The 57671-nt window shown below is 53.0% G+C and carries 48 protein-coding genes, 6 tRNA genes, 1 pseudogene and 1 other annotated feature (1 of these 56 running past the window's edge); of the genes and pseudogenes, 5 read left to right on the top strand and 50 right to left on the bottom strand.

Going from position 1 to position 57671, the window contains the following annotated elements; translation table 11 throughout:
* The 26 genes from BLQ99_RS03750 to BLQ99_RS03625 all read right to left on the bottom strand — a co-directional run.
* Positions 1–1090, bottom strand: partial view of an O-antigen ligase family protein gene (locus tag BLQ99_RS03750; protein ID WP_093688275.1) — the 5' portion only. It extends 149 nt beyond the left edge of the window; only the first 1090 of its 1239 coding nucleotides appear in the window; its start codon is at positions 1088–1090; the stop codon falls past the left edge of the window.
* A 49-nt stretch (positions 1091–1139) separates the two neighbouring features.
* Positions 1140–2420: a bifunctional folylpolyglutamate synthase/dihydrofolate synthase gene (locus BLQ99_RS03745; protein ID WP_093688273.1), complete on the bottom strand. Its 1281-nt coding sequence runs from the start codon at positions 2418–2420 to the stop codon at positions 1140–1142.
* A 13-nt stretch (positions 2421–2433) separates the two neighbouring features.
* The gene (locus BLQ99_RS03740; RefSeq protein WP_093688271.1) at positions 2434–5088 is read right to left on the bottom strand and encodes a valine--tRNA ligase; all 2655 of its coding nucleotides are present in this window, start codon (positions 5086–5088) and stop codon (positions 2434–2436) included.
* Between the two features lie 49 nt (positions 5089–5137).
* Positions 5138–5362, bottom strand: a binding site (T-box leader).
* A gap of 52 nt (positions 5363–5414) precedes the next feature.
* Entirely contained in the window at positions 5415–6875 is a 1461-nt protein-coding gene (locus tag BLQ99_RS03735; RefSeq protein WP_093688269.1) for a menaquinone biosynthesis decarboxylase, read from the bottom strand.
* Positions 6876–6914: 39 nt separating this feature from the next.
* Positions 6915–7691: a twin-arginine translocase subunit TatC gene (tatC, locus tag BLQ99_RS03730; protein ID WP_093688267.1), complete on the bottom strand. Its 777-nt coding sequence runs from the start codon at positions 7689–7691 to the stop codon at positions 6915–6917.
* An 11-nt stretch (positions 7692–7702) separates the two neighbouring features.
* The gene (locus BLQ99_RS03725) at positions 7703–7891 is read right to left on the bottom strand and encodes a Sec-independent protein translocase subunit TatA/TatB (protein WP_093688265.1); all 189 of its coding nucleotides are present in this window, start codon (positions 7889–7891) and stop codon (positions 7703–7705) included.
* 151 nt (positions 7892–8042) lie between these two features.
* Positions 8043–9422, bottom strand: a complete 1380-nt coding sequence (locus BLQ99_RS03720; RefSeq protein ID WP_093688263.1) for an FAD-binding oxidoreductase — start codon at positions 9420–9422, stop codon at positions 8043–8045.
* Between the two features lie 64 nt (positions 9423–9486).
* Complete coding sequence (locus tag BLQ99_RS03715) at positions 9487–11142, bottom strand: L-lactate permease (protein ID WP_093688261.1); 1656 nt, start codon at positions 11140–11142, stop codon at positions 9487–9489.
* 303 nt (positions 11143–11445) lie between these two features.
* The gene (locus tag BLQ99_RS03710) at positions 11446–12240 is read right to left on the bottom strand and encodes a FadR/GntR family transcriptional regulator (RefSeq protein ID WP_093688259.1); all 795 of its coding nucleotides are present in this window, start codon (positions 12238–12240) and stop codon (positions 11446–11448) included.
* A gap of 18 nt (positions 12241–12258) precedes the next feature.
* Positions 12259–13227, bottom strand: a complete 969-nt coding sequence (locus tag BLQ99_RS03705) for a polyprenyl synthetase family protein (protein ID WP_171904585.1) — start codon at positions 13225–13227, stop codon at positions 12259–12261.
* A gap of 57 nt (positions 13228–13284) precedes the next feature.
* Positions 13285–13533, bottom strand: coding sequence for a 4Fe-4S binding protein (locus tag BLQ99_RS03700; RefSeq protein ID WP_093688257.1), 249 nt, complete (start codon positions 13531–13533; stop codon positions 13285–13287).
* Between the two features lie 12 nt (positions 13534–13545).
* On the bottom strand, positions 13546–14298 hold the full coding sequence (locus BLQ99_RS03695) for a 2-oxoacid:ferredoxin oxidoreductase subunit gamma family protein (RefSeq protein ID WP_093688255.1): 753 nt from the start codon (positions 14296–14298) through the stop codon (positions 13546–13548).
* A gap of 3 nt (positions 14299–14301) precedes the next feature.
* On the bottom strand, positions 14302–15072 hold the full coding sequence (locus tag BLQ99_RS03690; RefSeq protein WP_093688253.1) for a thiamine pyrophosphate-dependent enzyme: 771 nt from the start codon (positions 15070–15072) through the stop codon (positions 14302–14304).
* A gap of 12 nt (positions 15073–15084) precedes the next feature.
* Complete coding sequence (locus BLQ99_RS03685) at positions 15085–16164, bottom strand: ferredoxin oxidoreductase (protein ID WP_093688251.1); 1080 nt, start codon at positions 16162–16164, stop codon at positions 15085–15087.
* A gap of 243 nt (positions 16165–16407) precedes the next feature.
* Positions 16408–17310, bottom strand: coding sequence for a phosphate butyryltransferase (gene ptb, locus BLQ99_RS03680; RefSeq protein WP_093688249.1), 903 nt, complete (start codon positions 17308–17310; stop codon positions 16408–16410).
* The gene (gene ahbB, locus BLQ99_RS03675; RefSeq protein ID WP_093688247.1) at positions 17304–17789 is read right to left on the bottom strand and encodes a siroheme decarboxylase subunit beta; all 486 of its coding nucleotides are present in this window, start codon (positions 17787–17789) and stop codon (positions 17304–17306) included. Before ahbB ends, ptb begins: the two co-directional genes overlap by 7 nt.
* Before the next feature lie 11 nt (positions 17790–17800).
* Entirely contained in the window at positions 17801–18253 is a 453-nt protein-coding gene (gene ahbA / locus BLQ99_RS03670) for a siroheme decarboxylase subunit alpha (protein ID WP_093688448.1), read from the bottom strand.
* Positions 18254–18341: 88 nt separating this feature from the next.
* Complete coding sequence (yihA, locus tag BLQ99_RS03665) at positions 18342–18965, bottom strand: ribosome biogenesis GTP-binding protein YihA/YsxC (RefSeq protein ID WP_093688246.1); 624 nt, start codon at positions 18963–18965, stop codon at positions 18342–18344.
* Positions 18958–21279 carry an endopeptidase La gene (gene lon, locus BLQ99_RS03660; protein ID WP_093688245.1) on the bottom strand — a complete coding sequence of 774 codons (2322 nt, stop codon included), beginning with the start codon at positions 21277–21279 and terminating at the stop codon, positions 18958–18960. The genes yihA and lon overlap by 8 nt, the downstream gene beginning before the upstream one ends.
* Positions 21280–21423: 144 nt before the next feature.
* Positions 21424–23112, bottom strand: a complete 1689-nt coding sequence (gene lonB / locus BLQ99_RS03655; protein WP_093688446.1) for an ATP-dependent protease LonB — start codon at positions 23110–23112, stop codon at positions 21424–21426.
* Between the two features lie 139 nt (positions 23113–23251).
* A complete protein-coding gene (gene clpX / locus BLQ99_RS03650; protein ID WP_093688243.1) occupies positions 23252–24514 on the bottom strand; it encodes an ATP-dependent Clp protease ATP-binding subunit ClpX in 1263 nt (420 codons plus the stop codon).
* A 12-nt stretch (positions 24515–24526) separates the two neighbouring features.
* The gene (gene clpP, locus BLQ99_RS03645) at positions 24527–25138 is read right to left on the bottom strand and encodes an ATP-dependent Clp endopeptidase proteolytic subunit ClpP (RefSeq protein ID WP_093688241.1); all 612 of its coding nucleotides are present in this window, start codon (positions 25136–25138) and stop codon (positions 24527–24529) included.
* A gap of 28 nt (positions 25139–25166) precedes the next feature.
* Positions 25167–26456 carry a trigger factor gene (gene tig, locus BLQ99_RS03640; RefSeq protein WP_093688239.1) on the bottom strand — a complete coding sequence of 430 codons (1290 nt, stop codon included), beginning with the start codon at positions 26454–26456 and terminating at the stop codon, positions 25167–25169.
* A 184-nt stretch (positions 26457–26640) separates the two neighbouring features.
* Positions 26641–26715 (bottom strand) — tRNA-Gly (locus BLQ99_RS03635).
* Positions 26716–26826: 111 nt separating this feature from the next.
* Positions 26827–28125 carry an ATP-binding protein gene (locus tag BLQ99_RS03630; RefSeq protein WP_093688237.1) on the bottom strand — a complete coding sequence of 433 codons (1299 nt, stop codon included), beginning with the start codon at positions 28123–28125 and terminating at the stop codon, positions 26827–26829.
* A 118-nt stretch (positions 28126–28243) separates the two neighbouring features.
* On the bottom strand, positions 28244–29110 hold the full coding sequence (locus BLQ99_RS03625) for a response regulator (RefSeq protein WP_093688235.1): 867 nt from the start codon (positions 29108–29110) through the stop codon (positions 28244–28246).
* A 375-nt stretch (positions 29111–29485) separates the two neighbouring features.
* On the opposite strand from BLQ99_RS03625, the gene BLQ99_RS03620 reads away from it, so the two are divergent.
* The 4 genes from BLQ99_RS03620 (at position 29486) to BLQ99_RS03605 (ending at position 33580) form a co-directional block, all read left to right on the top strand.
* On the top strand, positions 29486–30727 hold the full coding sequence (locus tag BLQ99_RS03620; RefSeq protein WP_093688233.1) for a radical SAM/SPASM domain-containing protein: 1242 nt from the start codon (positions 29486–29488) through the stop codon (positions 30725–30727).
* Positions 30728–31229: 502 nt separating this feature from the next.
* Positions 31230–32591 carry a TrkH family potassium uptake protein gene (locus BLQ99_RS03615; protein WP_245690239.1) on the top strand — a complete coding sequence of 454 codons (1362 nt, stop codon included), beginning with the start codon at positions 31230–31232 and terminating at the stop codon, positions 32589–32591.
* Positions 32592–32621: 30 nt separating this feature from the next.
* A complete protein-coding gene (locus tag BLQ99_RS03610; RefSeq protein WP_093688231.1) occupies positions 32622–33281 on the top strand; it encodes a potassium channel family protein in 660 nt (219 codons plus the stop codon).
* A gap of 104 nt (positions 33282–33385) precedes the next feature.
* Entirely contained in the window at positions 33386–33580 is a 195-nt protein-coding gene (locus tag BLQ99_RS03605) for a hypothetical protein (protein ID WP_093688229.1), read from the top strand.
* A gap of 650 nt (positions 33581–34230) precedes the next feature.
* Here BLQ99_RS03605 and BLQ99_RS03600 read toward each other — a convergent pair.
* The 24 genes from BLQ99_RS03600 to BLQ99_RS03490 form a co-directional block, all read right to left on the bottom strand.
* Positions 34231–34743 (bottom strand): methylated-DNA--[protein]-cysteine S-methyltransferase, encoded by a 513-nt coding sequence (locus BLQ99_RS03600; RefSeq protein ID WP_093688227.1) that lies wholly within the window; start codon positions 34741–34743, stop codon positions 34231–34233.
* On the bottom strand, positions 34730–35314 hold the full coding sequence (locus BLQ99_RS03595) for a bifunctional transcriptional activator/DNA repair enzyme AdaA (protein WP_216093625.1): 585 nt from the start codon (positions 35312–35314) through the stop codon (positions 34730–34732). The genes BLQ99_RS03600 and BLQ99_RS03595 overlap by 14 nt, the downstream gene beginning before the upstream one ends.
* A 191-nt stretch (positions 35315–35505) precedes the next feature.
* A tRNA-Leu gene (locus tag BLQ99_RS03590) sits at positions 35506–35588 on the bottom strand.
* A 71-nt stretch (positions 35589–35659) separates the two neighbouring features.
* Positions 35660–35735 (bottom strand) — tRNA-Lys (locus BLQ99_RS03585).
* A 4-nt stretch (positions 35736–35739) separates the two neighbouring features.
* Positions 35740–35815, bottom strand: a tRNA-Gln gene (locus BLQ99_RS03580).
* A 12-nt stretch (positions 35816–35827) separates the two neighbouring features.
* Positions 35828–35904 (bottom strand) — tRNA-His (locus tag BLQ99_RS03575).
* Between the two features lie 412 nt (positions 35905–36316).
* Positions 36317–36393, bottom strand: a tRNA-Arg gene (locus tag BLQ99_RS03570).
* A gap of 88 nt (positions 36394–36481) precedes the next feature.
* The gene (locus tag BLQ99_RS03565) at positions 36482–37801 is read right to left on the bottom strand and encodes a polysaccharide deacetylase family protein (RefSeq protein WP_171904584.1); all 1320 of its coding nucleotides are present in this window, start codon (positions 37799–37801) and stop codon (positions 36482–36484) included.
* A gap of 122 nt (positions 37802–37923) precedes the next feature.
* Complete coding sequence (gene cysK / locus BLQ99_RS03560; protein WP_093688223.1) at positions 37924–38862, bottom strand: cysteine synthase A; 939 nt, start codon at positions 38860–38862, stop codon at positions 37924–37926.
* 89 nt (positions 38863–38951) lie between these two features.
* The gene (locus BLQ99_RS03555; protein ID WP_093688221.1) at positions 38952–39653 is read right to left on the bottom strand and encodes a B3/B4 domain-containing protein; all 702 of its coding nucleotides are present in this window, start codon (positions 39651–39653) and stop codon (positions 38952–38954) included.
* Positions 39654–39795: 142 nt separating this feature from the next.
* Positions 39796–42204: a heavy metal translocating P-type ATPase gene (locus BLQ99_RS03550; protein WP_093688219.1), complete on the bottom strand. Its 2409-nt coding sequence runs from the start codon at positions 42202–42204 to the stop codon at positions 39796–39798.
* 18 nt (positions 42205–42222) lie between these two features.
* Complete coding sequence (locus BLQ99_RS03545) at positions 42223–42492, bottom strand: metal-sensitive transcriptional regulator (protein WP_007288850.1); 270 nt, start codon at positions 42490–42492, stop codon at positions 42223–42225.
* Positions 42493–42638: 146 nt separating this feature from the next.
* Positions 42639–43934 (bottom strand): NPN-dependent 2-hydroxyacid racemase, LarAH10 family, encoded by a 1296-nt coding sequence (larAH10, locus tag BLQ99_RS03540; RefSeq protein ID WP_093688217.1) that lies wholly within the window; start codon positions 43932–43934, stop codon positions 42639–42641.
* 125 nt (positions 43935–44059) lie between these two features.
* On the bottom strand, positions 44060–45358 hold the full coding sequence (locus BLQ99_RS03535) for an MFS transporter (protein WP_143005861.1): 1299 nt from the start codon (positions 45356–45358) through the stop codon (positions 44060–44062).
* Positions 45359–45852: 494 nt separating this feature from the next.
* Positions 45853–46683, bottom strand: coding sequence for a 5-dehydro-4-deoxy-D-glucuronate isomerase (gene kduI / locus BLQ99_RS03530; protein ID WP_093688215.1), 831 nt, complete (start codon positions 46681–46683; stop codon positions 45853–45855).
* Positions 46684–46697: 14 nt separating this feature from the next.
* Complete coding sequence (gene kduD / locus BLQ99_RS03525) at positions 46698–47459, bottom strand: 2-dehydro-3-deoxy-D-gluconate 5-dehydrogenase KduD (protein WP_093688213.1); 762 nt, start codon at positions 47457–47459, stop codon at positions 46698–46700.
* A 71-nt stretch (positions 47460–47530) separates the two neighbouring features.
* Positions 47531–48310: an IclR family transcriptional regulator gene (locus BLQ99_RS03520; RefSeq protein ID WP_093688211.1), complete on the bottom strand. Its 780-nt coding sequence runs from the start codon at positions 48308–48310 to the stop codon at positions 47531–47533.
* Positions 48311–48519: 209 nt separating this feature from the next.
* A complete protein-coding gene (locus tag BLQ99_RS03515; RefSeq protein ID WP_093688438.1) occupies positions 48520–49287 on the bottom strand; it encodes an SDR family NAD(P)-dependent oxidoreductase in 768 nt (255 codons plus the stop codon).
* A 135-nt stretch (positions 49288–49422) separates the two neighbouring features.
* Positions 49423–49575, bottom strand: a complete 153-nt coding sequence (locus BLQ99_RS14880; protein WP_171904583.1) for a hypothetical protein — start codon at positions 49573–49575, stop codon at positions 49423–49425.
* Between the two features lie 181 nt (positions 49576–49756).
* Positions 49757–51046, bottom strand: a complete 1290-nt coding sequence (locus tag BLQ99_RS03510) for an MFS transporter (RefSeq protein ID WP_093688209.1) — start codon at positions 51044–51046, stop codon at positions 49757–49759.
* A gap of 38 nt (positions 51047–51084) precedes the next feature.
* Positions 51085–52671, bottom strand: a complete 1587-nt coding sequence (locus BLQ99_RS03505; RefSeq protein ID WP_093688207.1) for an N-acyl-D-amino-acid deacylase family protein — start codon at positions 52669–52671, stop codon at positions 51085–51087.
* Between the two features lie 15 nt (positions 52672–52686).
* Positions 52687–53871: a YgeY family selenium metabolism-linked hydrolase gene (locus BLQ99_RS03500; protein ID WP_093688205.1), complete on the bottom strand. Its 1185-nt coding sequence runs from the start codon at positions 53869–53871 to the stop codon at positions 52687–52689.
* Positions 53871–55112 carry a diaminopropionate ammonia-lyase gene (gene dpaL / locus BLQ99_RS03495; protein WP_425440867.1) on the bottom strand — a complete coding sequence of 414 codons (1242 nt, stop codon included), beginning with the start codon at positions 55110–55112 and terminating at the stop codon, positions 53871–53873. Before dpaL ends, BLQ99_RS03500 begins: the two co-directional genes overlap by 1 nt.
* Before the next feature lie 181 nt (positions 55113–55293).
* Positions 55294–57042: a sigma 54-interacting transcriptional regulator gene (locus BLQ99_RS03490; RefSeq protein WP_093688203.1), complete on the bottom strand. Its 1749-nt coding sequence runs from the start codon at positions 57040–57042 to the stop codon at positions 55294–55296.
* Between the two features lie 394 nt (positions 57043–57436).
* On the opposite strand from BLQ99_RS03490, the pseudogene BLQ99_RS03485 reads away from it, so the two are divergent.
* Positions 57437–57671, top strand: a pseudogene (locus tag BLQ99_RS03485) (ISLre2 family transposase); the annotation flags it as partial.

Here is a 57671-nt window from a genome sequence, read left to right as displayed (position 1 = left end):
GGGCAGAGGCCCACCGGTCGCCGGTATTGTCAATCAGCCGGACGGCCAGCCGCGCGTGCCCGGCCATTACGGTAAGAAAGGCAAGAAAACCGGGAATGCCGATTTCCGCGGCTATCTGCAAATAAAGATTATGGGCGTGGAAAATTTTTGTGCCGGCATTCTGGACAAAGAAGTCATATTCCGGGTATACCAGCCAATATGCCCCCCAGCCGATTCCTAAGAGCGGCCGGTCCATAATCATGGCCACGGTGCTTTCCCAAAGGGCGATGCGCAGGGTGGAAGACGTATCGGTTGGATTGATGATCGAAAGCAGCCGCTCCAGGACTGCATCATGCGCCGGCAGCACGGCCGCCGGAATTAAGAGCAATAACCAGAAGATGCGCCGGTTATGCAGCACGCCGTAGGCGCCAATCACCGCCAACACGCTAAGCCATGCGCCGCGGGAATACGTAAGTACCAAACAACCGCCCAGAAGGCCAATAAAGATAGCAAATGCCAGCCGCCGCGGGAAGGAAGGAGCACCGCGCAGCGCCAGCCCCGCAGCCAGCGCCATGATCATGACCAGAAAGCCAGCCAGGAGATTAGGATTTTGCAGCGTAGAAAAGACGCGCACTTTTAAGTCGGGAAACTGCTCACCGTCCACCCATTCAAAGGCGGAAATATCTATCCCACATACATATTGGTAAAAGCCATAGGCGGTAACAACGGCGGCCGAGGCCAGCACCGCCCATACAATACGTTTAAGCTGCGTCAGAGAGTGGACGTTGTTGATAATAATATAATAAATGATAATATACCGCCCCATCAAGTGATAATAATTGTAAAAACTAAACGAGCGGTCCGGCGAAACAAGAACGGATGCGGCCGACAATACCACTAATAGGGCGATAGGACCATCCAAAGGGGTAGGTTTGAGCGCCAGGCGCCGTGCCAAAGCCATTTTGCCGGCCCACAGCAGCGCCCCGCCACCGAGAAAAACCGTCGAAACCGTCAGGGACAACGGCAAAAAAAAGGCCACCGCAATAATGCAGTGCTCGATGAGGTAGTCCAATATATACTGAGTTTTAGTTGTCCGGTAGGTTATGTGCACAACTTTTCACCAGCTATATTATATCCAAGCGCGCCTTATTTGTCTATGTTTATGGCAAAATTATTTGCCGTACCGTACCGATAAGATACAGCGAGCCGGCCGCACAAACCACGCCATCCGCCCCGCCCAACCGGCGGGCCCGCGCCAGCCCTGCCGCAATACTCGGGGCTTCTTCCACGTAGCCGCCTATTTCCCGGGCAATTTCGCCCGGGGCCGCAGCCCGTTCGGACAACGGCGCCGCGACGACTACCTTGTCGTATGGTCGCACCAGAGCGCGCACTATACCGGCGATGTCCTTATCACGCAGTATCCCCAGCAGAAAAGTAACCGGCTGCCCGCCAAAAACCTCGTCAAGCGCAGCCCGCAGCGCCTGCGCGCCGTGGGGATTATGAGCACCGTCCACCACCACGACAGGCTCTCCGGGAAAAACTTCGAACCGTCCCGGCCAGCGCGCCGCGGCCAGTCCGGCCGCGATCGCGGCCGGCGTAATTGGTGCGCCCCGACCGGCAAGGACCAGGGCCGCCATGACGGCGATAGCACAATTTTCCACCTGGTGCCGCCCAAGCAAGGTAAGGGAAAAAGGCCCGAGCCTACCATGTTGTGCGGTATGAACGGCGACCTTTTGGCAATAGCCGTGCTGTCCCAGATACTCGCCGGCAAAGTCCTGTCCCCGCACGTACAGCATGCTGCCGCAGGCCGCAGCCGTCTGGCGGATTACGGCAAGGGCTTCCCCTTCGGCAGCAGTGACGACCGGCACGCCCGCCTTGATAATGCCGGCCTTGTGCCGGGCAATTTCCCTAACCGTGGCGCCGCAGCGGTCGGTATGTTCCAAGGCTACATTAGTAATAACCGCTACTTCGGGGCTAACGACATTGGTCGAGTCCAAGAGGCCCCCAAGGCCAACCTCGATGACAGCATACTCCACTTTCGCCTCGGCAAAATAATGAAAGGCCGCCGCCGTCAGGACTTCAAATTCGGTAGGGTGCTCCCACCCCTCTGCCGTCATCTGCTCAACAAACCGGCGGGTATGCTCAATCGCGGCTGCGAAAGCGGCAGGGGCGGCCGGACGGCCGTCCACCGCCATCCGCTCAGTGTACTCTACTAAATGGGGCGATGTATACATCCCGGTTTTCACCCCGCTCGCCTGCAAGATTGCGGCCAGCATCGCCGTAGTCGAGCCCTTGCCGTTGGTGCCGGTAACATGCACCGTACGGTAGCGGCGCTCAGGATGGCCCATCAGGTCAAGCAGTCGTTCGATGCGGGCCAGTCCGAGATTAATGCCGAATTTATTCAGCGTTGCCAGATATTCCAGGGCTTGTTGGTAAGTCATAGGCCGGCCTTCCTTATGCCAGTTTGGCAAGATAGGCGAGCCGCTCAAGGATGGCCGCCCGTTTTTCCTGGTATTCCCGTTCACGGGCCCGCTCTTTCTCTACCACATCGGCGGGAGCTTTGGCCAGAAAGCCGGGATTGGCCAGTTTACCGGCAATGCGGGCGATTTCTTTTTCCAACCCCGCCAGTTCTTTATTCAGCCGGGCTGTTTCTTTTTCTACGTCAATCAACCCTTTGAGGGGGAGGTATACTTCCACCCCGCTGACCACGGCCGCCATGGCGTTTTCCGGTTTATCGGCGTCGGCGCCGCAAATGGCGACGGACTCAGCGGCGGCCAGCGCCTGCAGATAGGCGATGTTCGCCCGGAATACTTCCGCCAGCTCTTCTGCGGCAACATGGATAATGACCTCGCTCTTTTTGCCCGGCGGCACGTTGACTTCGGCCCGCATATTGCGCACGGCTTTAATGGTGTCCATGATGGCCGTCATGTGTCGCTCCGCCTCGGCATCAATTAGCTCAGGCTGAGTCTTCGGCCAAGGGGCGACGACAATGCTTTTGCCGTCATGGGGCAGCGCCTGCCAAATGGCTTCGGTGATGAAGGGCATGAAGGGATGGAGCAGCTCCAGCGTGCCGCGCAGGACATACCATAGGACATACTGCGCAGCTCTCCGGTCCTCAATATTTTCTTTGCGATATAGCCGACCTTTGGTAAGCTCGATGTACCAGTCGCAGTACTCGTTCCAGATGAATTCGTACAGCAGCCGGGCCGCCTCGCCCAGTTCAAACTTCTCCAGGTTGGCCGTCACATCCGTAACGGTTTGCGCGTAGCGGCTTAAGATCCAGCGGTCTGCCAGGGTAAACCGGGCGGGATCGGGACAGTCGGCGGCGTCAAAGCCGTCGAGGTTCATGAGCACGAACCGCGAGGCATTCCAGATTTTATTGGCGAAGTTCCGGCTTGATTCGACGCGTTCCCAATAAAACCGCATGTCGTTACCCGGCGTGTTGCCGGTCACCAGGGTGAACCGGAGCGTATCGGCGCCATACTTTTCGATTACTTCCAGCGGATCAATGCCATTACCGAGCGATTTGCTCATTTTCCGTCCCTGGGCGTCGCGCACCAAGCCGTGAATAAAGACATGCCGGAAGGGAATTTCCCGCTGAAATTCCATGGCCATGAAAACCATACGCGCGACCCAGAAAAAGATAATATCATAGCCGGTTACCAAAACACTTGTCGGGTAGAAGTGAGCGAGTTCGGCCGTCTTTTCCGGCCAGCCCATGGTCGAAAAGGGCCAGAGGGCCGAACTGAACCAGGTATCCAGCACGTCCGGATCCTGCTCCACCTTACCGCCGCATTTCGGGCAGCAGGTTACATCTTCCCGCGACACGATTGTTTCACCGCATTCACAGTACCAGGCGGGAATGCGGTGGCCCCACCAGATTTGGCGGGAGATACACCAGTCGCGGATATTTTCCAGCCAGTTAATATAAATCTTGGTAAACCGCTCGGGAACAAATTTAATTTTTCCGGAGGCAACCGCCTCAATTGCCGGCTGAGCCAGCGGCTTCATGCGAACAAACCATTGTTTGGACGTCAAGGGCTCGACAACGGTGCTGCAGCGCTGGCAGTGGCCGACGGAATGAACATGTTCGTCAATGCGGACAAGATAGCCCTGTTCTTCTAAATCCCGGACAAGAGCGCGCCGGCATTCGTAGCGGTCCATGCCGGCATATTGGCCGGTGTTCTCGGCCATGGTGCCGTCAGGATTGATGACGATGATTTCAGGCAGCTGATGACGCAGGCCCATTTCAAAGTCGTTCGGGTCGTGGGCGGGCGTCACTTTCACCGCGCCGGTGCCGAACGACGGGTCAACATACGCATCGGCAATAATTGGCAGCCGCCGACCTACCAGCGGCAAAATAAGATGCTTGCCGACCAAATGGCGATAACGCCCGTCATCGGGATGAACGGCTACCGCCGTATCGCCCAGGATAGTCTCGGGGCGGGTAGTGGCGACGGTAACATATTCGCCGTCCATTCCCTCCACCGGATACCGCACATGATAGAGGTGGCCGCTCTTTTCCTCGTGTTCCACCTCGATGTCACTAAGCGCCGTCTTGCACCGGGGGCACCAGTTGGTAATGCGGTTGCCCTGGTAAATGAGGCCTTTTTCATAAAGGGAGACGAAAACTTCCCGCACTGCCCGCGAACAGCCTTCATCCATGGTAAACCGCTCACGCGGCCAATCGCAGGACGCACCAAGACTCTTGAGCTGTTTGATGATGCGGCTGCCGTACTGCCGTTTCCATTCCCAGACGCGGTCAATAAATTTTTCCCGGCCAAGGTCGTAGCGGGTCAGCCCTTCCTTGGCCAACATCTCTTCGACCTTGATCTGGGTGGCGATGCCGGCATGGTCGGTCCCGGGCATCCAGAGCGTGTTGTAACCCTGCATGCGCTTAAAGCGAATCAGAATATCCTGGAGCGTATTGTCAAGGGCGTGGCCCATGTGAAGCTGCCCGGTAACGTTGGGCGGCGGAATAACGATACTAAACGGCTCTTTGTCCGGTTCCACTTCGGCGTGGAACAACCCCTCGTCTTCCCAATATTTGTACCATTTGCTTTCCACCGTCGCCGGATCATAGACGGTCGGAATGGTTTTCTCCTCCATGCACAAACCTCCTGTCTTTTTCGCCCAAAAATAAAAAGCCTTTATCCTTCTAAAGGACGAAAGGCTTACTTCCGCGGTACCACCTTTATTCCCGCTTGCTTAAGCGGGCACTCGTGCCGGAATAACGCCCCGGCCGTGCGGGCAGACCTACTCACCCTTCAGCCTGCCGGCTCGGGGACGACTTGGCCACATGCTGATCCGAAGCGCCCTTGCAGCCCAGGAGGCGCTCTCTCTGGCGGGGCATGGGGCTACTCCTTCCCGTCATCGCCGCTTGTCAATGTTAGCATTATCATAGCAATAAATGGCTAAACCTGTCAAGTTTCCCCCTAATCCAGCCCAAGTTCGGCCCATCTAGCGTCGACCCGGCGGCGAATGTCGTCAGACATGGCAATCTCATCAGGCCACTCGCGCGGGTGCCCCTCCTCCGGCCAGGTTTTGGTAGCGTCGATGCCTACCTTGGTTCCCCAGTGCGGCATGGGCGAGGCGTGGTCAAGGGCGTCAAGAGGACCGTCAACCATGACGATGTCGCGGCGGGCGTCAATGTTGTTGAAAACGCGCCACCACACTTCATTCATGTCCTGGACATTGACATGGGCATCGACCACGATGATCATTTTGGTAAACATCATTTGTCCCATGCCCCACAGGGCATGCATTACTTTTTTGGCGTGTTGGGGGTAGCTTTTGCGGATCGATACGACGGCACAGTTATGAAATACTCCTTCCAGCGGCAGGTTGATGTCCACGATTTCCGGTAGCTGGAGTTGCAGCAGCGGCAGGAAAATCCGTTCCGTCGCTTTGGCCAGGTAACAATCCTCCATCGGCGGCTTGCCGACAATGGTAGCCGGATAGATGGGGTCGCGGCGGTGGGTAATACAGGTAAGATGAAAGACGGGATAAAGGTCGGCCAGTGAATAATAACCGGTATGGTCGCCAAAGGGACCTTCCCGGCGCAATTCGGTCAGATCGACATAGCCTTCCAGGACGATTTCACTCGTTGCCGGCACTTCCAGGTCAACGGTCTCGCACTTCACCATTTCGACCGGTTTCTTGCGCAGAAAACCGGCGAACACCATTTCATCCATGCCGGGCGGCAGCGGCGCCGTTGCCGCATAGGTTACCACCGGATCACCGCCAATTGCCACTGCCACCTCAATCCGGTTTTTGCCTGCTTCTTTATGGGCCCGGTAGTTTTCGGCTCCGCCTTTGTGGATATGCCAGTGCATCCCGGTCGTTTGCCCGTCGTAGACCTGCATGCGGTACATTCCGACATTGCGCTTGCCGGTCGTAGGATTCTTGGTAAACACCAGCGGCAGGGTGATAAATCGGCCGGCGTCACCAGGCCAGCACTTAAGGATGGGAAACTTGTCCAAGGAAGGGTTGTCCCGGATAATGACCTCTTTGCAAGGCCCGGTTTTTACCATTTTGGGAAAGTTAAACGCCGGTTTCAGGGACGGCAGCAGTTTAAGCACATCGAAAGCCCCTTGCAGCGATGCTTGCGGCAGTTTAATAAGTCGGCGGATTTCGTCGGCGATGTCGTCGATCTTGTCAACTCCCAGGGCGAGGGCCATACGCTCCATGCTGCCAAAAGCATTCATCAGCACCGGAATATCATAACCCTTAACATTTTCAAACAGCAGGGCCACGTTCTTGTCGCCCTGGCGCTTGCACACCCGGTCGGTAATTTCCGTAATTTCCAGCTCACAGTCTACCGGCGCCGTTATGCGCTTCAACCAGCCGCGCCGCTCCAGCGCCGCAATAAATTCCCGTAAGTCGTTAAAGGCCAAAACTATGCTCCTTTCGGAAACTTCTGCTCCTAGTTTCTCCTACTTACGCAGAATATACTTCACGGCCAAAATACTGATTTCATACAGAAAGAGTAAAGGAATGGCCACCATGGTCTGCGAAAAAACGTCGGGCGTCGGCGAAATCACGGCGCCGACGACGAAGGCCATAACCAGCATAATTTTCCGCTTGGCCACCAGATAGGCCGAGCTGATAAGGCCAAATTTCGCCATGATAAATATGAGCAAAGGCAATTCAAAAATAACGCCAAAGGGCAGCAAAAACGAAATGACGAAAGAAAGGTATTGGCCGATTGAGAACATCGGTTGCAAATCTTCGGTGGCAAAGCCGATGAAAAATTTAATGCCTGCCGGCAGCACGAGGAAATACGAAAAGGCCAGGCCCAGAAAGAACAGCGCCAGCGACGCGGGCACCAAAATCAGCGATGCTTGTCGCTCCCGTTTGGTCAGAGCCGGAACGACAAAGGCCCACATCTGATATAAGACGACCGGCAGGGCCAGCAAAAATCCGGCGAAAAAGGATACCTTGAGATAGGTGAAAAACGCTTCGGCCGGGTTCATATAGTATAATTTACCGGCGGGAGCGGTTATGTAATGCACAAGTTCCTGGGCATAAAAATAACAGACAATACTGCCTAGAGCCACGGCTGCCAGCGAAATCAAGAGCCGGCGGCGCAGTTCCTCCAGATGGTCGATAAGCGACATTTCCGCGCCGCCGTCAGTATCAGCAGCCTGGGCTTCGGCTTGCGGCAGGGCGACCGCTTGCTGGTCCTGAAGCTCCGTTTTGGTCTCCGCCATCTCGCCACTCCTTACTTTTTCTCTTCCGTTTTGGCTTCAGCCTTTGGCTCTTCCTTGGCCGGCTCACCCGCCGTCGCCCGCCGGAATTCCTGAATGCCCTTACCCAACGCCCGGCCTACTTCCGGTAGCTTGCCCGGACCAAAGACCACCAGGGCGATAACTAAAATTAAAATAAGTTCCGGAATGCCGAGATTAAACATGGTGTCACTCCCTAGCCTTCAATTTTGTTTGCGAATTTTTCCCAATACTATTATACCGCTCGTCCTGGGAAAATACAATGACCCCTCCACTCCCCCTACCCGGAGGGGTGCCAGTAAGCAAAGGGGGGCGGCCGTGGCCGCCACCCTTTGCTTACTGCAGTTGACCGACCAGTTTGCCGGGATTAAGAATACCGTTGGGGTCCAAGGCCTTTTTAATGGCCCGCATAACATCCAAGCCCACCTCGCCAAATTGGGCGGGCATATATTTCAGCTTTCCCAGACCGATGCCATGCTCGCCAGACAGCGTACCATCCAGCTCGAGCGCGGTCAGGAAAATTTCGTCCATGGCTTGGTAGACCCGTTCCATTTCGGTGTTGTTGCGCAGGTCGGATACGAGCGTGGGGTGAAGATTACCATCGCCGGCATGGCCAAAAGTGCCAATTTGCACGTCGTATTTTTGGGCGATTTCCGTGATGCGGCGCACCATATCAGGCACCTTGCTGCGCGGCACGGTGGCATCTTCGCAAAAGGTGGACGGACGGAGCTTGGCCAGCGACGGCAATGCCGCCCGGCGGGCCGCCCAGATCTGATCCCGCTCCTGGGCACTAGTAGCCACCCGCACCTGACCGCCGTTTTCGCGCAGAATTTTCTCCATTTTGGCCGCGTCCTGCGCAACGGTCGCCTCGTCACCGTCAACCTCGGCCAGAATTATTGCTTCGGCTTCGACCGGCAGTCCTAATTTGACAAAGCTTTCCACGGTGCGAATGGTATAGTTGTCCATAATTTCCAGGGTTGCCGGAATAATTTTGTGGCCAATAATATCGGCAATTGATTTGCCGGCGCCATTTAAATCGTGAAATACGGCAATCATGCTCTTGCGATGGGTCGGCGCCGGCACCAGCCGGACAATTATCTTGGTGATGACGCCCAGGGTACCTTCCGAACCGGTAAACAGCATGACCATATCATAGCCAGGCGAGCGCAGCGTGCGCCCGCCGAATTCGGCAATTTGGCCGTCGGCCAGCACCACTTCCAAGCCGAGGACGTAATGCTTGGTCACGCCGTATTTAAGGCCGCGCAGGCCGCCCGAATTTTCTGCAACCGTGCCACCCATGGAAGCGGTAGTGACCGTGCCGGGATCGGGCGGGTAAATAAGTCCATACTTTTCCACCGCGGCGTTGAGTTCAGCCACGATGACACCCGGCTCAACAACGGCGATGAAATTTTCCGGATCAATCTCCAGGATTGAATTCATGCGCACGGTGGATAAGACAATACCGCCGTCCATGGGGACAACGCCGGCACTAAGGTTGGTTCCCGAACCGCGCGTATAGACAGGAATTTTTTCGCGATTGGCCAAGGCCAGGACGCGCGACACTTCCTTTTTGTTCCCAGGCCGAACGACGACCTCGGGCAGCCGGGAAAAGCCGGGCGTGGCATCATAGCCGTAGCAAATTAATTCCTCCGGTGAAGTCAGCACATTTTCCCGGCCAACAATTTCGGCTAAAGCTTTAATAATGCGTGGTTCCAATTGTCTTCCTCCCCTTCTGAGAAAAACTGGCGGGACTCACCCCGCCATTATGACAGCTATTCTACTAGGGTAGCATCCAACGCAAAGCGTAAGCCTGCAGGTAGGTCAGCACGGCCATGAGGATAATCATCGCGACGCTATGCCACAGCGTGAAGCGGAAGATGGTACCTTCCTCGCCTACCAGGCCGGTTGCCGCCGTCGCCACCGAGATGCTTTGCGGTGAAATCATCTTGCCGCAAACGCCGCCCGAAGAGTTGGCCGCTACCGTCAGATTGGGATCGACGCCAATCTGCTGGGCCGCTGTCTTCTGCATCGAACCGAAGAGCGCGTTGGAGGAGGTGTCGGAACCGGTCAGGAAGACGCCGAGCCAGCCCAAAATCGGCGAGAAGAAGGGGAACAGGGCGCCGGTAGCGGTGAAGGCCAAACCTAACGTCGAGCTCATGCCGGAGTAGTTCATGATATACGCCAGGCCAAGGATCATGGCAATGGTAAAGATGGGGTATACCAGCTGCTTAACCGTCCGGCCGAAGCAGGCCATCGCCCGGCCAAAACCATAGTTAGGAATAATGAACAGCGACAGCAGGCCGGAAATGAATATAGCTGTACCAGCGGCCGAGAAAATATTGATAACGTATTGGGCCGGATAGGGAGTCGGTTTGGCGACAACCGGCGCCGCTTTTATAACAAGACCGTGCAGGCCCGGCCAGTTGATCGTAAACCAGGGCATCGCCTTGTCGATGTTCAGCAGGCTCAGCTTGAGCTTCAGATATTTATCGTCAGCCCACAGGAAGACCAGTACTGCCAAGATGAGGTACGGCGCCCAGGCGCGGAACACTTCGCCGGTCGTGTACCGGAGCTTTACCCCACCCGTGGCGGCAGGTTTTTCGTTGGGGAAATGCCAGACATTCGCCGGCTTCCACACTTTTAGGAAAACGAGCAGACCGACGATGGTGACAACGGCCGAGGTAATATCTGGCAAGTAGGGGTTAACATAGTTGGAAGTGATGAACTGCGTACCGGCGAAGCAGATACCGGCGACCAGCACAGCCGGCAGTACTTCCATGGCCCGCTTCCACCCGCACATGGTTACAACCAGCCATAACGGCACAATGATGGACAGAAACGGCAACTGGCGGCCAACGATTTGGCTGATATGCATCATGTCAAGCTGGGTAACATTGGCAGCAACGACAATTGGTATACCAATAGCACCGAAGGCTACCGGCGCGGTGTTAGCAATGAGACAGATACCGGCAGCATAGATGGGGTTGAAGCCCAGGCCCACCAGCATGGCGGCCGTAATTGCCACCGGCGTCCCGAAACCGGCGGTGCCTTCAATGAAGGAACCGAAGGCGAAGGCGATGAATAGCGCCTGAAGACGGCGGTCATCGGTAATAGATGCCAATGAATTTTTTATAATTTCGAATTCACCGGATTCGACCGTCATGTTGTAAACCCAGATGGCGGTGACAACAATCCAGACGATGGGAAAAATGCCGAACATGGCGCCGTTTAAAGTAGCGCTGATAGCTAGCCCGGGTGGCATACCCCAGACCAAAACGGCCAACAGCACCGCCGAAGTTACGCCGACAATGGCGGCATGATGACCTTTTGACCGTCTGACGCCGAGCATATACAGAAGAATGAAGAGCGGAATAGCAGCAACCAACGCCGAAAGACCAATGTTGCCAAGCGGATTATACACTTGCGTCCACGTCATTAAATACACTCCCTTGCGTTTTAATTTTTATTATTGGGGAAAGTTTATGTGTCCTTGTCACCTCCTTGCGCCATATAGTTTTCTCAACTACCTCAGCATTGCGCCAACACCATTGTACCAATTTTTAGAATACTGAGATAGTCATCTGCTACTACTTAATGCCATATAAAATACTTATATACCTGCTTTTTGCGGTTATAGCATGTGAAAAGCCTAACTTTTAGGAATATTCGGGAAATTATTTTGCAAAAAAAAGAGTCGCCGATTAAGTATATTAAGTTCATAAAAGTCATGAACTTAATTCTACGACGACTGTTTAAAATCCTTTATATTCTTATTGTCGGCCACAATTTTATCATTGGTTTCAATGTTTTTTATACTAATGTTAGCCTTACCGTTTTTCAATTTTAGCATGGCCTGTTCCACCATTGCCAGATGGTCGCGCATTCTCATCCGTGCCAGCCGGGGGTCCTTTGCGGCGACAGCTTCATAAATGGCGCAGTGCGACCGGTGCAGCGCCTCCGGCATATGTTCCACCAAAAAAAGCCGCTGGCGGGAAGAGCGAAACGTATTGTTCATCAAGTCAGTAATAGTATTCATGACTTTGATCAGCACCATGTTGTTCGTCGCCCGCGCCAGACTGCAATGAAAAGCGGCGTCGCCCAAGTCGCCAATATCGCCGGAATTTATCTGCTCGACCATACTGTTCATCGCCCGGTAAATGTCCTCCAGGTCCTGCGGCGTGGCCCGCAAGGCAGCAAGCGCCGCCGTTTCCACCTCCAGGATTTTACGTACTTCTAACAGTTGCAGCACGTCTGCCACATCGACCTGCAGGAGAAAAGATAGCGGCTCCAGCATTCCCTCATAGGAAACCTGCCGGACAAAACTGCCCTCGCCCGGGCGGATAGTGATAATTCCCATCATCTCAAGGGCGCTAAAGGCTTCACGCACCGACGCCCTACTGACATTTAGCCGCTCGCTGAGTTCGCGCTCAGAGAGCAGTTTATCGCCCGGCTGCAGCTTGCCTTCCACTATTAGCTGCTTGATCTGCTCGACAATTTCTTCATACACTTTTCGCGTCTTAACCGGCTTAAACATACCGCCCCTGCCTCCTTATCAATACTTGCGGAGTCCGACAAAATCGGCAATAGCGAGAAGCGTTTGGCGAACAATGCCATCAAGGTCGGCCGGCAAGGCTAAGCGAGCTTCTTTCAGATAACGGCTGACATGCTCATAGGCATACTCGATGCCGCCACTATCACGCACGATGGTCAGTCCTCGCTCCAAACCCAATTCATCCAAGTCGCGGCTGATAACCAGGCGGCGTAATTCTTCCCGGCAGGGGCTGTGCTGCAAGGCGTATAACACGGGCAGCGTGAGAATGCCCTGCCTGAGGTCATTACCCGCCGGTTTGCCTAGTTGGGCTGATGTAGCGGTGATATCCAGAATATCGTCGGTGATCTGAAAGGCCATACCCACCGCGTGCCCGTACCGGCGCAGCGCCGCTACCTCGTCCGGCGCAAGGCCTGCCGACAGGCCGCCCAATTCGCAACTGGCCGCGATAAAATCGGCGGTTTTCTTGGCTATCCGCACCAAGTAGTCCTCTTCCGACTGCTCAACGCTAAACGTATCCCGAATTTGCAAAATTTCCCCCTCGCACATGGAACATACCACGTCGGTTAGGATGCGCAGCATGGCGGGAGTGGCATGTCTAGCCACCGTCGAAAAAGCCTTAGCAAATAAAAAGTCGCCCGACAGGACGGATACATGGTTGCCCCAGCGGGAGTTGGCCGTAGGCAGCCCCCGGCGGGTAGCGGCATTGTCGATGACGTCATCGTGAACCAAGGTAGCCATATGAATCATTTCGATCGCAACCGCAACTGGCACCAGCGCTCTTGTCTCGCCCTGGCGGCTTTTGGCGCACAAAAGATACAAGGCGGGCCGCAACCGTTTGCCGCCCGCCTGTAATAAGTGCCTTCCCACCTGGGTAAGCTGGTCAACGGGCGAGTGTATTATTTCTGCAAGGGCCTGCTCAACAGCCCTTAAATCAGCCTCAACTAAAGCAAACATGGTAGGCTTGGTCATGTAATCACCTGCGTAAGAGTCTTTTTCTATAATACACTATCGCCCTGTTACCGTCCACTATTTCTTTTTCTCAACCCGGATGGCGCAATCGGGGCAGATCATTTGGCAAATACCACAGACAATGCATTTTTCCATGTTGGCTTCCACGCGCGGCGTACCATATACGCCCAGACCTTCGGACCAGCCGATGCATTTGACCGGACATTTTTCAATGCACAGTCCGCAGCCCTTGCATAGTCCCGGGAATATACTCCACTGGCCTTTGCTACTTTCGTATTTTGCCGCTTCCCAGTTAACTTTGGCCATTGTTTCCCCTCCTTACATTGACCCCTTAATAATTTCATAGCCGCGCTCAAGGGCTTTAAAGTTCATATCGCGAAGCTCCGGATTGGTTTTGAATTTATCGCCCAGTTTGGTTTCCAGGGCCTCTTTGATGGTATCAAGCGGCAGCACTTCCGTTGCGGCGATAACTGCCCCGAGGATAATCATATTGAAAACGCGGGGGTGCAGTTCGTTTTTCGCGATGTCATTGGCCGGGATCGGAATGACGCGCTTGACATAAGCGGGAATGTCCGCCGGATCAACCCCGGGGCCGGGCACGGTGAAAGAAACGGTCTTCGGCTCACCGGCAATCATGTCCTGCGGCAAGTCCTCATCAGGCTGCCCTCCGACCGGCGCTTCGGCGGGATTCGGCATACCGGCGGTTGGGTTCGGCGGCGTAACGTCCGTGTATTGGAGACCAACGATGTTGTCGTTGACCTCGCCTTCCTGGATGAGAGAGTTGTCATAGATATAAACGGTGTTGCGGCCGGCATGCAGTTTGGTGCGCCGGACGGCGCGAGGGCTAAGGGGAATAAGGATGTCGGCCTTCTGGAACTTGGGGGCGCCAATGGGGCCGTCACTGATCTGCACATAGGCAATAGACACGCCGCCGCGCTGCTCAACGCCGAAGTTAGGAATATACAGCGCGTTCTTACCTTCTTCGTTAGCGGCTTCCGCCAAAATTTCCGCTATGGACTGAACGCCTTGGCCGCCTTCGCCGGCCAGAGCAATCTTGGTGATCTTCGCCATGTGTTAGCCCTCCTTTACTTGCGGCACGCGCAGTTCGCCGACTTTAAAGTATTGCGTCATTTCTTTCTCGACGAATTCCCATGTCTGTTTGGCGTTGGTCCGCCAGTTGGTCGGACAGGAGGACAGCGCCTCGACAAAAGATATCCCGTTGCCGGCCATTTGGTTTTCCAGTGCCTTCTTAATGAAACCTTTAAGCTGACGGGGGTTGGCAATGGTGCCCCTGGCCACATAGGCGCCCTCGGGGGCTACGGCAGCGACCATTTCCGGACCCTTGGTAGGCAAACCGGTCTGTTCGACGTCACGGCCGTATGGCGAAGTCTCGGTTTTCATCCCCGGCAGCGTAGTCGGCGCCATTTGGCCGCCAGTCATGCCGTAGTTACAGTTATTGCAAAGAATAATCGTAATCTTTTCATTGCGCACCGCGGCGTTGAAGAGGTGCTGCGAGCCGATGGCGTAACCGCCGCCGTCACCCATATAGGCAACACCAATCAATTCCGGATTAGCCCGTTTCATGCCGACAATAACCGGCGTCGTACGGCCATGGTGGGTCTGAACCGAATCAACGGCAAAGAAATCCCAAGCCAACAGAGAACAGCCAATGTCACAGCCAAATACCATCTTGTCCTTGATCCCCAATTCGTCAATGGCCTCGCCCAGACACTTGAGAATAATGCCGTGGCCGCAGCCCGGGCAGAATTTATGCGGTTTCGATTCTTCGTTCCAGCTTGACGGCATCGCCGGCTGAAGAATACCTTGCTCTTTCAGTTCTTGCATGACGTTCCCCTCCTACCCTAACAGTTTGGAAACTTCTTCGTAGATTTCCTCGGTGGTGATGCCAACGCCCGGCCGCAGCATGGGAACAATCTCCACGTTCATGCCGTACAGCGCCTGTTGGACAAGTTTCACGAGTTGTCCATACGAAGACTCGGCAATAAAGATTTTTTTGGCCGTTTTCGCAGCCTCGCGGAGCTGCTCTTCCGGGAACGGGCGGAGCGTAATGGGACGGAAATAGCCGACCTTCTTGCCTTCGCCGCGGAACATGCCATAGGCGCCTTGAGCGGCACGGAACACCACGCCATGGGTAAGAATAATCACATCGGCGTCGGCGCAGTCTTTCGCATCCCATTCGACAACTTTCGGCGCCATTGCTTCCCAATCGCGCTGATTGGCCATAACAACCTCATATAGTTCGTCTTCGGTGTTATATGTATTGCGGATGTGCTTAAACTGTTTGCCAGGCGTAGTATCGCCGAGAATGGGCTCGGGATTGACGAGCTTAATACCGCGCGCTTCGGGATCATAAATGGTCAGCGGCTCACGCATTTTGGCCTGGTAGCCGTCGCCAAGCACGAAGGTGGGGAACCGGTAAGTCCAGGCAGCATTAAAGGCCTTAATGGTGTAGTCAAACAATTCCTGATGAGTAGCAGTGGAATATACGATGCGGTGTCCTTCGCCGTTGCCGCCGAAGGTGGTCAGCGTTACCTCCTGCTGCGAATAAATAACGGTAGCGGTAGAGGGGCCGCCGCGCTGTTGAATGATATAGACAATCGGCAATCGCATCATCTCGGCCATGGTTGCCGATTCCTGCATCAGTACGTTGCCCGGACCGGCGGTGGCAGTAAAGGCTTTTCTTCCGGAAATTACGCCGCCCAGCGTGGTAAAACCGGCGGAAATTTCGTCCTCAACCTGGAGAAACTTCTTGTTGTACTTGGGCGCAAGCCGTGTCCAGTAATGCATGATCTCGTTTTGCGGCGTGATGGGATAGCCGTACATAATGTCGGCTTTGGCTGCAACGGCAGCCCAGGCAACGACTTCATTGCCTGTCATGAATACTCTTTGTTCACCCTGGAGTGAAACTTCGGCCATAAGAGCACCTCCTGAAGATTCATGTACCGATTTATATACAAAGGCCGGTATATGCCGCACCTTTATATACCTTGGCTAATCAAGCAAAGACGCCAACCTGGGAAAAGCAGGCATTCCTACCAGTGTAGTTTTCCCCCATCCCGAAATATTATTTATGATATTACGGCCAGGTGGTCAGACCAACAACTGTTAAAATTCGACTTCTTGGGGCAAGTTCCTTTTTTTATTTTAATAAAAATAATTTTATTTTTGTCCCAGCAGAGCCCCAAGGGCGATAGAGAGGATTTTCCCTTCGTATGTGTCGGCGCGGGAAGTGACAATTACCGGCTTGGCCGCGCCGAGAATTAAGCCGGCCATACGGCCACGGGCAAAATAAATAAGCGATTTGCCTAAAGCGTTACCTACTTCAATATTAGGAACGAGCAAAATATCAGCCAGACCGGCCACCGGACTGGTAATGCCCTTATGTCTGGCCGCTTCAAGATTAATTGCATTGTCAAGGGCGAGCGGACCATCAACGACCGCTCCTTTAATCTGGCCCCGGTCGGCCATCTTGGCGAGCGCTGCGGCATCAAGCGTCGCCGGCATATCGGGATTAACAACTTCCACGGCGGCAAGCACCGCAACCTTGGCAGGGCTAATGCCCAATACTTTGGCCAGACCGACGCTATTTTGGATGATATCGGCCTTTTGCGCGAGAGTTGGCGCGATGTTCATGCCGCCGTCAGTAATAGTCAGCAACCGGTCAAAGCCGGGCACTTCAAACACGGCGGCATGGCTGAGTACCCTACCGGTGCGCAATCCAACCTCTTTATCCAGGACGGCCCGCAACAGATCAGCGGTGTTGATAAGGCCTTTCATCAGCACGTCCGCTTCCCCGCCTGAGACGAGGGCCACGGCCCGATAGGCGGCCTGACGGTCATCAGCCTCATGGATGATTGTTAGCCCCTCGAGACTGACGCTCACTTTCGCCGCGGTACGTTCAATCTTGTCCCGGTCGCCTACCAGGATAAAATCGGCGATGCCCTGCTCTTTCGCCCCTCTGACAGCCTCAAGAACGGCGTCATCCTGCGCAGCGGCAACAGCAACCCGCCGGGGCGGCAGTCCTTTCACCGCCGCAAGTACATCAGCAAAACTTTTCAACATTGTTCTTCGCCCTCCCGAAAATAGTGCATACTCGTTTTTTTCCACTCCCGGGTGCTAAACAGCATAGTATATTGGTCCAAACCGGCAGCACGGGCCAACGCTTCGACAATTTCCCGGCATTCAGCACGAGTGTGGGCATGAACCATAGTGTAAAAGTTATACGGCCACTCTTCAGCCGGCAACCGGCTGTAGCAGTGGGTAACAGCGGGATGAGCAGCCATCAGCCTGCCTACCTCTTCTTCACGCTCCGGCGTTACCACCCAAGCGCAAAGGGCATTGGCCGCGTAGCCCACCTCGCGATGACGAAGAACGGCGCCCATTTTCCGGAGTTGTCCCGTTTGCCGGTACCGCTCCAGCCGCCGCAAGAGTTCGTCTTCACTGATTCCCAGCCGCTCGGCAATGACGCGATAGGGATCACTCACCAGCGGGAATTCGTCTTGCATAGCGGCAATAATCTTTTTATCCAGGGCGTCCAACATACTTCACCTGCCTACCCAAGCGTGAACTCAACGCTTACTTTGTATTTCCTGGTCGCCGGCAAGCTAATCAGCTTGTCCACCCCGTCGAGCTTCCCGATGTACTGCAGGACGCGGCGCTGGGCCTCCTTGCTTGGCGAAAGAAGAGCAAACCATAGGTTGAAATACCCCTCTCGCTCATAGTTATGGGTAACGCCCGGGAAAGCATTAATCGCTTCCGCTACTTCCCTTACTTTGTCCGGCCTGACGCGCACGGCCGCCAGCGTGCCCACATACCCCAGCCGGGCCGAATCAAAGAACGGCCCGATCCGCCGGATATAGCCAAGGGCCTTGAGTGCGCGCAGCCGGTCAATGACCGTGGCCTCGTCGACGCCCAACCGCTCGGCCAGCACGGCGAAAGGTCGCTTGGTCAGCGGCAAATCGGTTTGGATAATATTCAGCAAGGCTTTATCGAACTGAGTCAGCATGGGATCGCCTTTCATCTTATATCGTGACAATCTCGTATTTAGATAATTAGCAGGGACGCCGCGTGGCATCCCCGCTTACCGGTGCAACTTATTTTAGCAAAATTTGGCCAATTGCGTCAAGTAGGTCGTTCCGCCCTTGTCCACTAAGCGCTGAATAGGCAATAATCCCGCCCGTTTCCAGTTGCAGCCCGTTTTTAATCGCCGCTATATGACGCGCTAGGTGGGTACGCCCGATTTTATCCGCTTTGGTAGCCACCACCTGTACAGTAAGGTCATGCGTTTTCAACCAATCGTACATGGCCACATCACTGGCCTGTGGCAGATGACGGAGGTCAACCAACTGACACACCAGTTTCAGGCGCGACGAACGGAGAAAGTATTCTTCGACAAACCTGGTCCACTGCCGGCGTTGGGCTTGGCCCGTCCGCGCGTAGCCGTAACCGGGAAGGTCGACCAAATACCATTCCAGCCGCCGTTCGTCCGGCAACTTGGCGGTCACAGCATAAAAATTAATGGTTTGGGTCTTGCCGGGGCTGGCGCTCACCCGTGCCAGCCCATGATGACGGCACAATGAATTAATCAATGACGATTTACCCACGTTGGAGCGGCCAATAAACGCGATTTCGGGCAGGTCCTCAGGCGGATACTGGTCGGCCCGTACGGCTGAGGCTACATAGCGGGCCTTAATGACATTGAATTGCGTCTCAGCCATTATCCATCACCAAGGCCGCCCGCAGCACTTCGTCCATATGTTCCACAAAGATAAATTCAAGACTGCGCTTGACGTTGACCGGAATTTCCTCCAAGTCCCGCCGGTTTTCCTGGGGCAGGACGACTTTCTTAATCCCGGCCCGGTGGGCAGCCAATACCTTTTCTTTAATGCCCCCTACCGGCAGAACGCGGCCGCGCAGCGTAATTTCCCCGGTCATGGCAAGATCTGAACGTACCGGCTTGCCGGTCAGAGCGGACGCCACCGCCGTGGCCATGGTGATGCCGGCCGAAGGACCGTCCTTAGGAATAGCGCCTTCCGGCAGATGGATATGAATGTCGGTTTTTTCATGGAACTCCTCATCAATGCCAAGTTCCTTGGCCCGGGTGCGAATATAGGTAAAGCCGGCCTGCGCCGATTCCCGCATTACTTCGCCGAGCTGCCCCGTAAGCGTTAACTTGCCTTTGCCTTTCATAATCGACACTTCGGCCGCCAACACATCGCCGCCCACTTCAGTCCAGGCCAGGCCGGTAGCGACTCCTACCTGCGGGCTTTTTTCCGCTTGGGCATGACGGTACTTAGGGGCTCCTAAAAAAGTGTGGAGGTTTTGGGCAGTGATTTTGACCGCCGTGCGCTGCTCCTGGACAATTTGCCGCGCGGCTTTACGGCACAACCCGGCGATATTGCGTTCCAGGTTGCGCACGCCCGCTTCGCGGGTATAATCGCGAATTACTTTCTGGATAGTGCCTTCCGAAAAGATGATTTGCCCTTCGCTTAGACCATGATCGCGGGTCTGCTTGGGGATGAGATAGCGCTTGGCGATTTGCACCTTCTCTTCTTCCGTATAGCCGGGAATGGAAATGACCTCCATCCGGTCGAGCAGGGGCCGCGGAATGTTATGCATAACATTGGCCGTCACCACCCAGAGCACGCGTGACAAGTCAAACGGCACCTCGATATAGTGGTCGCTGAAGGCATTGTTCTGTTCAGGATCAAGCACTTCCAGCAGCGCCGCCGAAGGGTCGCCGCGAAAGTCGGCGCTCATTTTGTCGATTTCGTCCAGCAGAAAAACCGGATTTTTCGAGCCGACGGTGCGCATGCCCTGAATTATCCGTCCAGGGAGGGCACCCACATAGGTCCGGCGGTGACCGCGGATCTCAGCCTCATCACGCACGCCGCCGAGCGACACCCGGACGAACTTGCGCTCCATCGCCCGGGCAATGGAACGGGCCAGCGAAGTCTTGCCGACGCCAGGCGGCCCGACCAGGCAGAGAATGGGGCCTTTCATGGTTTCGGTCAACTTGCGGACCGACAAATACTCGAGGATGCGCTCCTTGACTTTCTGCAGGCCATAATGATCTTCGTCCAGGATTTTTTCGGCAACGGCGATGTCCAGCCGGTCGGTCGTTTCTTTCGTCCACGGCAGGGCCAGCAGCCAGTCGAGGTATGTACGGATGACGGCGCTTTCCGCGGCCATGGGCGGCATCTTCTCCAACCGCTCGATTTCCTTATTTATCTTTTCCGCTACTTCTTTCGGAACATCGAGTTCCTTAAGACGCTGCCGGTACTCGTCCGCTTCGGCCAGCCGGTCGTCCTTTTCGCCGAGTTCTTTTTGGATGGCCTTGAGCTGCTCCCGCAAGTAATATTCTTTCTGGGTTTTTTCCATCTGCTTGCGGACCCGGACGTTAATTTTCTTCTCGAGTTCGAGGATTTCCATTTCCCGGCTGAGAATTTCACACAGTTTTTCCAAACGTTCCTTATAGCCTACGGCTTCGAGCAGCGCCTGCTTATCTTCAATTTTCAGGGCTAAATGGCTGGCGATCAAATCCGACAGCCGACCGGGCTCTTCAACCGTCACCACGGATAGGAGCGTTTCCGGCGGAATTTTTTTGCTTAACTTTACCCATTGCTCGAACTGGCTGATGGCGGTGCGGGTAAGTGCCTCAATTTCCGGCGTCTTGGTTTGAATTTCATCGAATTCTTCAATTTCGACCTGGAAAAAAGGGTCAAGTTCGGTATACCGCAGAATTTGGGCGCGGTGCAGTCCTTCAACCAAAACGCGGATGGTCCCGCCCGGCAGCTTGAGTAGCTGTTTAATTTCGGCTACGGTACCAATGCGGAAAATATCGTCAGGCTCGGGCCGATCATTTTGCGCGTCCTTCTGTGACGTCAACATAATCAGCCGGTCATGCACCATTGCCTCTTCCAAGGCGCTGATGGACTTCTCGCGCCCTACGTCCAGGTGAATGATCATGTACGGAAAGACGAGAATGCCCCGCAGCGGCAAAAGCGGGATAAAACGCCTTTTTTTAGACATAAAAAAGGGCCTCCTTTGCGCACTTCACAAAAACGTCAGAGTTAGTTTCAACGTAGGTATTTATAAATATTCTTAGCCAGGCGGAAAATCCCTTTTCGCCATGCTTTCGGCAAAGAAAAAGTGAGCCTGGGAAGGCCCACTTCGCTATCCTTGCACCCCTGCCGCCGTTAACAGTTCCGGTTTTGGCGCCACCAATTCCAGGCGCGGCGCCTGGTCGACGGTTTGCATGAGGGCGTGGCTAAGCACCTCCTCAACCGTATCAACCGGGATGACTTCAATATCCATGTTTTTAAACAACTCTTGCCAGTTTTCCCGCGGAATGAGAACTTTTCGCACCCCGGCCTGCTTGGCGGCCGCTACTTTAGCGCTAACCCCTCCTACTGGCTTGACCAGACCGCGGATGGAGATTTCTCCCGTCATGGCAACCGTGTTATCAACCGGTATTTTGTGCAGCGCCGAATAAATGGCCGTTAACACCGTCACGCCCGCCGACGGACCGTCGATAGGCACACCGCCGGGAAAGTTGACATGGATGTCGTATTTATGGCAGTCGATGCCAAAATGGCTGGCTAACACCGTAAGTACATTATCGAGCGACCCCTTGGCCATGCTCTTGCGCCGCATCGTCCGGCCCGAACCACCGATTTCCTCTTCGTCCACTACGCCGGTCACCGTTAGCTTCCCCGTGCCGTAGGCATTAGGAACGGCCGATACCTCTACTTCCATCATCGTTCCGATATTCGGCCCGAACACGGCTAAGCCGTTGACCAAACCGACCGTAGGGTGGGCAGGAATTTTCTTGTCCGGCCGGGGATTGTACTGGCCAAAGTTTATTACCCATTCGGCATGGGCGCGGGTGATGGTCTTACTGCCCTCATTCTGGGCCACTCCGGCCGCAATCTGGATAATATTTACCGCCTCACGCCCGCTGGTAGCATAGCGTTTAACAACATCCAGCACGCCGTCCGCGAGGGCAAACCCGATTTTTTTGGCGGCATTGCCGGCGATAAGGGAAATTTCGTCAGGCAAAAGCGGCCGGAAATAAATTTCAACGCACCGGGACCTGATGGCGGGCGGAATTTCGTGGGCCATGCGCGTCGTGGCCCCCACCAGCCGGAAATCGGCCGGCAGGCCGTTTTGGAATATGTCGTGGATATGGGAAGGGATGTTGGTATCCTCACTGTTATAATAGGAACTTTCCAGAAATACTTTACGGTCTTCCAACACTTTAAGCAGTTTGTTCATCTGGATGTGGTGAAGTTCACCGATTTCGTCGATAAACAGAATGCCGCCATGGGCTTTGGTAACAGCTCCCGGTTTGGGCTGGGGAATGCCGGCCATGCCAAGAGCTCCTGCTCCTTGGTAAATTGGGTCATGTACCGTACCGATAAGCGGATCGGCGATACCGCGCTCGTCAAACCGGGCGGTAGTGGCATCCATCTCCACAAATTTGGCATTGGGCCCAAAGGGCGACAGCGGGTTGCGTTTGGCTTCTTCCAGTACCAGGCGGGCGGCAGCAGTCTTGCCAACGCCTGGCGGCCCGTAGATAAGCACATGCTGTGGGTTTGGCCCGCAAAGTGCGGCTCTCAGTGCCTTTAGTCCTTCTTCCTGGCCGACGATTTCGGCGAAAGTCGACGGCCGCGTCTTTTCCGCCAGCGGTTCAGTCAGAGAAATCTCCCGAAGCCGCTGCAGTTTGTCCATTTCCTTTTTGGATTCCCGTTCGACCGCGACCCTGTTCCCCTGCTGTGACCTGAGGAGATTCAGGAAATACAGGCCGATGACAACGGCAAAAAAGAACTGGATCAAACTGATAATGTTAACAGCGTAATCCACTTTGCCCAAATACCTCCTTTCCACAGCAACCATTAAATATGTGGTCTTAGTATGGGCAGAGCGGACCTTTTTATCCTGGCAAAAACCGGCAAAACAGGCTGCTTTTGGCAAAAAAAAAGAAGGAGATTGCTCTCCTTCTTTACGCTGTTTCTTCCTTCTTCTTGCTCTTGCGGTCGGCTGTAACTAAAATTGGTTCCTCTTTGTTTAAGACCACTTCTTTGGTGACAATGCACTTGGTTACGTCGGCGCGGGACGGAACCTCGTACATGACGTTGCGCATCAGGTTCTCAATGATGGCCCTAAGACCCCGTGCCCCGGTATTGCGCTTGAGCGCTTCCTGGGCAATGGCCCGCAGGGCGTCTTCCTTAAATTCCAGCTGCACGTTGTCCAGTTCGAGAAACTTCTGATACTGCTTCACCAAAGCATTTTTGGGCTCGACCAGGATCCTCACCAACGCATCCTCATCAAGCGCGTCAAGGGTGACAATAATCGGCAACCGGCCGACGAATTCGGGAATAAGCCCAAACTTGAGCAGGTCTTCCGGCAGGATTTGCCTGAGGATTTCGCCTACCTGCTTCTTTTCGCGGCTCTTGATGTCGGCGCCAAAGCCGAGCGTCTTCTTTCCAGTACGGGCGCTGATAATCTTATCAATCCCGTCAAAGGCACCGCCGCAGATGAAAAGGATGTTGGTTGTGTCGATCTGGATGAACTCCTGGTGCGGGTGCTTACGTCCGCCCTGCGGCGGTACGCTGGCGACAGTGCCCTCCAGAATTTTGAGCAGCGCCTGCTGCACGCCTTCTCCGGAAACGTCGCGGGTTATGGACGGGTTTTCCGATTTGCGGGCGATCTTATCAATTTCATCGATGTAGACAATCCCTTTTTCGGCCTTTTCCACATCGTAGTCGGCAGCCTGGATGAGTTTCAGCAGGATGTTTTCAACGTCCTCGCCGACATAACCGGCCTCAGTCAGGGAAGTGGCGTCGGCGATGGCAAAAGGAACGTTGAGAATTTTCGCCAGCGTTTGCGCCAAAAGCGTTTTGCCGCTGCCGGTAGGACCGAGCATGACGATGTTGGACTTTTGCAGTTCCACATCTTCCATCTTGCTGCCGAGATTAATCCGCTTGTAATGGTTGTAAACGGCAACGGCAAGCGTCTTCTTCGCTTCTTCCTGGCCAATGACATACTGGTCGAGAATTTCTTTGATCTCTTTCGGTTTGGGTATGTCTCTCAGCTCAAGCTCCATGTCCTCGCTGAGTTCTTCTTCGATGATCTCGTTGCACAGCTCGATACACTCATCGCAGATATAGACACCGGGGCCGGCAACCAGTTTCTTGACTTGTTCCTGTAATTTACCGCAAAAGGAACACTTGAGTTGTCCCCTGTCATCCCCAAACTTCAACATCTAACCACCTCTCTATCTGGCAGTCCGGCCGTCTTTGCGCTGCTCACCCCGAACCACGACGGCATCAATTATGCCATATTCCTTTGCTTCTTCACTGGACATAAAATAGTCGCGCTCCGTGTCGTGTTGGATCCGTTCTAAAGGTTTTCCGGTATGGCGCGCCAGAATATCATTGAGGATTTCCCGCAAGCGCAGGATTTCCCGGGCCTGGATCTGAATGTCGGTGGCTTGGCCCTGCGCACCGCCCAACGGTTGGTGTATCATGACGCGCGCGTAAGGTAAGGCATAACGCTTGCCGGGAGCGCCGGCCGCAAGCAATACCGCCGCCATGCTGGCCGCCGAGCCAAGGCAAATGGTAGACACGTCGGGTTTGATATACTGCATTGTGTCATAGATGGCCAAACCGGCGGTAACCACTCCGCCCGGGCTATTAATATAAAGATGAATGTCTTTGTCCGGATCTTCGGACTCTAAAAACAAAAGCTGGGCAATAACCAGATTAGCCAGATGGTCGTCAATAGGCCCGCCAATGAAGACAATGCGGTCTTTTAACAGGCGGGAATAGATGTCGTAGGCCCGTTCCCCACGGTTAGACTGCTCAACAACGATCGGCACAAATGTCATGAAAACCACCTCGAAATCAAATTGGGTCTTATTCGGCTACAGCGCTGTCGACGATCAACTTGGCCGCTTTCTTGCGTTTCACCGTTTCATAAAGGGCATTTACGCGTCCCTGTTCACGGATGATTTTCGCCACGTCTTCGACCGACGCGCCATAGCTTCGCGCCATCGCAACAACTTCGGCCTGCATATCTTCGTCACTGACCTCGATCCCCTCGGCTTTGGCAATTGCCTCCAGTACCAGGTCGGTTTTAACGCTATATGCAGCCGCTTCGCGATAATTCTGCCGCAGGCCGGCCATATCCATTTTGGTGGCCTTGAGGTAATCGTCAAGTTTCATGCCGCGGTTCTGGAGATTAATATCCAAATCGCTGACCATATCGTCAATGCGCTGTTCGATCATAACTTCCGGAATATCTACCGTAGCATTGTCTACGGCCAGCTTGATGGCTTGGCTGCGGAATTCCCGCTCAGCCCGCTCGGCTGCGGCCTCTTTTAATTTATTCTCGATATCGGCCTTTAATTCCTCCAGCGTGTCAAACTCGCTGACATCCTTAGCAAAGTCGTCATCCAGCTCAGGCAGTTCCTTACGCTTGATGTCGTGGATTTTAACCTTGAAAGTAGACGCTTTGCCGGCTAATTCGGGCACGAAATAATCTTCGGGGAAAACAACGTTGACCTCGCGCTCTTCGCCGGCTTTAGCGCCGAGCAGTTGGTCTTCGAAGCCGGGAATGAAGCTGCCGGAACCAACCTCCAGCGGATAGCCCTTGGCATCGCCGCCCTTAAACGGTTTGCCGTCAATGAAGCCTTCAAAATCAATAATCGCGAAATCGCCTTTTTGTAAAACGGCATCCTCTACGACCACCATCTTGGCATGACGGATGCGCAAATTTTCCAATTGTTTTTGCACGTCTTCGGCCGTCACTTCCGCCACCAGTTTAGCAACCTTTAGCCCTTTGTATTCGCCGAGCGTTACGTCTGGTTTTGTAACTACCGTCGCCTTGAACCGGAGGGGTTTACCTTCTTCAAAAGTAAGGATTTCAATCTCCGGCCGGGTTACCGGCTCGGCCTTTTGTTCGTCCAGGGCCTGCCAATAGGCCTTGTTAGCCAGCAGGTCAAACGCCTCGTCTTTTAAAACGTCTTTGCCCACATGCAATTCCAAAATATTACGCGGCGCCTTGCCTTTGCGGAAACCAGGGATGTTCACCCGGGCAGCCAGTTTTTGATAAGCTTTTTGGAAGGCTTTAGCAACCTCTTCCTGGGGTACTTCCATTTCCAGAACCAACTTATGATTGTCTATTCTCTCCGCTGTTACCTTCATTTATGTAATCCTCCTCATTTTTAAAAATACGGCATTTGCTGGTTTTTCTTTTTCATTGTTAGTATTGCCGGATTTGGTATAAATGCAATCAATTCAGCCATGCCATGCATAATATGATACCATAATCGGCAAGCAAACACAAGCAACACGGAAAAATCCCGGCATTTTATTGCCGGGATTTTTGTGGAGCGGAAAACGAGATTCGAACTCGCGACCCTCGCCTTGGCAAGGCGATGCTCTACCACTGAGCTACTTCCGCATAGGTAATTATCAAGATGACATAATTAAGTATAGTATCAATTACGATATTTGTCAACAAAAAGGCTAAAAATTTTTTTGATAGGTTGCTAACGGCTTACACTGCCAAAAACTAATCCTCGTTAATAACCAATCTACTGCGCGGTACCGTTACGACAAAGACAGCACCGGCGCCAGGCTGCGAACTAACACTGATCGAACCGCCCAATGCCTCCGTCAAATTTTTCACATGGGCAAGCCCCAACCCGGTAGACATCTTACCGGTACGGGGCGAAAATTTGGTCGAAAAGCCGGGGTTGAAAATGAGCGCAAAGTTCTGGGGATGAATACCGCAACCCGTATCTTCGACCCTAAACACGATATGGTCGTCTGCACTGGTTTGCGCTACCCTGATAGCGCCAGTCTGGCCGCAGGCCTCGATGGCATTTATAATCAAATTGTCCAGCACCGAAACAATTGTGTAGTGCTTATCGGTCACAAAATCCTCACTATAGTCAAAGGTAATGGAGATGGGGCTTCCCATTTCCGCCAAATAGCGTTGCGTATTCTGCTGAATGATGAACAAGATTTCCGACAGCTTCATGGCATTGTCCGTAGTCGAAGACTTAAGGATTTTCTCTATTCCCGCAATAACCCTGACATACACCTTTTTAATCTCGTGGATATCTCGGGCGATCGCCAGCGCCTTGGCGGCGCTTGAGGCGTGATCCGCAGGAGCGGCGCCGCTATTTTGCAGGTGGTTATACAGCCAATAACTTTGCTCCATTACCTGCTCAATGTCCTGCGACGATTTTCTCAGATAAAAAACTTCCGCCCGCAGTTTGGCGATCATCATCGTAAGTTCGGCATAACGGGCGCGCTGTTCCTCTTCCAGTACGAAAGCATGATACCGGCATAATAGCGCATACCAATAAACGGCAACAATGGCGCGCAAAACGGCCACGGCAATAATACTGGCAAGAATAGCTTCATTACCGGCCACGTTCAAGGGACGAAAATAAATCTCCACCAAATTACTAATTATGTCTGCCAAACTGATAAGCAAGATCGCGACCGGCAAGTTATCAATACATTTTCGAACCCGAAAAACATGAAAACAGATGCCGAAAGACAGGTAATAAGCCAGCGAAGGCAGATTTTTAAAGACCACCGCCTCAAAGCTGTCATCACCTAAAACAAAGTTGGCCGCCGTCCGTAAAATGACAATGGCGATGCCGCTCAATACCGCCGTCGTAAGCACCGACAGTCGGGCAAAGTAAAGCAGCAAGGTGGAAAGCACCGCTACTCCCAAGGTAAACCGGAACTGATTGTCGAAAGGATAAACGAATACCATGCTGGTAAGCGTAACCAGCAAGATAGCGTTAAACAAAAGTTTGTTGCGTTCTTGATTGCGTGCAAGGACGGGGAGCATGCTTTTCACCATCTTTCGGGGCTGTCGGCAGATACCAACCAAAGGTGGGAATTGACGCGTGACCTCACAGGCGTCAAGCAACCGAAACTATCCTGGAATGCGGTATGCCATTTGCCAATCAGTTCAGATTAGCGGCAAAAATCAAGCCTTCGATAAACTTTTTAACGTTAATTTTTCCCCGGTAAGTGCTTTTACCGTTAATAAAGTTAATCTCCTGCCGCACTTCTTTAAAGTCAAATAACACCGTACTGTAATTTTGGAATTTCTCATTATAGTAATCTTCAATACCGAGATTGGCCAAATTTTGCAGCGCCTTGGCGATCGCCCGCCGCACCCGCTGCTCGATTGTTTTGGCATCTTGCTGTGTTTTTGCCGACAACTGGCTATAGACATCGCTTAACTGGTAACAGTAATTCGCCGTTCCTTCCGACCAAGCGTCTACCAGCTCGACAATCTGGTAAATATCTTTCGCGCCGGCTTCGCCAATAATCCCGATATCGGAAAATATCCGGTACACATTGGTCTTTAAGTTGTTTTTCGGCTGCTCCGCCGACTTTAAAGCTACCGAATATTGCGAAGCCGTCTGCTGAATGATGGAAACGAACTGCCTTAGCCGGCGACTTTCTTTTACCCGGTTAATGACCGATACAACTTCGAGAACGTTGATGGGCTTATGAATAAAAAATTCAATGCCGCATTCATACGCCCTGGTAATCATGGGTTCACTGTTAACCTGAGAGATCATAATAAATGATGTATCCAGCCGGTCGGCCGCTAACTTTCTTATCAGCTCGACACCGTCCTGCTTAGGCAGCAGCAAATCCACCAGGGCGATATGCGGCCGCTCCTCGCGGATAATTTTTTCCGCGGCAATTCCGTCGCCGCATTCCGCCACTACTTTGCCCAGCTCATATTCGTTAATTATGTGCTGAATAATTTTGCGGACACTAACATCGTCATCGACCACAACAAAAGACACGTTCATAAGTCACGTCCCCCTCGGACCACTTCCCTTAGTTATTCAATAAATTTCGACAAACCCCTTCAGTTTTCGTCCAAGTAAAATAAAATTCCATCAGGGCATCGCGGCGTCATTGCCGGGATGTTTTTTGCTGTGAAAATGGCGTTTTGCCTGCGCGGTGTTAAATCTTCACCCTATTTTACACTTCTGCAAGGTTACGACTGCCGTCCCTATTACTGGGGCTATGGCTGCCTTCCTCTATAAAACTTCATATTCCCCTTTCCTCCTGTTCATATTCCCCTTTCTTCCTGCGCCGCGAGCGGCGCCTTTTTTCTCGCCGCACCCCTACCGGCGCCGCCGCATATGATGTAGAAAAATGCGCTAAAGGAGGACATTTCTTTGTATTATCGCCTTCATCCCCACTGCTACCTCGTCCGCGGGGCCAAGCGTGGCGCCATCTACAACCTGCAAACCGGCAAGGTGCATTCTATTAATAAAGGGGCCGTCGATTTTCTCCTCGCCTGTGAAAATAGTGCCCTGGAAGATCTGCTCGACCTCGCTTTGCCGGAAAACAAGCCGCAGCTGGCATTTCTCGACAAGCTAACGGCCATGGGTCTGGGCTCATTTTACCTGAGCCAACCGGCCGAGCGTCCGGCACCGCCGCAAGTCGCGCCGCCCAAGTTAGAATTTCTCTGGCTAGAACTCACCGCAAGCTGCAATAACCGCTGCCTGCACTGCTACGCTACCAGCGGCCCCTGTGCCGACTACGACGCCGTGCCCCATGACCGCTGGCTGTCCCTTATTACCGAAGCCAGGCAGGCCGGAGCCACGGCCATTCAATTTATCGGCGGCGAGCCGCTGCTCTACCCCCGATGGCAAGAGTTAGCCCAGCGCGCCCGCCAGGACGGCTATGAAATCATTGAAATTTTTACGAACGCCACCCTCATTGACGACGACTGTGTAAAGTTTGTTAAAGACAACCAAATCAGTATTGCCACGACCATTTACGCCGCCAATGCCGCCGTCCATGACCGCGTCACCTTAAACCCCGGCAGCTTCAATCAGACGATGGCCGCCGTCCGTAAACTATTGGCCGCCGGTGTACCTTTGCGCATCGCTTCCATTATTATGAAAGCCAATGAGGAAGAAGCCGAAAACATTATGAAACTATGCGAAGAATTAGGCGTGGAAGTAACGCCGCCTGACGTCGTTCGCCCCACTGGCCGCGGTGACAATAGCAAGCTGCTGCCGGACAAATACCAAAAACCTCCCGTCAGACCGCCCTTTTTCACCGATGAGGAAAGCTTTTTCCGGGCCCAGTGTTATCACTCTTGTTTAGCCGGTAAAATTGCCATTACCGCCGCCGGTGACGTCATCCCCTGCATTTTCGCGCGCGACCAGATATGCGGCAATATTCTTCGCCAATCACTGGCTACCATCCTGGCAGGTCAAAAACTACAGCAATGCTGGCGCACCACTAAAGACCAGGTGGAAAAGTGCCAGGACTGCGAATATCGCTACGCCTGCACCGATTGCCGTCCGCTGGCCCAGGGAAGCGATACCGCCAAACGTTGGCTCGCCTGCTCTAATGATTGCGACTATAACCCTTATACCGGAAAATGGAAAACGATTAAAGAGTGAGGAATTGCGTCAAAAGGAGCGACGGGCCTGTTTTTTTTTTCATTTTCCGCCCGTCGCTACCTAAAACAGTGTCTTTGCCCGTTAAAACAGAACTTTCTTTCTGCTATTGTTGCGCTATAATCTATTTAGACTGCTGCACGAGACTACAAGGCCAAATTAGCTACGGTAAAATAACCGTTGCGGTTTTTCTTTTTGCTTGCATTTTAGTCTCTGCCCGCCTGGCCTCAGGCCGCTCGACAGGGCATATCGTGGATATTAAGGCATAAACTAAAGAACCGTCAAGACTATTGTCGCAGCATGTCTGGAGACAAGCCACGGGGTTTTGGTCCCGCGAGTTTGTAAGCCGGTGCGTGGGGCGCTAGGCCAGAGGGTTAGCACTTCGTCCGCGCCGGCTTTTTTATATTTCACAAAGTATGGAGGAATATTAAAATGAGCGGATAGAACCCCGGTTATGATGAGTTATTTTTCCATTCACCAATCCATGTTTGTTGGAGGAATCATTTTGAGTATTGACCCAAGAACCGACGACCTGCTAGACATAGCGAAATGGCGGCTGACCCCCTACCAGGTGCTGGTGCTGGGGTTTGCCGGCTTAATTTTCGTCGGCGCCCTGCTGCTGACCACCCCCCTAGCGTCGGCCAGCGGTAAACCCACGCCGTTCGTTGACGCTCTCTTTACCGCCACTTCCGCCGTATGTGTTACCGGTCTGGTGGTGGTGGACACCGGTAGCCACTGGTCATTGTTCGGGCAACTGGTCATTATCAGTTTAATTCAGATCGGCGGCCTGGGCATCATGTCCATGGCTACCTTGATCGCGCTGCTGATCGGCAAGAAAATTCAGCTCCGCGAGCGGCTCATAATTCAGGAAGCACTCAACCAGTTCACAATGGCCGGCGTGGTGCGCCTGATGATCTATGTCATGAAGACCACGTTCATCATTGAACTGATCGGCGGGACCATTCTCGCCATCCGGTGGTTTGCCGATTATGGTCCGCGAGGCATCTACTACGGATACTGGCACGCCATTTCCGCCTTTTGCAATGCCGGCTTTGACCTGTTCGGCGACTTTCGCAGTCTGACCGGTTATGTGGATGATATAACCGTCAATATCGTCATTACCATGCTCATTATTCTTGGCGGCATCGGCTTCACCGTCATTGCCGACGTGTGGGACAACCGCCGCTTCAACAAGTTTTCGCTCCATACCAAGCTTGTGCTATCCGTGTCCGCTTTTCTCATCATCTTCGGAGCGGCGGTAATTTTCCTGCTGGAATGGAATAATCCCGCCACCCTCGGCAGCCTAAACTGGCAAGGCAAACTTCTCGCCAGCTACTTTCAGTCCGTGACGCCCCGCACCGCCGGCTACAACACGCTCGATATCGGTAAGCTGGAAAGCGGCACCCTGTTTTTCCTGATCATCTTAATGTTTATCGGTGCTTCACCGGCCTCAACCGGTGGCGGGGTTAAAACGTCAACGTTTGGCGTATTGGTTCTCGCCATCGCTGCCCAAATCAGCGGCAAAAATGACGTTGAAGTTTTTCAGCGCCGCATTCCGGTAGCTACCGTTTATAAAGCCTTCACGGTCGTCTTTTTGTCGGCGCTGCTTGTCATTTTGGTCACGTTGGCGCTAACCGTGACTGAACAGGCGCCGTTTTTGAACGTGTTGTTCGAGGTTGTCTCCGCTTTCGGTACGGTAGGCTTGTCAACAGGTATCACGCCGACACTGACTGTCGCCGGCAAACTCTGGCTTATACTCACCATGTTCGCCGGTCGCGTGGGGCCGGTGACGCTGGCCCTGGCTATCGCCCTGCGGGCGCGCAAAGGCGCTTTGCAGCTGCCGGAAGGCCGGGTTATTATCGGTTAATATCGTTACAGACAAGAGAGGTATTATATTATGAAAAGGAATAAAAGTTTCGCCGTTATTGGCCTTGGCCGTTTCGGCACCAGTGTTGCCCGTACGCTTTCCCGGCTGGGTTATGAAGTGCTGGCTATCGATACCAAAGAGGAACGGGTCCAACAAGTTGCCGACGAGGTTACTCATACCTACATCGCCGATACAACCGACGAAAATTCGCTTAAGGCACTGGGCATCCGCAACTTTGACGTTGTCGTCGTAGCCATTGGCGAAGATATCCAGGCCAATGTCTTGACCACGCTGCTATTAAAAGACTTGGGCGTAAAATACATTGTCGCCAAGGCCCGCAATGAACTGCACGGTAAAATGCTGGAAAAAATCGGGGCCGACCGGGTAGTGTATCCCGAACGGGATATGGGACAGCGGGTAGCGCACAACCTTGTCTCGACCAACGTCCTTGATTATATCGAACTGTCGCCCGACCTCAGCCTCATCGAGACCAGTGCGCCCCGCTGCCTGGTGGGTAAAACATTGGCCGAAGCGCGGCTGCGGGAAAAATATGACGCCAACGTCGTAGCCATCAAGCGCGGTGATCAAATTATCGTCCCGCCTAATCCCGGGGAAAAAATTCAAGCCGGCGATGTCCTCATTGTCGTAGGCCGTAACGGCGGTCTGCAAAAATTGGAAGAACTGGAATAATAATTAATACATTTATGCTGAAACTTCCAGGTATTTGTCCGTCATTCTGTACGAAAATAAATAATGGACCCCAAACAAAATCACAAAGGAGGTCGTCCAAGAACATGGCGGACAAACAAAAACTGCAAACCAGCAAATCCAAGTACGGCACCTTGACGGCGACGCAAGACGTTAATGCCGACTATTCGTCGTCGAACGCCTCACCCACTAACACCAAAGCTACCGGCAAACAAAAAGCCAGTAAATCCGAATACGGCACACTGACGGCCAAAGCTGACGCCAACAACGATTACGAATAATCGCCAAAAAGCTGCCCTCCCATGGGCAGCTTTTTTGGCAGCGTCCGGTAAAACACCGCCACCGGCTAGCCAAACGCCCCAAAGCCTTTCCACCTATATACGGCGACGGAAAGCCCCTAAATTCTCGAGCATAAAATCAGGAGGTGCCCAAATATGTGCCCTTACCGCCGACCTGTCCATGAAATTTGCGTGGATAAAACCGACTGCCGCCGTGAATCCCCCTCTGACAACCCCCAGGAAAAAAATATGCTTGAGCCTACCGGCCACTGGACCAAAGACCATATACGCAAAGTGTATGAGGATAATCAGCAACAAAAGGTGAAATGACAATTTAGGCCTCCGGACAAAACCGGAGGCCTTCTCATTTTGCCGGCAAAAGGCAGAAGATATTGGCTTAACCGTACGGGCTTGGTATTAGTCGCCAAACAGCGTTCGCCATAAATAAAAAGTAGCATATGCTTCCCATCCTCGACATTGGCCGGCCAGCTTTCTAATCTCGTCAACCGTGTGCTTGACATCCCGCTTCAATCGCCTTTTTATTGCATTCTGCAAGCCCACGTCATCTACCAGAAAGGCAGATGAGAAAATTCCGTCGGAACGTTAATTGCAATAAGCATTCCCATAGCTTTCAGCCTTCCACCGTCCAAGCTCTAATTTATCCCCATTTCCCCCCCATTTTCCGGCGTTAACGCATTTTCAAGCTGTAGCAAATACCGCTTAAAATCGGTACGTGCCCCCTTATAACCAACTAACCCTCCATTTTTCCCCACTACCCGGTGACACGGTATAAATATGGGCAAAGGATTTTTAAAATTGGCCAGACCAACTGCCCGACAAGCCTGGGGCTGGCCGATCGCCGCGGCAATATCGGCATATGTCCGTACCTCACCGTACGGTATTGAACTTAGCACTTCCCATACCCGCCGGCAAAAATCGGTCCCGGCAATGGATAAAGGAACGTCAAACCGGCGCCGCTGCCGCAAAAAATACTCCTTTAACTGACGAATGGCAAAATCGCACCGGGCACTGTCCCGCTGACACCCGGTACTGCCTATGTACTCTTGCCAATCCCTACTGTCTATGGCTACCTTGCATACCCCTATATCATCCACGGCTACATATACAGGACCCAACGGTGTTTGCACTGCGTCATAGACAATCATGGCGCAATTCCCCTATCTCCCTGACTTTCCGGTATTTTTTGGGCGGCAGGCCCATGTGTTGACGAAATGCCGTATAAAAACCGGAAACGCTCCTAAAACCGACGGTTAAGCAAATATCGGTATTATTCAGAGAACTGTGCGCTAACAGCTCTGCGGCTTTGTCTATCCGGATGCGCCGTAAATATTCCTTGGGCGTACAGCCGGTGACTCTCTTAAATAAGCGCTGAAAATGAAAAAAACTAATCCCTATCCGTTCGGGTAATTCCGCAAGTATATCCGGGTTGTGATATTCGCCCCGTAGCAGTCGGCAAGCCAACTCGACAATATCTTCTTCCGGGCGGTAATGCGCCCCTAGATCAGGGCGGCACCTTTTGCATGGGCGAAAGCCGTCATGAAGGGCCTCATCCAGACTCGTAAAAAAGACTACATTTTCGCGGTTGGGAACTTTGGACTTACATGAGGGGCGGCACACGATCCCAGTCGTTTTTACGGCGTAGTAGAACGCGCCATCATACCGGGCATCATTCGCCGCAACGGCTTCCCACATCTTGGTTTCCGACAGCTTGGTCATGCTCTCACCCCGCGTAAGAAAGCTGCACTTTGGTTAATACGTTTTTATCATACCATAAAGCCGAAAATATTTCGTCCGAATTTATGCTATGCAATTCCTCGCTCCTTACCACTGTCGCATTGTTGCTCATTTGCTGTATAAATAAAAAAGGCTTCACGGCTAAAATACCGTGAAACCTTATCGCTCTATATTGGTGCGGGCGAAGGGACTTGAACCCCCACGGTTGCCCAACGGATCCTAAGTCCGTCGCGTCTGCCAATTCCGCCACGCCCGCATACTAACTTAGATGTGTCAATATCATATCACAGACGGCTAATACCTGTCAATTTTCCTCACACAAATAAATGGTGACCCACGATGGACTCGAACCATCGACACCCTGATTAAAAGTCAGGTGCTCTACCTACTGAGCTAGTGGGTCACACTGGCAGGGGCGGCTGGACTCGAACCAACGCATGCGGGAGTCAAAGTCCCGTGCCTTACCGACTTGGCTACGCCCCTATATAAAACTTGTGGGGTGACTGGAGGGATTCGAACCCTCGAATAACGGAGCCACAATCCGCCGTGTTTGGCCTCTTCACCACAGCCACCATGATCATTTCTCGCGACGAAGTATATTTTATCAGACTTGCTCAATTATGTCAAGCATATCTTTAATTATTTTTCTTCGCGCCGCCGCCGCGAGTAACGACAATGGTAAGTATAGCAGACTTGCCCACTTGTCGCAAGACCTTTTTGCGACAAATTGTTCGTTTCACCTGCCTTTTTAGTGCCTTCTTTTCTATATATCATCCATATGCAAAGCCGGGCACCGCTTTATAAGCGGCAGCATCCGCCGACCTGCTTACCCTTCGCAAACTAATAACCGCGTCCCTGACCGGTTATTTGCCTTACATGATTTCAAAACACCCCTGACCAGTAGGCGTCCGAGTCGAGTAAATTAAGAAAATAGTTACCTACGGCAAAAATAAAAACCGCCGATCTTGGCGGTTATGCTTGAAGTGGCGACCCCGGCAGGATTCGAACCTGCGACCTTTTGATTCGTAGTCAAACGCTCTATCCAACTGAGCTACGGAGTCACAGCAGATGTTGTTGACACTTGTTTATTATAGCCGCTCTACCCTATCTTGTCAACTTATTATTAATTGGAAATTTCTGTTTCTGTCACTAACCGGCGAGCAGTTCCGTCACGGTAACAGGATTATAGCCGCGGGCGCGCAGTTCGGGCAGTATTGTCCGCAACGCGTCAGCAGTGTTGCTGCCATGGAGGTGGAAGAGAATGATGGCGCCGCCTGAGACCTGGCTGAGGATTTTATTCGCCATGCTCCAGGCTGACACCCCTGTCCAGTCCCGGCTGTCCACATTCCACATAACCAAAGCGCGGTAGCCCATCCCGTTCAGCACGGCGCTAAGCGTGCCGTTATAATCGCCATAGGGCGGGCGAAACAGGTGGGTATAGCGGCTGCCGACCGCCCGCTCCAGCGCATACTGGGTAGACATTATCTCACTGCGCATTTCGTCGGCGCTCAACCGGGAAAACGATGGGTGGGAATAAGAATGGTTGGCAATCTCATGGCCGTCGGCTAAAATGCGGCGCGTCAGCTCCGGATTGGCGTCCACCCAGCGGCCGAGGAGGAAGAAGGTGCTGCGGGCATTGTACTCCCTGAGGACGTCAAGAATTTCCCGCACCTGGTAGTAGCTGCCGCCGTCGTCAAAAGTAAGCGCGACAAGCGGGCGGTCGGCGCGGCCGCTGTTCACTACGGCATAAAGACCATGCTGGCCGGACGATTTAGCCGAAGAAGCCGGCGGCGCGGCTGGCTTGGCCGCCGCCTTGAGGGCGGCGACGGTAGTAATTTTAAACCCTTTGGCTTTTAGTTGTTTGACCACTTCGGGCAAGGCCGCTGCCGCATGCGGCGCCTTTATATTCACATTAATAACCGTTCCCGCCTTGGCCGATGTAATGACAAACTCGGTAACAGCCTGGGGCGACATAAGCGTCCAGTCGCCGGTATCGAGGCCTCTGACGACGACGGCGCCGCGATCGTATTGCTCTACCGCCTGCAGGAAATTGTCCTCGTAATAATAAAAGGGCGGGCGGACAACCTGGGGGGCTTTACCGGCAGCAGTCTCCAGCGCCTTGGCCGCGTCAGCCAGTTCCTTTGCAATGTCCCCGCTGCTCACCTCCGCCCAATAACGGCGCTCCCGGCCATAATTGCCAAATTCCAGGCCTAAGGCAACGCCTTTTTTCACCAGCGCGGCCTGGGCGCTAATCACCGGTTCCCGGATAAACAGCGTAGCCGCAATCCCTTCGTCGCGGCATAAATTTAAGATACTTTCCAGTTCGGGAGCCGTCTCGATGTTTTCCACCGTCAGAGCCACGACGGGGCTAGTCACCGGCCAACCGTCCACCACCGGCGGCGCGGCCGTTCCTGTCTGAGTAAATACGACGGCCATTAAAAAACCAAAAACCAGGATAAACCTTTTCAACCGGCGCCATCTCCTATTCTGAAAAAAACTCCACATAGACAGTCTATGGCGCCAAGTTCCCATTTAGTACAACCGGAATCTAATAAATAAACCAGCCCTGCATAGCGCAGGGCCTTGAATAATCAATCTTCGTACTGGAACAGCGGCGTAGACAAATACCGCTCACCTGTATCAGGCAAGAGGACAACAATCGTTTTGCCCGCATTCTCGGGCTGCCTGGCCAGTTCGGTAGCGGCGAAGAGAGCGGCGCCGCTGGAGATGCCAACCAGCAGCCCTTCAGCCTTGGCTAACTCACGGGCCGCAGCGAAAGCTTCTTCCGTTTTTACTTTAACAATGCCGTCAATAATGCCGGTATTGAGAATAGCAGGGACAAAACCGGCGCCAATCCCCTGGAGCTTGTGGGGACCGGCCTGCCCCCCCGATAAGACCGGCGAATCGTAGGGCTCTACGGCGACAATCCGCACGTCTTCTTTGCGTTCCTTGAGCACTTCGCCTACGCCGGTAATCGTACCGCCGGTACCAACACCGGCGACAAATATGTCAACTTGCCCGTCAGTGTCCCGCCAAATTTCCTCCGCTGTCGTCCGGCGGTGCATAGCGGGGTTAGCGGGATTTTGAAACTGCTGAGGCATAAATGCGTTCGGCAATGCTGCCACCAGTTCTTCCGCCTTACGGATGGCCCCCTTCATCCCTTCCGCGCCCGGCGTCAACACCAGCTCGGCGCCAAGGGCTTTTAGCAGGCTGCGGCGTTCAACGCTCATAGTATCAGGCATGGTGAGAATGAGCCGGTAGCCTTTGGCCGCGGCGACAAAGGCCAGGCCGATGCCGGTATTGCCGCTGGTCGGCTCGATAATGACCGAGTCTTTATGGAGCAGCCCCCGTTCTTCGGCATCCTGGATCATGGCGTAGCCTACCCGGTCTTTGACACTGCCCAACGGGTTAAAATATTCCAGCTTGGCGACAAGGCGAGCCTTAAGCCCCTGACGCTCATTATAGTTCGCCAGCTCCAGCAGGGGCGTATTGCCTATTAGCTCGGTTAGATTTTTCGCGATTTTTGCCATAATGCACCTCTAATTCCTAGTATTCCAGTCGGTTTATTTATATTATAACCCGACGGAAATTTACCAGTCAAGTCTTGGCATACTTTCGCTTACTTTAAGTCCCACTCGGCAACGGGACAATCTCGGTCGACGAAAAACACGGCTGCCCGGCCGCCCAGCCGGGCGACGAACTCGGCTAGCTCATCGCGGGCGGCTAAAACATCGGCTTTGTTAACATCGGCGAAACCGTCAATCGGGAAAAAGATATACCGCGACTCAGCAACGATCTTCGCTTTTTCGCCCTGACGCCACACCCAGCGGCGGGTGCGCACCTCAACATCATCGGCGTAAACAATCTCGCCGGGCGGCACAACTTCCACCTGTTGTTCGCCGAACGGCGTGAACACATCGCCTTCACGGCTAAGCCGCAATCGCATATCCCCGGTCATACGCTCCAGGTCATGCGCTCCCATGGGCAGCACATACTTAAGCGAAAGGGCGTTAACTAAATCGACAACAGGATTAATTTGCGGCAACTGTCCGGATTTATAAACCCGGGTATGAAGCGCTTCCACCGAGCTTAAAAATTTGTTCGGATTTAACTGCATTTTGGCAAACGCCTCGCGCCATACCCGGATTGACGGGTGACTGCGTACCCCCTCGGGGAATTTGGCCGGCGCCGCTGCCACCGCCGCCGTCAAGAGCCGGGCGACCGTCTCAAGCTCCCGGGGCTGAAAATCCGCGGCCACGACGACGCCGAAACATGCCGTAGGAAAGAGCCGGAAAATATCTTCACTAACTTCGAAACGCATGGCAATCTTCTCCTATTGATATAATCGTTAGTATTCCCAGCCGGCCGGGCTATATACCGTATTTTCCCAAATGTTCTTGCCGACGCCGCCGCTTTCCTGCCACCGGGCAACAAAAAATCCCCACAGTGCTCAAGGTAAAATTCTAGGAAAGCTGCGGCCGGAACCGCCGCAGCCGCAGCGCGTTGGCTACCACGGAAACCGAACTGAACGCCATGGCCGCCCCGGCGAGAACGGGCGACAAAAACCCGGCCGCAGCGACCGGAATCCCCAGCGAATTATAGATAAGCGCCCAAAAGAGGTTTTGCTTAATATTACGCATGGTGGCCTTGCTAAGCTGAATGGCGGCCACAATGCCGCGCAGGTCGCCGCGAATCAGGGTAATATCGGCCGCCTCCATGGCCACATCCGTACCGGTGCCAATGGCAAAACCAACATCAGCGGTAGCTAGCGCCGGCGCATCATTAATACCGTCGCCGACCATGCCCACCACTTTGCCCTGCAGTTTTAGTTCCTGTACTTTTTCCGCCTTGTCCTCAGGCAATACCTCGGCCATGATATTTTCAATGCCCACCTCGCGTGCAATCGCCCGGGCCGTTCGCTCGTTGTCCCCGGTAATCATCCAGACTTCCAGCCCCATTGCTTTTAGCTGCGCCACAGCGTCAGCCGCATGTTCCTTGACGGTGTCGGCGACGGCGATCAGGGCGGCGGGCTCATTCTCCACCGCCATAAGCACGACGGTTTTTCCCTGCTGCTCCAGCGCTTCAATCCGACTGATGCTACTGTCAAAATCAACGCCATTTTCCCGCATCAGTTTCCGCGTTCCCACCAGGACGGTTTTTCCATCCACCCGTGCCCGCACACCATGGCCGGGAATAGCGGCAAACTCCGCGGCATCGCCGCTAACCACGCCTTGAGCTTGCCCCTGACGGACAATGGCCTGGGCCAGAGGATGTTCCGAATTTTTCTCGGCTACTGCGGCCAAACGGAGCAGCTGAGTCTCGGTTTGGCCATTTAGAGATATGATATCCGTCACGGCCGGCTCTCCTTTGGTTATCGTCCCCGTTTTGTCAAGTACTATCGCCGTTAGCCGGTGCGTGTTTTCCAGATGCTCCGCTCCCTTGATCAAAATGCCGTTCTCCGCTCCTTTACCCGTGCCCACCATAATCGAGGTAGGCGTTGCCAACCCAAGGGCGCAGGGGCAGGCGATGACCAACACCGCCGTAAAATTGACGATGGCGCGGGAAAAGTTGCCGGGATCAAGCACAAAGTACCATGCCAGGAAAGTAAGGACGGCCAAGGTTATTACCGCCGGGACAAAATAGCCGGAAACAACATCCGCAAATCGCTGGATGGGTGCTTTCGACCCCTGCGCTTCTTCCACGATGCGGATAATTTGCGCCAGGGCCGTATCCTTGCCTACCTTGGTAGCCTTGAACTTAAAGGCGCCCAACTTGTTGAGCGTGGCCCCGAACACCTCGTCGCCCACTTTTTTGTCGACCGGAATGCTTTCCCCGGTCAACATTGACTCGTCAACCGTCGAAATACCTTCGACAATCACGCCATCAACGGGGATTTTTTCGCCGGGGCGGACGACGACGATATCACCCGGCACGACCCCTTCCACCGGCACGTCCACCTCCTGCCCGTCCCGTACGACCCGCGCCGTTTTAGCCTGCAGGCCCATCAGCGCTCTGATCGCTTCCGACGTCCGGCCTTTGGCCCGTGCTTCCAGCAGTTTTCCCAGAATAATCAAGGTAAGGAGAATGGCCGAAGTTTCAAAGTACAGGTCGGACACGTCGCGCAACACATTGGCAATGCTGTAAAAATACGCCGCCGAGGTCCCAAGAGCTACCAGCACGTCCATGTTGGCCCCGCCGCCCCGCAGCGCTAAAAAAGCACCGCGGTAAAACTGCCAACCGGCAATAAACTGGACCGGCGTAGCCAACGCCCACTGCAGGTAAGGATTCATCAGCAGCTGGGCGGTAGCACCGCTCACCCCGAACATATGCAGTACCATCGCCCAGAGTAGCGGAAACGAAAAAACGACCGAAATAAAAAGACGCACCCGTTGGCTGCGGATTTCGCCTTCCCGCATCGCCTGTTCGCGGTCAATTTCCCGCGTGTCCGCCAGGCTATGGGCGCCAAAGCCCAGTCGCTCCACCAGCGCCTTAACTTCAGCTTCGGCGAGTTCGCCAGGGTTAAACTCCACGGTCGCCTTTTCCATGGCCAGGTTGACGACAGCCGAATAGACACCGGGCAGGGCTGCCAACCCCTTCTCAATGCGCCGGGCGCAGGCCGCACAGCTCATGCCGGTAATTTTAAATTCGGCTTTATCCTTAACGACCTGGTAGCCCAGCTCTTCGACCTTGGCCGCCATATCACGGAGACCGATTTGGTCCTTGTCATAAGTCACCGTCGCTTTTTCGGCGGCGAAGTTGACGACCGCTTTGGCCACGCCGGGCAGCGCCGCCAGCCCCTTCTCCACGCGGCTGGCGCAGGCCGCGCACGACATACCGCCGATTTTTAAAGTGGCCGATTGCAAGTTTGCCATAACGCATACCTTCTTTCATCATCTCGTAAATTTATCGAGAAAATCCATCAGCTCATCAATGGCTTCGTTGGCCCGGTCCTGCTGAACAGCCGCCACCAGGCAGCTTTTGGCATGGCTCTCCAGGATGAGGAGCGCCACTTTATTAAGGGCGGCCCGGGCCGCTGTCACCTGTTGTAGAATATCCACGCAGTAGCGCCCTTCATCAAGCATTTTTTCAATACCGTTAATCTGGCCGCCGATCCGGCGCAGCCGGACGCGGAGGACTTCTTTTTCCGCTTCTGTCAGCATTACGTCACCCCCTATACTATACCCCTGTATAGTATATAGTATAAATTTGTGGCGTTTTCCTGTCAATGTTTTTAGTGTACCCGAAGGGCGGACAAACAATAAAAAGCCCCCAGACAATTCCGGGGGCTGATAATAATGCGGCGTCCTTATTCTTGCACCAGCGGCACCGTATTGGCGGCGTGGGGCATGACCGTAATGGTATAGTCTTTACGGCCCAGTTTTTGTTCGGCCAGGGCCATGGCCTCCTCAATGGTGGTTACGGCAATCATGCCAGCTTTTTCAACAAAGGCCTTGTTTTCCGGCAAAGTAACGACGATATGCGGCACTTTGGCCGCCATGAGGCCGCACTTGAGCGCGATGAAGCCTGGCACGGTAAAACCCTTACGCAGCGCTACTTCCCGGTCGTACAGCGACTCGTAGTTAAACCAGCCGCTGAAATCAGGCGGCTCCATTATGTCGCGGCATTCCAACAGCAGGATGATAACGCCGTCTTCTTTTACGGCCATGAAAGCGTTGTCAATCGTTTTGGAGCCCTGATAGAGGTTAATGTCTTTGGGAAAACCGCCGGCCGAAGCAATAACCAAGTCGGCTTTGCCTTTGACCGGTACGCCGAAGATCTCCTCGACCGTCCGACAGCCTTCCCGCCAGGCATCATACCAGTGACCGGCTACAAACCGGGCAAACTGGCCCTCTGGCGTAAAGACGGCGTTGAGCAAGAAGGCGGGGTTAAGCATGGCCGCCATTTCAGTCATGTCTTCGTGCATATTGTTGCCTTCCAATTTACCGGAAACGCAGTGCGGGCTAATGCCTTTACCCACTTCGTCATGGAGACAGTAGCTATGATTTCCCTGAATGGTGGCATAGCCGGACACCCCGGGCATAATCGCCTTACGGCCGCCGCCGAAACCGGCCATCAGGTGGTAAACAATGCCGCCGGTAAGGATGACTTTATCCGCATTAACAACATGCTTGTTAAGGTAGGTCTCCACACCGCGCGACGTTTTGCCGACATAAACAAAGTCCTCTTCCGCCGGCGCATAGCTCTGGACGATTTCGATGCGATCCACGACCTGCTGGCCATAGACCCTAACATTCTCTTTATCCGTATGGCGACGGTGGGCGCCCAAACCAACAACCAGCTTAATGTCCCTGTCCGGCACGCCGGCAGCGTTAAGTTCATCAAGCAGCACTGGCAAAAACTGGTCATGTTTGACCCACATGCGGGTAATGTCGCTGGCAATAATCGCGACCTTGTCGCCGGCCTTCACCACTTCCTTAAGCGGTGGCGTACCAATGGGATTATTCAGGGCTTCCCGCACCGCTGCTGGCACATCGGTAATCGGGGCGACAGGCTTGCCTTCTACAACATTGATAATTTTCTCCTCCGGCAGAGCGACTTTAATCTGGCTGTCGCCAAACCCCAGCGAAAACTCTTTTAACATGCAAACTCCCCCTTGTATGGCATAATGGCATTAAGCCGCAGCGCCAAATACCATTAAATTCCTTTTTCTGCAGCGCCCTCGCGCATTCCTGCTCTCCGCAGTAAAAATACAAGTAACTGCTGCGGCTAATATTTCTGTAGCGACAATACCGTCATACACAGGCAGCCGACGACCGCCAGGCCCACCAGGAACATCAGGCCGCCGACATAACCACCCGTCAAGGCGATAAAGAAGCCGATGAGAACCGGCGAAAAGGCCGACCCACCATTGGCCACGCCGTTCATCATGCCAGCGCCCGCGCCGACCGCCTTACCAGGGACAATACGCTGCAGGATCGCCCAGGACGATGGCAAGCCGATAGCAATGGACGCAATACCGGCCGAAATCATCAGGGCCGCCGTCATATTGTCCGGTGCCATGGCGCCGAAATAAATCCCCAGGGCGGAGCCGAGGTGCGCAACAGCCACGAAAGGCGCCCGCCGGCCAAGTTTATCGGCCAGATGACCGAAGAAAAGGATGCTGACGGCGCCTAAAATGTAAGGTAGCGAGGAAAAGGCCCCCATTTGCGCCCAGGAAAAGCCGCGCGCCGCTTTCAAATAAGACGGCAGCCACGCCATTGTACCCCACCACACCGATGCAATGCAGAAATAGTTAATGGTCAAAAGCCAAAATCTATAGTTCAAAGCGAAAGACTTAAGCCGTTCCCCGAGAGTCTCGGTCTTCAGGCGTGCCTCCTCCTCAGCCTCGGCTTTCAGAGCTTTTTCGATGTATTCCAGTTCGGCTTGATTAACCCGCTTATGCTGGCGCGGATGGTCGGTAACATAAAACCACAAAAGAAACAATGGTACCAGCCCCATGGCACCAAGAACGAAAAAGCTCGGACGCCAACCCCAGGCGGATACGATCCAGGTAAAGAAAGGCATGGCGATAGCCGGCCCAACCATCAGCCCAATGAGCCACACGGCATTGGCTTTACCGCGCTCATGGGGTGGAAACCAGTTCTTGACAAAAGTACTCTGCATCGGCCAATGCATTCCCTCGCCGATGCCCAATATAACGCGGGCTACCAGCATGGTCGTAAAAGTGGTGGCGAAACCACCGATAAGGACCGATAGCGTCCAAAGAAGGATGGATATGGACATCGCCTTGCGCGGGCCAATGTAATCGCCAAGAGGGCTTAAGACGACATTGGCCACGCCGTAAGCAATCAAAAATAAAGTCATTAGTAGTCCCATTTGCACCGGTTGCCCTTTAATGCCCATATCGGTTAAAAACGTGTTATCGGCCAATAACACGGAAACATTCACCCTATCCAGATAAGCAACCAATAAAGTGAGAAGGAGAATAGCCACTAGTACTACCCGTTGCCGGGTAGGTTTCATAGCGTCAAGACTCACACCTGGCGCAGGTCGCACCGTTTCCATTTTTTATTCCTCCATTTCGCTTGTTTTTTCGCTTGACTCCTTTTTATTCATGCCATCCTACCTTCCTACTGACACACGTCACTTTTACAACCCCGCTCTCCTCTCCCTTCACTTTGCTTAAGCACCCTTGCATTTTAAATTGTAAAAATAGAAAAACCCAGCGGAAAATGGTTGTAAACGACCTCCCGCTGGGGCTTTTACTCCCACGGTGTAACGCACCCCGGTGCGCCTGTACCGCTTGGTTCAGACCGGTTCTAAGCCGCGGATCCCTAGGTACACTCGTTATTTTATGTACTCTGTATACAAACATTAATTTTATTTAAAATTATAAAGACCGTATTCATCTTCGTCAATATCTTCTTGGTAAAATTCTCTTCGTAAACATTAGCAATTTTGTCTTTGTAATAATGACTTTTGTTTTTATCAACTTTACTAACACTCCGCATGGCTATAGCAAAAAAGGACGGTTCCTACCGTCCTTTTTTGTCTTTACTTTATTTTAATTCAGCCATCGGGATATGGTCCATATCAGTGAAGGTCTGGTTCTCACCGCACATTCCCCAGATAAAGGCGTAACTACGGGTGCCTACGCCGGAATGAATAGACCAACTGGGAGAAATGACGGCCTGCTCGTTCCGAACAACGATGTGTCTCGTCTCACCCGGCTCCCCCATGAAGTGGAAAACGACAGCGTCCTCCGGCATATTGAGATAAAGGTAAACTTCCATCCTCCGGTCGTGGGTATGGCTGGGCATAGTATTCCAAACGCTGCCCTGCTCCAGGACGGTCATCCCCATCACCAGTTGGCAGCTTTGCAAAACTTCGGGGTGAATATACTGATAGATTGTCCGTTTATTGGCCTCTGCCTGCGAACCGAGTTCAACCCTCCGTGCCTTAGCAAGCCCTACCTTTACCGTTGGGTACGCCGCGTGTGCAGGAGCGCTGTTAAAATAAAACTTGGCGGGACTTTTGGCATCGGCACTGGCGAATATTATTTCTTTTGCCCCCATCCCTACATACAGACCGTCGCGGTTATCAAGTTCATAGGCAGTACCGTCTACTGTTACGGTTCCCTTACCGCCGATATTGATAACGCCAAGTTCTCTCCGCTCCAGGAAATATTCGGCTCGTATCTCCGACCCGGCTTCCAGCGCTATCGGCTTAGTGGCAGGGACGACTCCGCCGACGATAATCCTGTCAATATGGCTATAGACCATCTTGACCGCATCGCTTGGAAACAAGTCTTCAATCAGAAATTCATCCCGCAGCCGCCTAGTATCATACAATTTTACGTCCTTTGGATTTGCCGCATATCTTACTTCCATGACCAACACCTCGCTTACCGGCCCATCCAGCCGCCGTCAACGACTAAAATATGGCCCTGAATATAATCTGATGCATCCGATGCCAGGAAGACAACCGCACCTTTCATGTCCTCGGGCGTGCCCCAACGCCCTTGCGGTATCCGCGCCAGGATAGCCGGCGCCCGTTCCGCACTCTTTTGCAGCGCTTCCGTCATATCGGTCGCCATATAGCCAGGAGCGATGGCGTTTACGTTAATGCCGTAAGCGGCCCATTCATTGGCCAGCGCTTTGGTAAGACCGGCAACGGCCGACTTGCTCGCGGTATAAGACGGTACGATAATACCGCCCTGGAAGGAAAGGAGCGAAGCGATATTAATGATTTTACCTTTGCCCTGTTTCATCATCTCCTTGGCCGCCGCCTGGCACATAAAGAACAGTGACTTTTGGTTGACATTGATGACGTCGTCCCAATCTTTTTCGGTAAATTCAATCGCCGGAGCGCGCCTGATAATGCCGGCGCAGTTGACCAGGATATCCACTTTGCCGAATTCTTCGAGGGTTTTCGCAATAATTCCAGGTATCGGGTCGATACTGACCAAGTCGGCCTGAATGGCCACGCTTTTTCGGCCTAATGCTCTAATCTTTTCCGCGGTTTCGTGGATTTTACTGCCGCTGCTGACAACCACAACATCGGCGCCTGCCTCCGCCAGTGCCAACGCCATTCCTTCACCCAGCCCCCGGCTTGCTCCGGTAATAATGGCCGTTTTACCCGCTAAGGAAAATTTGTCCAAAATCACGAATCGTCACCTCTTCTTAAAAAAAGTATTAAATGCATTAATTACCGCACAACCTCCGCCGGAAAACTCAATCAGTTACGGTCAGGAAATAATCCCAAAAATTGGGAAATAGCCTGGGTAGCTTCTTTTAGTTTTGGCGCCAGTTCATTCTTCATTAAATCCCGCGATACCCGCGACGCAGGGCCCGAGATGCTTATAGCCGCTACAACATCCCCGTGATGGTTATAAATAGGCGCGCTGACGCAACAACAGTGCTCGTTGCTTTCACATACGTCGAGTGCATAGCCTTGCGCCCGGACAATTTGCATCTCGGCCAGGAAACTTTCCGGAGTAACCAGTGTATAAGGAGTTCGTTTTTCCATCCCGGCGTCATGCAACACTTGCTTAATGGCGTCATCGCTATGACCTATCAACAGCGCCTTGCCAAGCGCCGTACAGTGCACGGCATTTGTGCTGCCTACCTCGGCAACAAGCCTAATTACCTGCGGACTGTCAATTGTGTCGACATAGAGAACTTTATTGTTATTCAGTACCCCAAGGTGAACCGATTCTTTCGACAATTCGTTCAGCTTAACCATATACGGCCTTGCCACATGCTTAAGTTCAAACCCCTGTTCCATCCGCTGGCTCATCATTAATAATTTCAAACCTAACGTATATCTGCCGTCATTGCCGCACCGCACGTAACCGCGACTTTCCAGATTGGAGAGCAAACGGTAAACGGTTGACTTAGGCAAGTCGACCATGGCTGTTATATTTTTTAAAGTGACCGGACTGGAACTATTGCCGATTACCTCTAAAATATCGAGCGCCCGCTGCAATGCCTGGACTTCTACGCTGTTTTTCCGCATATTCCACCTCCCGTCTAAATTCCACAAATATGAAACTTCATGCTATTGCCCGGAAATTTATACTATACATATTCGAAAAAATCCTGTCAAAATTCCGTCTACCGAGATAATATTTCACGATATGGAATGATGGTTTAAAAAATCGCCATGAAACCAAGTTACGGTTTCATGGCGATAGGCAATTATATTCAGATAGACTGTCACTCTACCTATTCAGCATAAATCATTTTCACGGTCATGCCGCCATCCACTACCAGGTTGGCGCCGGTAATAAACCCGGCTTCGGGCGAGGCCAAAAACAGACAGGCGGCGGCGATATCTTCCGGCCGGCCGACCCGTCCGGCCGGGTGTTGGGCATGATCGATGTCCCGCAGCTGGACCGGCTGGCGGTTAGTCCGCTTTTGCCAAGGCGATACATCAATCCAGCCCGGGCTGATAGCGTTAACCCGTATCCCCTGCGGGCCCAGCGTGACGGCGAGGGAATGCGTAAGGGCCAGCAGCCCGCCTTTGGCGGCGGCGTAGGCATGCCAGTCCGGTTCGGACATTAGGGCTCGCGTGGAAGCAATGTTGATGATCGCCCCGCCGCGGCTCATCAGCGGCGCCGCATATTTTACCACCAGATATTGGCCGCGCAGGTTGGTATTAACCACCGCGTCCCAGTCGCTCATTGGCGCAGCTAGCGGCGTTGGGCGGGAAACGCCCGCATTGTTGACAATAACCTGAATAGTTATCCCTTGCTCAATCAGACGCTGAACGCCAGCCTTAACCTCGTCTTCCCGGGATATGTCCACCACCATAACCTGACATTCTCCACCCCGGTTGCGAATTAACTCAACCCGTTCGGCAGCAGCCTCCCCGTCTTTCTCCCAGATTATGACCCGGTCGCCCTTGGCGGCAAAGGCCTCGGCCACGGCGGCGCCAATCCCTTGGCCGCCCCCGGTGACCAGTACGGTGCGGGTTTGTCCTGTTTGTGGCATAAACACCATCTCCTCCTGGCTTCGCGTATTCATTTAGCTTTTGCTTTCGCTTTCCAACCGGCAAAAGCCTGCCGGAAGTAAAAAAAGCGAGGCGCAAAAGCCTCGCGGGTGGCTGTTCCCAGCCAGGAGGGGCAGCTAATCCATTAATTCATCCCACATAAATTTGGCGGTACCGTAAAGCAAGGCGCCGGCGGCCACTATTTTGACCGCAGACATGACGTCCACGTCCATATCCATGTCCATCATTTTTTGCATCATGGACTTGCGGCGCTTCAATTTGTGAAACATGTGACCACCTCCATTAATATTGTTGCCCGGTATTTTCGGCATCACTCCGCTAAGATTATGGTTGGCAAGGCGAGATTTGGCATATGGAACTATATGGCATAATTATAAAAAGCCGCTGGGGAGGCGAATAACCAATACAAAAAAATCGGCCCGGGGAAGGCCATCCCCGGGCTAAGTTTTTTCAGGCCTGCATCGGTGCCCCTTCGGCAGCATTCTCTTTTTGTTTAACCGTAAGCGCTACCGCCGCAGAGGCAACAATGGCGATAATGAGGAAAACGAAAGCAGTATCAAATGACCCCTTACTTATATCAATAAGATACCCCATGGCAAACGGCGAAATGAAACCGGCAACTTGCCCGCCGAAATTCACCGTACCTGAGCTTGACCCCATGATATGGGCAGGAATGGTGTCCATAACCAAGCCCCAGAACGCAGCCATAGCCAGGAACATAAAGAAGGCGGAAATACTCTGGTAAACAACGGCCATATCTGCCGACGGGACGGTATACGTCATATACAGGAAGAACCCAGCCACCAGGGCGTTAGGAATAAACATCCACTTACGCTGGCCCTTCACCCGGTCAGACAGGTATCCGCCGGCCAGCATGCCTAAAGTGCCGACAAAGAAGGGGATAGAACCGGTAATTCCTGTTTTGATAAGGGAAAAGCCTCTGACTTTCATCAGATAGGAAGGCAACCAGGAAACAAAGCCCCAGAAGGTGATATCAAACAGAAACCAGATTAATACCATTTGCCACAGAATGGGCTTTTTGAGAAACTCCTTGAAGGTAATGCCGCTGTTTGCCGAACCGGTAGCGTCGGCAGCTGCCGGCCGGACATTAAGCTCAGCGAGTTCTTCCTGCGTCATGTGGGGATGGTCAGCCGGGTTGTCCTTGAAGTAAAACCAAATGGCCAAACCGATCAATAGCCCGGGAATACCGAGGGCAATAAACACAGTGCGCCAGCCGTAAGCGGCAATAATCCCGGCGGCCACTAGTGAGGCCACTGCCGGCCCGAGCGTATTTACCGAAGATTGGATGGCTGTGGCAGTAGCCCTTTCCTTCGGGGGAAAGTAAGTTGCGATTGTTTTCCAGGACGCCCCTGGGAAACATCCCTCGCCTACCCCAAATATAAAACGGCAGAACAACATAATGGGATAAGTAGCAATAAGCCCGGTAAGGGATGTAAAAATAGACCACCAGGATATCGCCAGCGCCATAACCCGCCTCGGCCCGAATTTATCGGCCAGCATGCCGCCAGGTATCTGGAACAGGGCATATCCGGCGAAAAAGGCGCTTAAAATAGCTCCCTGCATCGTGGCGTCAATATTCAGGTCTTTGCCAATAAACGGGAGCGCCACGCTGATAACCATCCGGTCAAGAAATGAGAATAGCCAGCCCACCCAAATAATGGCCAGAATTGAATACCTTAGCTTCCACCGAAATCCGCCTTGGGTCGCTTGAGTTGTCATTTTCCTGCCTCCTCTTATCATTTTGCCTTTATGAACCCCTATCTACGGAGTACCTTACCGGCTAATACCTGATTTTGCTTGCCTTTCTCCACAGCAACCCTGCCATTGATAAGCACATATTCAATACCGTCCGGATACTGAGCAGGTTCGATAAACGTCCCCCGGTCAATCACCGTGTCCGGGTTAAACACAACAATGTCGGCATAATAACCGGGTTTTAACAGGCCACGGTCCTTGATGCGGAAAACTTCCGCCGGCTTGGCTGTCATTTTGCGTACCGCTGCCTCTAAAGAAAGCGCTTTTTCCTCCCGGACATATTTACCGAGCACCCGGGGAAATGAGCCGTAAACGCGCGGATGAGGCTTGCCGCCCAGCAGGCCGTCGGTGCATACATTCTGTTCCGGCCTGGTCATAAATCTGATGATATGCTCGTCTGTACCATAAAAATCGACCATGCCCACGGCGTTCTGTTCTTCGTACAAAAGGTCAAAAGTAGCGTCATAAGGATTTTTGCCGCGAATTTGACCAATTTCGATCAAATTTTTGCCGATTAGGTCTTCATTGTTTTTGGTCTTGACACTGGTCACAAAAATTTGGTCAAGGCCGGCAAAATCGACAAAGTTGTCCCACCCCGGCAGACCGTTCTCAATATCATAAACCATCTTTTTACGCAGCTTAGGATCAGCCAGACGCTCTAACAGTTTATCCGTCCCGCCGTCATGAACCCAGGGCGGCAGAATGACTCCCAGCATAGTGCTGCCGGCGACATAAGGATACTGGTCGAAGGAAACGCGGATGCCCTCGGCCTGGGCCTGTTCCAGCAAAGCAATTACCTGGTCGATTTTTTCCCAATTTTTCCGGCCACACACTTTAAAGTGGGAAAAATGCACCTTCACGCCCGACTCCCGGCCGATCCGGATGACTTCCTGCATGGACTCCAAAATGCAGTCCGCTTCGCTGCGCTGGTGAATAACAAATACCCCGTCGTATTCGGCAACCACCTTGCATAACTCGATAACTTCCTCCGTAGCGGCATAAGCACAGGGCATATAAATCAGCCCGGTCGACAGCCCGAGGGCCCCGGCCTCCATTTCCCGCCGCGTAATATCCTGCATACGCCGCAGCTCTTCCTCCGACGGTTGCCGATTGTCCAGACCCATTGCCTCCATGCGGATGTTACCGTGGGGAACCAGATAGCCCGCATTGAGCCCTACCCCCGACTGTTCGAGCAGGCGTAAGTAACCATCGGTAGTCTCATATTCCCAGTCGATTCGGTCGCTGTCACCGTTAAGCCCGGCCAGGTTTTTCCGCCACGGGCTTATATACTGCTTAGGAAGCGGCGCCATCGAAATGCCGTCCTGACCGAGAATTTCCGTCGTAATACCCTGCCTGATCTTAGGAGCAACAAACGGATCAAGCAGCAGCTGGAGATCCGAGTGGCTGTGCGTGTCAATAAATCCCGGGGCAATTACCAACCCCTGAGCATCAACCACTCGGTCAAAACCATCAGCGCTTATGCCCTCCCCCACCGCGCTGATCCGGTCGCCGTCAATCGCCACGCTGCCGATAAACGACGGATGTCCCGTGCCGTCAGCAATGCGGCCGTTCTTGATAAGGGTCTTCATTATGCTCACCTCGCCTTATTTTAAAACAGCCCGCATAATGCCGTAATAACCGCGGCACGCGCCAAAGAGCTGTTCAAGCTCGATATATTCATCAGTGATATGGGCCAGATTTTCCCGCGAAGGTCCGAAGCCAATCGTTTTTATTCCCGCTTCGCCGGCATAATGGCTGCCATTGGTGCAGAAAGAATAGTGGGTGACCTGCGGGTCAAGGCCCATATCCCGCAACCCCTGCAGCGTGGCTTGGACAAAGCCGTCACCTTCGTCATACAGCCATGCCGGGAAAAACCTTTCGCCCGTAATTTCCGCTCCGGTATGGCATTTTTCCGTACCCACGGCGTAATAGGCTTTGGCCGAAAACTCCGGATCGACAGCAGCCATTTCGGCAATAACGCTGTGAATGGGGCGCAGCACCTCTTCCCTGGTCTCACCGACCAGCAAACGCCGGTCATAAGTAGCCCGGCAGTAATATGGCACCACCGATGCTCCGGGATAAGGCGCCGACTTAATGTCCGTCAATTCCAGGATGCCATTGCCCAACACCTCGTGATGCGGTGTGGGCAGCTGCCGGATGCGTTCAATCAGCGCCGCCATTTTATACACAGCGTTAATACCTTTGTGCGGGTTGGCGGAATGGGCGGGCTTCCCAAAAGTTTCGACGACAATTTCCGCCCTGCCCCGTTGACCGATTTTGAGATTGAGTTCCGAAGCCTCACCGATCACCACATAGTCAGGCTTGAATTTGCTGCTGATTAACCGGGAAGCAACCCCTTCAAAACACTCTTCATGCACGACGCCGGCGACATAAATAGTTCCAGCAAAGTTCCTTGCCGTATCAGCGGCGAAAAATCCGGCCGCGCTGAGCATGGCGCTCACCGCCCCCTTCATGTCCGAGGCACCCCTGCCGTAAATACGCCCATTGGCAATTTCCGCACCGAAAGGAGGATATGCCCACTTTTCTTCATCACTAACAGGAACGGTGTCAATGTGACCGTCAAATAAAATGGCCTTGCCAGGCTGCTTACCGTATATCGCCCCGATAACATTGCCGTAGTCGTCCACATGAACGGCATCAAACCCCAGAGCCTGAAACGCGGCTTTCATTGCATCAACTACTTGGTTTTCCTCGCCTGAGTAGCTAGGCCGCCGAATAAGCTCCTGGCATAACGCGACAAGTTCTTGTTGACGTTTTTCTGTTAACATTATTTCTTCTCTCCTCCGCTTTGTTCGTAGCTGGCATACTCGCCATCCCAGACAATGCTGCGGTATTTTTCCGGATCGGTGTCGCCCTCCGTACTGAACAGGAGAATTCTGGAGCTTTCGTCAAGATGCAAGGCCTCCCGGAGCTTTGCCCATTCGGGGTGCTGCATAATCACGCTCAGCAAACCGGCAGTAACCGCTCCTGACTCGCCGGAAACAATCCGGTCATCGCCGGCCAAAGGATTGCCCAGTATCCGCATACCGCGGGCCGCAATCCAGTCAGGGCACGACACAAACATATGGCTGTAGTCCCGGAGAATGTTCCAGCCGATGATGTTTGGCTCACCGCATGCAAGCCCCGCCATGATAGTCGCCAAATCGCCTGTTACCACCCGCGGTTTGCCATCGCCGGCCAAAGCTGACCGGAACAGGCAATCCGCCTGATTGGCCTCGACAATAACCGTTATGGGACGGTCATCACCGAATACCGACGCCAGATACCCCTGAACTGCGCCGGCCAGCGATCCTACCCCGGCCTGGACAAAAACGTGAGTGGGTTTTTCCACACCATACTCCCGGAGCTGGGTTAATGCCTCAGCCGCCATGGTGCCATATCCCTGCATAATCCAGGTTGGGATGTCTTCATAGCCTTCCCAGGCAGTATCCTGGACAATAACCCAGCCGTACTTCCGGGCACTTTCCGCTGCCAAACGCACGGCATCATCATAATTCATGTCGGTAATATATGCTTGTGCACCTTCAGCCCGGATATTCTCCAAGCGCCGAACCGCCGAACCTTTGGGCATATAGACTACTGCTTTTTGCCCCAGCCGTCGGGCCGTCCAGGCAACGCCACGGCCGTGGTTGCCATCCGTAGCGGTGGTGAAGGTAATTTCCCCGAGCCGCTGTTTGACAGCCGGCGACGTCAGCCGGTCAAACGGCAGCTTGGCAATGTCTTCCTCCAACCGCTCCGCCAGATACCGCGCCATAGCGTAAGACCCGCCGAGCACTTTAAAGGCATTTAGTCCAAAGCGGTAAGACTCGTCTTTCACATAGATCCCGCCAACTCCTAGCGCTCCGGCCAGATTAGCCAGACTACGCAGCGGTGTTTCCCGATACTCGGGAAAACTTTGGTGAAACTTTCGTGCTTTGTCAATTTCCTGCTCGCTCAAAAAGCCGATAGACACGCCGGTGTCTTTTGTCTGCATTAACTGATTGCCTATCCACTGCAGCTTTTCGCTCAATATTTCCCCTCCTTAATGTTTGGTCCGGCAATTTTAACTTTTGCAAATTCTGTGCCAATATGGATGGATGCCGCAAATCCCTGCATTTGCACCACATCTCGAGTAGTCCGGGTGTTAAAAAGCCTCTATCAAAATGATAAATTTTATCATTTTGATAGAGGCTAGGCCGCCTTTTTTATCATTATGATAAAGAATACTCCTCTATCTTGCGATACAGGGTAGCAATCCCAATACCCAACTGCCTGGCGGCAAGCTGTTTCCCCCGGGTGGTAACGCCATAAATTTTCAATGCCTGTTCAATCGCCTCGCGCTCTATTTCTTTCAAGGGACGTATCGGGCATTCCCGGTTGGTCTGCTCACTCCTGTGTTCCAGAAGGTTTTTGGGTAGGGTGGCCGTCGTTAGTATCCCGTCCCCTTCCATCATGTTAATCATGAATTCCACGGTGTTTTCCAGTTCGCGTACATTACCGGGCCAGGAATACCTCTCGAGAATACGCATTGTTTCCTCGTCTACGCCCGTAACTTTTTTATTGAACAAGCGGGCATATTTTGCCACCAAAAACATGACAAGCTCGGCAATATTTTCCTTCCGTTCCCGCAGCGGCGGTATCTCCAAGGGAATGACGTTTAGCCGGTAGAAAAGGTCTTCCCGAAACTTGTTTTCTTTAATCATGGCCCGCAAGTCTTTATTAGTTGCGGCAATTACCCGTACGTCAATATCAATCACCTGGTTGGAGCCAATCCTGGTAATTTTTCTTTCCTGCAGAACCCGGAGCAGCTTTACTTGCAGATACAGCGGCATATCACCAATTTCGTCAAGAAAAATAACTCCCTTGTTGGCCAGTTCGAACTTTCCAATTTTCCCTCGCGGATCCGCTCCTGTAAAAGCGCCTTTTACATAGCCGAACAGCTCGCTTTCCAGCAGCGTATCGGGTATGGCGCCGCAGTTGATCGCGACAAACGGATAATTTTGGCGACTGCTTTCGGCGTGAATGGCCCGGGCGAACATTTCCTTACCAGTCCCGCTTTCTCCGGTAATGAGAACGGTGGAGTGGGAGGCGGCAATCTTTAGCACTTTGGCTTTTAGCTGACGCATAATCTCGGAGCCGCCCAGAATGTTACCGATCCTGACGTCATTATGAATGTTGGTCAGTTCGTAAATTCCTGACTTCACTTTCTTGATTTCGTTGAATATCAGCACTTTGGAATACTCGGCAATCCGGAGTCTGACCGGGAAAATATCACCGATCAGGTAGTAAACCTTGTTATCAATGGTAATCTTAAATTCTTCCGATGCCAGCAGAGAATCACCCGTAGCTTCCAGGCTGATTTTTTTCTGAAAACAGGTCGGAGACAACGCCAGTTGTTTCATTGCACTGCCGTTAGCGTGGACAATGATGTTATCTTTATCCAGAATAAGCACGCCTTTATCAATGTTGTTTACAACTTGGTTGAGCAAATTTACAATGGCCAAATTACGCTCCGCTTCCTGCTTTTCATAAGCTTTGATGCTGATAAACTCGGCAATTTGCCCGAGAAACTCGCGGTAAGCCTCCTTGTTGGCCAGCAGGTGCTGTTTTTGCCGGTCATTAAAGCAAATAAGACCGATAACGCCAATAATTTCGTCTCTTAACCTGATTGGAGTGCACATTTCCAGTTTCTCTGCACATATTAACTGTTTGGGACAAGATAGACATAATTTGTGCCGCCCCGGTTCCTCAATAAACTGCGGTTGACCGGAAGCCAAAACAGTTTTATAGACAAATCCCTCATTGGAAATATCTTCATTAATTCTGTTGCTGTAGGCCCCGGTACCGGCTATCCGGCACAGGTTGGCATCAACGATTTCAACGTCGACATCAATAACATGGGCAATAATATTGGCATACTTGATTACGGTGTCCTGAATATCGCGCAAAACTGACCGCATACCGTTTTACCAACCCCTGACACCCCAGTACGGGGCAAAATTCAACCGGCTCCCAGTGAAGCCGGCATCCCTTTAAAATTATTCGAACAAAGAATATTAAGAAATATTAAGACAAAACCTTGTTTTTATTGTACTATTTGCGCTACAAAATTCAAGTTGATTTTACCTGCTATGGGATATATATTATACCTACGCCAAACCAATCAAGAAGCAGAACTATATCGTCTTAAAGCCGCCCGTTAACCTGCCGCAAGTCTCGGTCTATTCGATTGAAAATACAAAAATCGTTAGTGTAAAATTACTGTAGGATTTTTGAGGAAGAAAAAAGAAGAAGACATCACCATCCTTCGACGGGATGAGTAATCCAAAAAGATTACCCAGGGGTGATGTCTTCATGACAGTATTTATTCGATATATCAAAGAGGTTATCCTTTCGAAGTTGGGAGAAGACGAGAAAGAATTTGAGCGTTTATTGTATGAGATGGATTTTCAGAAATTTGAGCGGCTGTTACAAAATAAACTACATGACGTAGGGCGCACGATCGTCAAGGCGGTTTTAGAAAAAATGGACCAGCTGATCAAACAAGATAAGATGCTTCGTCCTGGCTGGGTAGTTTGCCGAAAAGATG

It is taken from the genome of Sporolituus thermophilus DSM 23256, from assembly GCF_900102435.1.
Classification (GTDB): domain Bacteria; phylum Bacillota; class Negativicutes; order Sporomusales; family Thermosinaceae; genus Thermosinus; species Thermosinus thermophilus.
Note: the sequence above shows the minus strand (reverse complement) of the source record. Positions and strands in the feature narration are given on the sequence as shown.

Excerpts from the sequence above, each read along its gene's own strand:
- BLQ99_RS03715 (WP_093688261.1), bottom strand. The coding sequence starts at position 11,142 with ATGACGTGGACGCAAGTGTATAATCCGCTTGGCAACATTGGTCTTTCG.
- kduI (WP_093688215.1), bottom strand. The coding sequence starts at position 46,683 with ATGGAAGTAAGATATGCGGCAAATCCAAAGGACGTAAAATTGTATGAT.
- BLQ99_RS03745 (WP_093688273.1), bottom strand. The coding sequence starts at position 2,420 with ATGACTTACCAACAAGCCCTGGAATATCTGGCAACGCTGAATAAATTC.
- lon (WP_093688245.1), bottom strand. The coding sequence starts at position 21,279 with ATGTCTAAAAAAAGGCGTTTTATCCCGCTTTTGCCGCTGCGGGGCATT.
- BLQ99_RS03515 (WP_093688438.1), bottom strand. The coding sequence starts at position 49,287 with ATGCCACAAACAGGACAAACCCGCACCGTACTGGTCACCGGGGGCGGC.
- clpP (WP_093688241.1), bottom strand. The coding sequence starts at position 25,138 with ATGACATTTGTGCCGATCGTTGTTGAGCAGTCTAACCGTGGGGAACGG.
- BLQ99_RS03705 (WP_171904585.1), bottom strand. The coding sequence starts at position 13,227 with ATGACCAAGCCTACCATGTTTGCTTTAGTTGAGGCTGATTTAAGGGCT.
- BLQ99_RS03520 (WP_093688211.1), bottom strand. The coding sequence starts at position 48,310 with ATGCGGAAAAACAGCGTAGAAGTCCAGGCATTGCAGCGGGCGCTCGAT.
- ptb (WP_093688249.1), bottom strand. The coding sequence starts at position 17,310 with ATGTTGAAAAGTTTTGCTGATGTACTTGCGGCGGTGAAAGGACTGCCG.
- BLQ99_RS03700 (WP_093688257.1), bottom strand. The coding sequence starts at position 13,533 with ATGGCCAAAGTTAACTGGGAAGCGGCAAAATACGAAAGTAGCAAAGGC.
- ahbA (WP_093688448.1), bottom strand. The coding sequence starts at position 18,253 with ATGCTGACTCAGTTCGATAAAGCCTTGCTGAATATTATCCAAACCGAT.
- BLQ99_RS03500 (WP_093688205.1), bottom strand. The coding sequence starts at position 53,871 with ATGTTAACAGAAAAACGTCAACAAGAACTTGTCGCGTTATGCCAGGAG.
- BLQ99_RS03740 (WP_093688271.1), bottom strand. The coding sequence starts at position 5,088 with ATGGAGGAGAAAACCATTCCGACCGTCTATGATCCGGCGACGGTGGAA.
- BLQ99_RS03550 (WP_093688219.1), bottom strand. The coding sequence starts at position 42,204 with ATGGCAAACTTGCAATCGGCCACTTTAAAAATCGGCGGTATGTCGTGC.
- cysK (WP_093688223.1), bottom strand. The coding sequence starts at position 38,862 with ATGGCAAAAATCGCGAAAAATCTAACCGAGCTAATAGGCAATACGCCC.
- tig (WP_093688239.1), bottom strand. The coding sequence starts at position 26,456 with ATGAAGGTAACAGCGGAGAGAATAGACAATCATAAGTTGGTTCTGGAA.
- BLQ99_RS03510 (WP_093688209.1), bottom strand. The coding sequence starts at position 51,046 with ATGACAACTCAAGCGACCCAAGGCGGATTTCGGTGGAAGCTAAGGTAT.
- BLQ99_RS03600 (WP_093688227.1), bottom strand. The coding sequence starts at position 34,743 with ATGATTGTCTATGACGCAGTGCAAACACCGTTGGGTCCTGTATATGTA.
- BLQ99_RS03595 (WP_216093625.1), bottom strand. The coding sequence starts at position 35,314 with ATGACCAAGCTGTCGGAAACCAAGATGTGGGAAGCCGTTGCGGCGAAT.
- larAH10 (WP_093688217.1), bottom strand. The coding sequence starts at position 43,934 with ATGTTAAAAGAGTTTTCGCTGGGGTTTGGCGACAGCCAGATTAAAGTC.
- BLQ99_RS03605 (WP_093688229.1), top strand. The coding sequence starts at position 33,386 with ATGGCGGACAAACAAAAACTGCAAACCAGCAAATCCAAGTACGGCACC.
- BLQ99_RS03725 (WP_093688265.1), bottom strand. The coding sequence starts at position 7,891 with ATGTTTAATCTCGGCATTCCGGAACTTATTTTAATTTTAGTTATCGCC.
- BLQ99_RS03710 (WP_093688259.1), bottom strand. The coding sequence starts at position 12,240 with ATGTTTAAGCCGGTTAAGACGCGAAAAGTGTATGAAGAAATTGTCGAG.
- BLQ99_RS03555 (WP_093688221.1), bottom strand. The coding sequence starts at position 39,653 with ATGCGTTTCGAAGTTAGTGAAGATATTTTCCGGCTCTTTCCTACGGCA.
- tatC (WP_093688267.1), bottom strand. The coding sequence starts at position 7,691 with ATGGCGGAGACCAAAACGGAGCTTCAGGACCAGCAAGCGGTCGCCCTG.
- BLQ99_RS03490 (WP_093688203.1), bottom strand. The coding sequence starts at position 57,042 with ATGCGGTCAGTTTTGCGCGATATTCAGGACACCGTAATCAAGTATGCC.
- BLQ99_RS03630 (WP_093688237.1), bottom strand. The coding sequence starts at position 28,125 with ATGCTCCCCGTCCTTGCACGCAATCAAGAACGCAACAAACTTTTGTTT.
- BLQ99_RS03545 (WP_007288850.1), bottom strand. The coding sequence starts at position 42,492 with ATGCTGACAGAAGCGGAAAAAGAAGTCCTCCGCGTCCGGCTGCGCCGG.
- ahbB (WP_093688247.1), bottom strand. The coding sequence starts at position 17,789 with ATGTTGGACGCCCTGGATAAAAAGATTATTGCCGCTATGCAAGACGAA.
- BLQ99_RS03610 (WP_093688231.1), top strand. The coding sequence starts at position 32,622 with ATGAAAAGGAATAAAAGTTTCGCCGTTATTGGCCTTGGCCGTTTCGGC.
- BLQ99_RS03690 (WP_093688253.1), bottom strand. The coding sequence starts at position 15,072 with ATGCAAGAACTGAAAGAGCAAGGTATTCTTCAGCCGGCGATGCCGTCA.
- clpX (WP_093688243.1), bottom strand. The coding sequence starts at position 24,514 with ATGTTGAAGTTTGGGGATGACAGGGGACAACTCAAGTGTTCCTTTTGC.
- BLQ99_RS03505 (WP_093688207.1), bottom strand. The coding sequence starts at position 52,671 with ATGAAGACCCTTATCAAGAACGGCCGCATTGCTGACGGCACGGGACAT.
- BLQ99_RS03695 (WP_093688255.1), bottom strand. The coding sequence starts at position 14,298 with ATGGCGAAGATCACCAAGATTGCTCTGGCCGGCGAAGGCGGCCAAGGC.
- BLQ99_RS03535 (WP_143005861.1), bottom strand. The coding sequence starts at position 45,358 with ATGGAAACGGTGCGACCTGCGCCAGGTGTGAGTCTTGACGCTATGAAA.
- BLQ99_RS03685 (WP_093688251.1), bottom strand. The coding sequence starts at position 16,164 with ATGGCCGAAGTTTCACTCCAGGGTGAACAAAGAGTATTCATGACAGGC.
- yihA (WP_093688246.1), bottom strand. The coding sequence starts at position 18,965 with ATGGCTGAGACGCAATTCAATGTCATTAAGGCCCGCTATGTAGCCTCA.
- BLQ99_RS14880 (WP_171904583.1), bottom strand. The coding sequence starts at position 49,575 with ATGTTTCACAAATTGAAGCGCCGCAAGTCCATGATGCAAAAAATGATG.
- BLQ99_RS03625 (WP_093688235.1), bottom strand. The coding sequence starts at position 29,110 with ATGAACGTGTCTTTTGTTGTGGTCGATGACGATGTTAGTGTCCGCAAA.